The 55,217-nt window shown below is 71.9% G+C and carries 48 protein-coding genes, 1 tRNA gene, 1 other RNA gene and 1 pseudogene (1 of these 51 running past the window's edge); 43 read left to right on the top strand and 8 right to left on the bottom strand.

What is annotated here, in order from left to right; translation table 11 throughout:
- Positions 1–2,570: FHA domain-containing protein (locus A3Q37_RS37950; RefSeq protein WP_255311911.1), on the bottom strand; the 2,570-nt coding region annotated here is incomplete at its 3' end.
- A gap of 490 nt (positions 2,571–3,060) precedes the next feature.
- Between A3Q37_RS37950 and A3Q37_RS23130 the strand changes: the two genes are divergently transcribed.
- The 4 genes from A3Q37_RS23130 to A3Q37_RS23115 all read left to right on the top strand — a co-directional run bounded on the left by A3Q37_RS23130 (position 3,061) and on the right by A3Q37_RS23115 (position 8,569).
- Positions 3,061–4,740, top strand: coding sequence for a serine/threonine-protein kinase (locus tag A3Q37_RS23130; protein ID WP_065487535.1), 1,680 nt, complete (start codon positions 3,061–3,063; stop codon positions 4,738–4,740).
- Between the two features lie 226 nt (positions 4,741–4,966).
- Entirely contained in the window at positions 4,967–6,211 is a 1,245-nt protein-coding gene (locus A3Q37_RS23125) for a serine/threonine-protein kinase (RefSeq protein WP_065487534.1), read from the top strand.
- Between the two features lie 82 nt (positions 6,212–6,293).
- Positions 6,294–7,400 (top strand): peptide chain release factor 2, encoded by a 1,107-nt coding sequence (gene prfB / locus A3Q37_RS23120; protein WP_030708835.1) that lies wholly within the window; start codon positions 6,294–6,296, stop codon positions 7,398–7,400.
- Between the two features lie 332 nt (positions 7,401–7,732).
- Positions 7,733–8,569 carry an LPXTG cell wall anchor domain-containing protein gene (locus tag A3Q37_RS23115; protein WP_065487533.1) on the top strand — a complete coding sequence of 279 codons (837 nt, stop codon included), beginning with the start codon at positions 7,733–7,735 and terminating at the stop codon, positions 8,567–8,569.
- Positions 8,570–8,814: 245 nt separating this feature from the next.
- Here A3Q37_RS23115 and A3Q37_RS23110 read toward each other — a convergent pair whose 3' ends face one another.
- A complete protein-coding gene (locus A3Q37_RS23110; protein WP_065487532.1) occupies positions 8,815–9,015 on the bottom strand; it encodes a hypothetical protein in 201 nt (66 codons plus the stop codon).
- 260 nt (positions 9,016–9,275) lie between these two features.
- On the opposite strand from A3Q37_RS23110, the gene ftsE reads away from it, so the two are divergent.
- From ftsE to ssrA, 5 genes are all read left to right on the top strand, one after another.
- Positions 9,276–9,965: a cell division ATP-binding protein FtsE gene (gene ftsE, locus A3Q37_RS23105; RefSeq protein ID WP_003968787.1), complete on the top strand. Its 690-nt coding sequence runs from the start codon at positions 9,276–9,278 to the stop codon at positions 9,963–9,965.
- A 54-nt stretch (positions 9,966–10,019) separates the two neighbouring features.
- Positions 10,020–10,940, top strand: a complete 921-nt coding sequence (gene ftsX / locus A3Q37_RS23100) for a permease-like cell division protein FtsX (protein ID WP_065487531.1) — start codon at positions 10,020–10,022, stop codon at positions 10,938–10,940.
- Between the two features lie 68 nt (positions 10,941–11,008).
- Positions 11,009–12,193: a S41 family peptidase gene (locus tag A3Q37_RS23095; protein WP_065487530.1), complete on the top strand. Its 1,185-nt coding sequence runs from the start codon at positions 11,009–11,011 to the stop codon at positions 12,191–12,193.
- An 18-nt stretch (positions 12,194–12,211) separates the two neighbouring features.
- Positions 12,212–12,700 carry an SsrA-binding protein SmpB gene (gene smpB / locus A3Q37_RS23090; RefSeq protein ID WP_003968790.1) on the top strand — a complete coding sequence of 163 codons (489 nt, stop codon included), beginning with the start codon at positions 12,212–12,214 and terminating at the stop codon, positions 12,698–12,700.
- Between the two features lie 98 nt (positions 12,701–12,798).
- Positions 12,799–13,185: a transfer-messenger RNA gene (ssrA, locus tag A3Q37_RS23085) on the top strand.
- Between the two features lie 77 nt (positions 13,186–13,262).
- On the opposite strand, the gene A3Q37_RS23080 is transcribed toward ssrA, so the two are convergent.
- Positions 13,263–14,492, bottom strand: coding sequence for an MFS transporter (locus A3Q37_RS23080; protein ID WP_079137943.1), 1,230 nt, complete (start codon positions 14,490–14,492; stop codon positions 13,263–13,265).
- A gap of 388 nt (positions 14,493–14,880) precedes the next feature.
- Here A3Q37_RS23080 and A3Q37_RS23075 point away from each other — a divergent pair, with 388 nt between their 5' ends.
- From A3Q37_RS23075 to A3Q37_RS23045, 7 genes are all read left to right on the top strand, one after another.
- Complete coding sequence (locus A3Q37_RS23075; protein WP_065487528.1) at positions 14,881–15,852, top strand: LysR family transcriptional regulator; 972 nt, start codon at positions 14,881–14,883, stop codon at positions 15,850–15,852.
- A gap of 162 nt (positions 15,853–16,014) precedes the next feature.
- Positions 16,015–16,710 (top strand): hypothetical protein, encoded by a 696-nt coding sequence (locus tag A3Q37_RS23070; protein WP_065487527.1) that lies wholly within the window; start codon positions 16,015–16,017, stop codon positions 16,708–16,710.
- On the top strand, positions 16,711–18,918 hold the full coding sequence (locus A3Q37_RS23065; protein ID WP_079137942.1) for a glycosyltransferase: 2,208 nt from the start codon (positions 16,711–16,713) through the stop codon (positions 18,916–18,918).
- Positions 18,915–20,078 carry an acyltransferase gene (locus tag A3Q37_RS23060; protein WP_065487525.1) on the top strand — a complete coding sequence of 388 codons (1,164 nt, stop codon included), beginning with the start codon at positions 18,915–18,917 and terminating at the stop codon, positions 20,076–20,078. The genes A3Q37_RS23065 and A3Q37_RS23060 overlap by 4 nt, the downstream gene beginning before the upstream one ends.
- Before the next feature lie 147 nt (positions 20,079–20,225).
- On the top strand, positions 20,226–21,557 hold the full coding sequence (locus A3Q37_RS23055) for a NarK/NasA family nitrate transporter (protein WP_065487524.1): 1,332 nt from the start codon (positions 20,226–20,228) through the stop codon (positions 21,555–21,557).
- 196 nt (positions 21,558–21,753) lie between these two features.
- Positions 21,754–22,896, top strand: a complete 1,143-nt coding sequence (locus A3Q37_RS23050; RefSeq protein WP_065487523.1) for a uroporphyrinogen-III synthase — start codon at positions 21,754–21,756, stop codon at positions 22,894–22,896.
- Positions 22,897–23,016: 120 nt separating this feature from the next.
- Positions 23,017–23,580 (top strand): GNAT family N-acetyltransferase, encoded by a 564-nt coding sequence (locus A3Q37_RS23045; protein WP_065487522.1) that lies wholly within the window; start codon positions 23,017–23,019, stop codon positions 23,578–23,580.
- On the opposite strand, the gene A3Q37_RS23040 is transcribed toward A3Q37_RS23045, so the two are convergent.
- Entirely contained in the window at positions 23,513–24,151 is a 639-nt protein-coding gene (locus A3Q37_RS23040) for a GNAT family N-acetyltransferase (RefSeq protein WP_065487547.1), read from the bottom strand. The genes A3Q37_RS23045 and A3Q37_RS23040 overlap by 68 nt on opposite strands.
- Positions 24,152–24,243: 92 nt before the next feature.
- Here A3Q37_RS23040 and A3Q37_RS23035 point away from each other — a divergent pair, with 92 nt between their 5' ends.
- The 6 genes from A3Q37_RS23035 to A3Q37_RS23010 all read left to right on the top strand — a co-directional run bounded on the left by A3Q37_RS23035 (position 24,244) and on the right by A3Q37_RS23010 (position 31,699).
- The gene (locus A3Q37_RS23035) at positions 24,244–24,906 is read left to right on the top strand and encodes an ABATE domain-containing protein (RefSeq protein ID WP_065487521.1); all 663 of its coding nucleotides are present in this window, start codon (positions 24,244–24,246) and stop codon (positions 24,904–24,906) included.
- 66 nt (positions 24,907–24,972) lie between these two features.
- Positions 24,973–25,560 (top strand): sigma-70 family RNA polymerase sigma factor, encoded by a 588-nt coding sequence (locus tag A3Q37_RS23030; protein WP_065487520.1) that lies wholly within the window; start codon positions 24,973–24,975, stop codon positions 25,558–25,560.
- Complete coding sequence (locus A3Q37_RS23025) at positions 25,557–26,531, top strand: anti-sigma factor (RefSeq protein WP_065487519.1); 975 nt, start codon at positions 25,557–25,559, stop codon at positions 26,529–26,531. The genes A3Q37_RS23030 and A3Q37_RS23025 overlap by 4 nt, the downstream gene beginning before the upstream one ends.
- 101 nt (positions 26,532–26,632) lie before the next feature.
- Positions 26,633–29,005 (top strand): UvrD-helicase domain-containing protein, encoded by a 2,373-nt coding sequence (locus tag A3Q37_RS23020; RefSeq protein ID WP_065487518.1) that lies wholly within the window; start codon positions 26,633–26,635, stop codon positions 29,003–29,005.
- Between the two features lie 437 nt (positions 29,006–29,442).
- Entirely contained in the window at positions 29,443–30,879 is a 1,437-nt protein-coding gene (locus A3Q37_RS23015) for an NAD-dependent malic enzyme (RefSeq protein ID WP_065487517.1), read from the top strand.
- Positions 30,880–31,417: 538 nt separating this feature from the next.
- Positions 31,418–31,699, top strand: a complete 282-nt coding sequence (locus A3Q37_RS23010; RefSeq protein ID WP_003968811.1) for an HU family DNA-binding protein — start codon at positions 31,418–31,420, stop codon at positions 31,697–31,699.
- A 111-nt stretch (positions 31,700–31,810) separates the two neighbouring features.
- Here the strand turns inward: A3Q37_RS23010 and A3Q37_RS23005 are convergent, their stop codons facing one another.
- Complete coding sequence (locus tag A3Q37_RS23005; RefSeq protein WP_065487516.1) at positions 31,811–32,266, bottom strand: DUF2000 domain-containing protein; 456 nt, start codon at positions 32,264–32,266, stop codon at positions 31,811–31,813.
- Positions 32,267–32,315: 49 nt separating this feature from the next.
- Between A3Q37_RS23005 and A3Q37_RS23000 the strand changes: the two genes are divergently transcribed.
- A complete protein-coding gene (locus A3Q37_RS23000; protein ID WP_079137940.1) occupies positions 32,316–33,143 on the top strand; it encodes an AraC family transcriptional regulator in 828 nt (275 codons plus the stop codon).
- A gap of 51 nt (positions 33,144–33,194) precedes the next feature.
- On the opposite strand, the gene murA is transcribed toward A3Q37_RS23000, so the two are convergent.
- The gene (gene murA / locus A3Q37_RS22995) at positions 33,195–34,535 is read right to left on the bottom strand and encodes a UDP-N-acetylglucosamine 1-carboxyvinyltransferase (RefSeq protein WP_006124927.1); all 1,341 of its coding nucleotides are present in this window, start codon (positions 34,533–34,535) and stop codon (positions 33,195–33,197) included.
- Positions 34,536–34,822: 287 nt separating this feature from the next.
- Between murA and A3Q37_RS22990 the strand changes: the two genes are divergently transcribed.
- From A3Q37_RS22990 to A3Q37_RS22950, 9 genes are all read left to right on the top strand, one after another.
- Positions 34,823–35,383, top strand: a complete 561-nt coding sequence (locus A3Q37_RS22990) for a YqgE/AlgH family protein (protein ID WP_006124926.1) — start codon at positions 34,823–34,825, stop codon at positions 35,381–35,383.
- A gap of 30 nt (positions 35,384–35,413) precedes the next feature.
- Positions 35,414–35,710, top strand: coding sequence for a DUF3039 domain-containing protein (locus A3Q37_RS22985; RefSeq protein WP_006124925.1), 297 nt, complete (start codon positions 35,414–35,416; stop codon positions 35,708–35,710).
- Between the two features lie 241 nt (positions 35,711–35,951).
- Positions 35,952–37,256 carry an extracellular solute-binding protein gene (locus A3Q37_RS22980; protein ID WP_065487514.1) on the top strand — a complete coding sequence of 435 codons (1,305 nt, stop codon included), beginning with the start codon at positions 35,952–35,954 and terminating at the stop codon, positions 37,254–37,256.
- A gap of 2 nt (positions 37,257–37,258) precedes the next feature.
- On the top strand, positions 37,259–38,245 hold the full coding sequence (locus tag A3Q37_RS22975) for a carbohydrate ABC transporter permease (protein WP_065487513.1): 987 nt from the start codon (positions 37,259–37,261) through the stop codon (positions 38,243–38,245).
- On the top strand, positions 38,242–39,111 hold the full coding sequence (locus tag A3Q37_RS22970) for a carbohydrate ABC transporter permease (RefSeq protein ID WP_065487512.1): 870 nt from the start codon (positions 38,242–38,244) through the stop codon (positions 39,109–39,111). Before A3Q37_RS22975 ends, A3Q37_RS22970 begins: the two co-directional genes overlap by 4 nt.
- Before the next feature lie 4 nt (positions 39,112–39,115).
- On the top strand, positions 39,116–40,819 hold the full coding sequence (locus A3Q37_RS22965) for a beta-N-acetylhexosaminidase (RefSeq protein WP_065487511.1): 1,704 nt from the start codon (positions 39,116–39,118) through the stop codon (positions 40,817–40,819).
- Positions 40,820–41,152: 333 nt separating this feature from the next.
- Positions 41,153–42,049, top strand: a complete 897-nt coding sequence (locus A3Q37_RS22960; protein ID WP_032765056.1) for a xanthine dehydrogenase family protein subunit M — start codon at positions 41,153–41,155, stop codon at positions 42,047–42,049.
- Positions 42,046–43,581 (top strand): (2Fe-2S)-binding protein, encoded by a 1,536-nt coding sequence (locus A3Q37_RS22955; RefSeq protein WP_065487510.1) that lies wholly within the window; start codon positions 42,046–42,048, stop codon positions 43,579–43,581. Before A3Q37_RS22960 ends, A3Q37_RS22955 begins: the two co-directional genes overlap by 4 nt.
- 76 nt (positions 43,582–43,657) lie before the next feature.
- Entirely contained in the window at positions 43,658–46,021 is a 2,364-nt protein-coding gene (locus tag A3Q37_RS22950; RefSeq protein ID WP_065487509.1) for a xanthine dehydrogenase family protein molybdopterin-binding subunit, read from the top strand.
- Positions 46,022–46,107: 86 nt separating this feature from the next.
- On the opposite strand, the gene A3Q37_RS22945 is transcribed toward A3Q37_RS22950, so the two are convergent.
- The gene (locus A3Q37_RS22945) at positions 46,108–46,662 is read right to left on the bottom strand and encodes a hypothetical protein (protein ID WP_255311910.1); all 555 of its coding nucleotides are present in this window, start codon (positions 46,660–46,662) and stop codon (positions 46,108–46,110) included.
- Positions 46,663–46,797: 135 nt separating this feature from the next.
- Here A3Q37_RS22945 and A3Q37_RS35910 point away from each other — a divergent pair.
- The 6 genes and pseudogenes from A3Q37_RS35910 to A3Q37_RS22920 all read left to right on the top strand — a co-directional run.
- Positions 46,798–47,169, top strand: a pseudogene (locus A3Q37_RS35910) (hypothetical protein); the annotation flags it as partial.
- Between the two features lie 143 nt (positions 47,170–47,312).
- Complete coding sequence (locus A3Q37_RS22940) at positions 47,313–47,834, top strand: hypothetical protein (protein ID WP_065487508.1); 522 nt, start codon at positions 47,313–47,315, stop codon at positions 47,832–47,834.
- The gene (locus A3Q37_RS22935; RefSeq protein WP_141693598.1) at positions 47,809–48,078 is read left to right on the top strand and encodes a hypothetical protein; all 270 of its coding nucleotides are present in this window, start codon (positions 47,809–47,811) and stop codon (positions 48,076–48,078) included. Before A3Q37_RS22940 ends, A3Q37_RS22935 begins: the two co-directional genes overlap by 26 nt.
- Positions 48,079–48,104: 26 nt before the next feature.
- Positions 48,105–48,731: a hypothetical protein gene (locus A3Q37_RS22930; protein WP_141693597.1), complete on the top strand. Its 627-nt coding sequence runs from the start codon at positions 48,105–48,107 to the stop codon at positions 48,729–48,731.
- A complete protein-coding gene (locus A3Q37_RS22925) occupies positions 48,728–49,399 on the top strand; it encodes a hypothetical protein (protein WP_176711486.1) in 672 nt (223 codons plus the stop codon). Before A3Q37_RS22930 ends, A3Q37_RS22925 begins: the two co-directional genes overlap by 4 nt.
- A gap of 64 nt (positions 49,400–49,463) precedes the next feature.
- Positions 49,464–50,240, top strand: a complete 777-nt coding sequence (locus tag A3Q37_RS22920) for a hypothetical protein (protein WP_065487505.1) — start codon at positions 49,464–49,466, stop codon at positions 50,238–50,240.
- A 79-nt stretch (positions 50,241–50,319) separates the two neighbouring features.
- Here the strand turns inward: A3Q37_RS22920 and A3Q37_RS22915 are convergent.
- Positions 50,320–50,394, bottom strand: a tRNA-Cys gene (locus A3Q37_RS22915).
- Positions 50,395–50,620: 226 nt separating this feature from the next.
- Here A3Q37_RS22915 and A3Q37_RS22910 point away from each other — a divergent pair.
- The 5 genes from A3Q37_RS22910 to A3Q37_RS22890 form a co-directional block, all read left to right on the top strand.
- Positions 50,621–52,132 (top strand): MFS transporter, encoded by a 1,512-nt coding sequence (locus A3Q37_RS22910; protein ID WP_065487504.1) that lies wholly within the window; start codon positions 50,621–50,623, stop codon positions 52,130–52,132.
- Positions 52,133–52,167: 35 nt separating this feature from the next.
- Positions 52,168–52,365, top strand: coding sequence for a hypothetical protein (locus A3Q37_RS22905; RefSeq protein WP_065487503.1), 198 nt, complete (start codon positions 52,168–52,170; stop codon positions 52,363–52,365).
- Complete coding sequence (locus A3Q37_RS22900) at positions 52,365–52,733, top strand: type II toxin-antitoxin system death-on-curing family toxin (RefSeq protein WP_065487502.1); 369 nt, start codon at positions 52,365–52,367, stop codon at positions 52,731–52,733. Before A3Q37_RS22905 ends, A3Q37_RS22900 begins: the two co-directional genes overlap by 1 nt.
- A 169-nt stretch (positions 52,734–52,902) precedes the next feature.
- The gene (locus tag A3Q37_RS22895; RefSeq protein ID WP_006124907.1) at positions 52,903–54,687 is read left to right on the top strand and encodes a DEAD/DEAH box helicase; all 1,785 of its coding nucleotides are present in this window, start codon (positions 52,903–52,905) and stop codon (positions 54,685–54,687) included.
- 487 nt (positions 54,688–55,174) lie between these two features.
- Positions 55,175–55,217, top strand: partial view of an IclR family transcriptional regulator gene (locus A3Q37_RS22890; protein ID WP_030591826.1) — the 5' end (the start) only. The gene runs 602 nt beyond the window's last position; only the first 43 of its 645 coding nucleotides appear in the window; the start codon lies at positions 55,175–55,177; its stop codon lies off the right edge, out of view.

Genomic DNA, 55,217 nt, shown 5'->3' with positions numbered 1-55,217 from the left:
TCGTCCAGCAGCCGGGCGGACGGCGGCAGCGCGGCGGTCGTCGGGCGGCCCGCCAGCGCGGCCGAGCCCTCCTCCCGCAACGGCGCGAGCGCCCGCCCGAACCGCTCGGCCCAGGCCGCCGACACCGCGTCCACGGCAGCCACCGTCCCGTGCCCCGCGGCCTGCCCGCCCGCCGTACGCAGCAGGCGCAGCGCCGTGGCGACATCGCCGCTCAGCATCGCGACGGCCCCGCACTCCCGGAAGGCGATGGAGCTCCGGCACGCGGCCTCGTACGTCGCGGCCACCGGGGAGGTGGGGGAGGCCGCCGGGGTCTCGGCCAGGCAGATCAGGTGGATCCCGGCGGCCGCGCCCGCCCCGGCCAGCCGTGCCGTGGTCTCGCGCAGGAACGCCGTACCCGGGTCGCCGTCCAGGACGACCACCGTGTGCGGGCCCGTGTGGGCGCGGGCGGCCTCGGCCACCGCGGCCCGGTCCAGATGCGGCCAGCCGGGGCCGAGAGGGCCCTCGTCGAGGCGGCGCACCAGCTCGGCCGCGCGGACCTCCGCCTGCTCACGGTCGTACGCGAGGAGCAGCCGGCAGTCCTGCCCGTGCGTCGGGCGCAGATGCGGGAGCCACCCCAGCCAGGACCACTCGCGCCGCCGCTCCTCCAGGGTGCGGGAACGGTCCGTGGAGATCAGGACGATCTCCAGGTCGAACGGGGAGTGCAGCGCGGCGAGCTGCGCCACCGTCGCGCGGGCCAGCCCCGCCAGCCGGGCGCGCGGACCGGCGAGCCCGAGCGAACCGGCCTCCCGCAGCCCCACGGTCACCGGCACGGCGGGCACCTCGGCCCGGTCGGTCGTGCCGAGCCGTACGACCAGGGCTTCCGGGTGCTTCGGGTGGCGCTCCCAGAGCCGGGGCCCGGGGCCGAGCGCGGTGAGCAGCACGGCGGCGGGGTCCGGCCAGGTGCCCTCGGGCGCGGAGGGCAGCGCGGAGAAAGGGGAGCCGGGTGAGGCCGGCGAGGCAAGATGCCCGGCCCCTGACGACCCGCCGCCCAGATCGCCGGCCCGGCCCGGCCCGCCGGAGAAGCCCGGCCCCGCCCTATGCCCGCCGGAGCCGTGCCCGGACGAGCCCGCAGCCGCCCCGCGCCCCCCGGACCCGCCCGGCCCACCGGAGAAGCCCGCAGCCGCCCCGTGCCCACCGGAGCCGTGCCCGGATGAGCCCGCATCCGACCCGCGCCCACCCGAACCCTGCTCGCCGAAGCCACGCCCGCGGGCCCCGTGCCCGCCGGACGAGCCTGCCCCCGGCCCGTGCCCGCCGAAGCCATGCCCGCCTGATGAGCCCGCGGCGGAGCCGCTTCCACCGGACCCGCCCGGTCCGCCGGATGAGCCCGCATCCGACCCACGCCCCCCGGACCCGCCCGGCCCACCGGAACCCTGCCCCCCGGCCCCGTACGCACCGGCTCCGTACCCCTCAGACCCGTACGCCTCCGCCCCATACGTGGCCGATCCCCGTGCTCCGGGCCCGTCCACACCCGCCCCGCGCTCACCGGAGCCATAAGCCCCCGCCCCGTACGGCGACGAGCCATACGCCGCCTCCCCGCCCGGACCCCCCGAGGTGCGGGCAGCACCGTACGCATCGGTCCGCTCACCGGCCCCGGCAGCAGGCCCAACCTCCGGCCCCGTCCCCTGCTCGCCCTTCGCGCCGCCCTTGAGTCGTCTCGCCCAGGCCCCTATGCCGCGCCGGGGCGCCGGAGCCTCGGCGGGCTCCTCGGGGCGGGCGGGATCGTCGGCCCCCGCGTAGGCACCGGGCCCGCCCCCGTACGCACCCGAGCCGGGCTCGGCGCGCTCCGGCCAGGAGGCCTCGTCGGGGGACGGGGCCAGGTCCTCGTACGCCCCGGAGGGCACGGGAGCGCCGGGGAGCTGGCCGGGGGCGGCCGCCCCCGGCTCGGCGCGGGTCACCCGCAGGTGGCCCTCGCCGTCCGGGGCGGTCGGGAGCGTCGCCGGGCGGGAGCCCGAGGTGAGGCGGAGCGTGGATTCGCCGAGCCGCAGCAGCGCGCCGGGGGTGAGGCGGACCGGTCGCTCACGGACCTCGACGCCGTCCAGCGAGGTGCCGTTCGTCGAACCGAGGTCGGCGACCGAGACCCGGCCGTCGTCGGAGACCGTCACCGCGCAGTGCAGCCGGGACACGTCCGGGTCGTCGAGCGGGACGTCCGCGTCGGCGGAGCGGCCGATCCGGATCTGCCCGCCGTGCAGCAGATGGACGCCGCCCGCGTCGGGACCCGCCACCACATGGAGCTGGGCCGGAACGGCGTCGTCCGTCGCCTCGTCGTCGCCGGGGACCTGGAGCGAGAGGACCGCGCCGTCCACCAGCGGCGGCTCGCCCAGCGCGATGCGGTGCCCGTCCAGCCGCTCCCGCCCGGCGAAGAGCACGACCGCCCCGCCGCCCTGGGAGCTCTCGGGCCCCGACACGGCGGCGGCCAGCTGGGAGGCCACCGCGGCCAGCGCCGTCCCGGCGGGGGCGGTCACGAGCACGTCGCAGGAGCGCGCCGGGGTCTGGCCGCTGCGCGGCGCGAGGACGGTCAGCCGGATCTGCATCGCCGTCAGCGGTCCCTTCTGCGCGAGGGTGCCCGGCAGGGGAAACGCCCTGTGATTCCCCCCACCCGGCACGGACACGTCGTCCGTACAGGTCGTCACGGACCGTGGGCTCCGACGCCCGCGGATCCGTGCTGGAGGCATCCTCGCACCTGCCACTGACAACACGCCCGGCGGTCACCTTTAAATGATCTTGAATGGTCGGCTGTGGGCGCAAAAGTGCCTGCTTGCGTCCGGATCCCGCCGCTCGGAGGGGTTCCCGGGGGTTGTCCGCCGCGTCCCGGGCCGAATCCGGCACCGGATCGCCGAACGTCCGACCGGCCCGTGATCAGGTGTGCGGCAACCTTCCGCCGGGTCTCCGCGTCTTCCCTCGAAACGTGAGCCCCCGGTGCCCCGTTCGGCGGCATTACAGTGGGCCGGAACATCTGGGCGGGCCCGGCGGCACGACACCCCTGGGGCCCGCGAGCACCACGATCAGCAGGGAGCGCATGACGTGCGGCCGGTAGGCAGCAAGTACCTCCTGGAGGAGCCGCTCGGGCGCGGCGCCACGGGCACCGTCTGGCGAGCCCGCCAGCGGGAGACCGCGGGTGCCGAGGCAGCCGTCGCGGGTCAGCCCGGCGAGACCGTGGCCATCAAGGTCCTCAAGGAGGAGCTGGCCAACGACGCCGACGTGGTGATGCGGTTCCTGCGGGAGCGCTCCGTCCTGCTGCGGCTCACGCACCCCAACATCGTGCGCACCCGGGACCTCGTCGTCGAGGGCGATCTCCTCGCCCTCGTCATGGACCTGATCGACGGCCCCGACCTGCACCGCTACCTCCGCGAGAACGGCCCGCTCACCCCGGTCGCCGCCGCCCTCCTCACCGCGCAGATCGCGGACGCGCTCGCCGCCAGCCACGCCGACGGCGTCGTCCACCGCGACCTCAAGCCCGCCAACGTGCTGCTCGACGAGCGCGACGGCGGCATGACCCCGATGCTCACCGACTTCGGCATCGCGCGCCTCGCGGACTCCCCGGGGCTGACCCGTACGCACGAGTTCGTCGGCACCCCCGCCTATGTGGCTCCCGAGTCCGCCGAGGGCCGCCCGCAGACCTCCGCCGTGGACATCTACGGCGCGGGCATCCTGCTGTACGAGCTGGTCACCGGCCGTCCGCCGTTCTCCGGGGGCACCGCCCTCGAAGTCCTGCACCGGCACCTCAGCGAGGAGCCCCGCCGGCCCTCCACCGTCCCCGGACCGCTGTGGACGGTCATAGAACGCTGCCTGAGCAAGGACCCGGACCGGCGGCCCAGCGCCGAGAACCTGGCCCGTGGTCTGCGTACGGTCGCCTCGGGCATCGGCGTCCACGCGAACTCCGCCCAGATCGCCGCCGCCGACGGGGTGGGCGCCCTGCTCGCCCCCGACCCGGCGCCCACGGCCGTCCCGGAGACCCCGGGCGCGGCCGACCCCACCCAGGTGCTGCCGAGCAACGCGGGCTCCTACGACCCCGCCGCGGCCACCAGCGTGCTCCCGCAGACCGGCCCCGGGGGACAGGGCCCGGGCCCGGGCGGCAACCAGGGTCACGCCGACCCGACCGCCGTCCTGCCGCCCGTGCCGCAGCGCCCCGACGGGCCGCCGCAGCCGGACGGCCCGCACCCCTGGCAGTCGCAGCTCCAGGCGGCCCGCGACCGCAACGAGCAGACCCAGGTGCAGTACCTGGACCCGAGCCAGGACCCGCTGCGCCGCCGCCCCCAGCGCCAGCAGCCCCCGCAGCAGCCTCCCCAGCGGCAGCAGCAGCCCGCGCAGCGCAGGCAGCAGCCCCTCCAGCAGCAGTACCCGTATCAGCAGCAGCAACAACAGCAACCGCAGCGCTACCAGCAGCCCCAGCGGCAGCAGTACGCGCCCCCGCAGCCGCAGCAGCCCCAGCAGCCGGCCCCCCGGCAGCCGCGCGAGCCGCGTCCGCCCCGGCAGCGCGGCGCCAACCCGATGCGCATCCCCGGGCTCGGCTGTCTCAAGGGCTGTCTGTTCACCCTGGTGCTCCTGATCGTCGCCGGCTGGCTGATCTGGGAGCTGACCCCGCTCCAGGACTGGGTCGCCGAGGGCAAGGGCTACTGGGAAGCGATCGGCGACGCGGTCGGCAAGGTCTCCGAGTGGTTCTCCAAGCTCGGCGACAGCGCAGGCGGCTCGGGCGGCGCCTGACCCGTACGCCGAGAGGCCCGGGGGCGCCTGACCCGTACGTCCGAGGCCCGGGCGCGGCCCGACGCGTAACGGCCCGCCCCGACCCGTAACGCTGTCTCTTTGTCGACTTCTCCGGGCCCATTCGCCCGGAGAAGTGAAGGTCGGTGCCATCCTGGGCGCGTGACACCCCGAACGCCGCGTAACTTTGTCGACCGGGGGTCCACCGCCAGCCGCTGAGGGAGCAGTCTTGGCACGGAATATCGGCAGCCGGTACACGGCCCACCAGATCCTGGGGCGCGGCAGCGCCGGCACGGTATGGCTCGGCGAAGGGCCCGAGGGCCCGGTCGCCATCAAGCTGCTCCGTGAGGACCTCGCGTCCGATCAGGAGCTCGTGGGCCGCTTCGTACAGGAGCGCACCGCCCTGCTCGGACTCGACCACCCGCACGTGGTCGCCGTCCGGGACCTCGTCGTGGACGGCAACGACCTCGCCCTGGTCATGACCCTCGTACGCGGCACCGATCTGCGCACCCGCCTGGACCGCGAGCGCCGCCTCGCCCCCGAGGCCGCCGTCGCGATCATCGCGGACGTCGCCGACGGGCTGGCCGCCGCGCACAAGGCCCAGATCGTCCACCGGGACGTCAAGCCGGAGAACATCCTGCTCGACATGGAGGGCCCGCTCGGCCCCGGCGGCGCCCACCCCGCCCTGCTCACCGACTTCGGTGTCGCCAAGCTGATCGACACCCCGCGCCGCACCAAGGCCACGAAGATCATCGGTACGCCGGACTACCTGGCCCCCGAGATCGTCGAGGGCCTCCCGCCGCGCGCCGCCGTCGACATCTACGCGCTCGCGACCGTGCTGTACGAGCTGCTCGCCGGGTTCACGCCCTTCGGCGGCGGCCACCCCGGCGCGGTCCTGCGCCGCCATGTCACCGAGACCGTCGTCCCGCTCCCCGGCATCCCCGAGGAGCTCTGGCAGCTCCTCGTCCAGTGCCTGGCCAAGGCCCCCGCCTCCCGGCTGCGCGCCTCGGAGCTGGCCGTACGGCTGCGTGATCTGCTGCCCCTGCTGGCGGGGATACCGCCGCTGGAGGTGGACGAGCCGGGCCCGGAGGAGAGCGAGCAGGGCCCGGCCTACGACGAGCAGCAGTACACCCCGGCCGGCGACGAGCCCCGCCGCCGCGGCGCGGTCCCGCTGGTGCCCGGCTCCGCCCCCGACTCCAACCGGGACACCCACACGAGCATGCGCGTCCCGGCCCCGGACGAGCTGGCGGGCGGCCCCCTCGGCACGGCCCGCGCCCCCCGCGCCCCCGGAAAGCCCCGGCCCGGCTCCGCCCGTAACAAGGCGGCGTCCGTCCGCAAGCGCCGCATCACGCTGGGTGCCGCCGCCGTGCTGCTCTGCGCGGCCGTCGCGGTCGGCGGCTGGCTCGCCACCGGCGGCGGTGACGGCGACGGGGCGCCCCAGGACAGCGAGAACTCGGCCCCGGCGACCCCGTGAGCGCACCCCTGCCCCGGGCCGGTTTCCCGGCCGGTTCCCGGGTGAGGGCAAGCTTCATCCGCCCAGCCGTTACGCTGGACCCGTGGCAGTCGTCGATATTTCCGAAGAGCTGAAGTCCCTCTCCTCGACCATGGGGTCGATCGAGGCCGTCCTGGACCTGGATGCGCTGAGGGCGGACATCGCCGCGCTCGAGGAGCAGGCAGCGGCGCCGTCCCTGTGGGACGACCCGGACGCGGCCCAGAAGATCACCAGCAAGCTTTCGCACCTCCAGGCCGAGGTCCGCAAGGCCGAGGCCCTGCGCGGCCGTATCGACGACCTCGAAGTCCTCTTCGAGCTCGCCGAGGCCGAGGGCGACGCCGACGCCCAGGCGGAGGCGGAGGCCGAGCTGGAGTCGGTGAAGAAGGCGCTGGACGAGATGGAGGTCCGCACGCTCCTCTCCGGCGAGTACGACGCGCGCGAGGCCCTCGTGACCATCCGCGCCGAGGCCGGCGGCGTCGACGCCGCCGACTTCGCCGAGAAGCTCCAGCGCATGTATCTCCGCTGGGCCGAGCAGCACAACTACAAGACCGAGGTCTACGAGACGGCGTACGCCGAAGAGGCCGGCATCAAGTCGACCACCTTCGCCGTCCAGGTCCCGTACGCCTACGGCACCCTCTCCGTCGAGCAGGGCACCCACCGCCTGGTCCGCATCTCGCCCTTCGACAACCAGGGCCGCCGCCAGACGTCCTTCGCGGGCGTCGAGGTGCTCCCGGTCGTCGAGCAGACCGACCACATCGAGATCGACGAGTCCGAGCTGCGCGTGGACGTGTACCGTTCCTCGGGCCCCGGCGGACAGGGCGTCAACACCACGGACTCCGCGGTCCGTCTGACCCACCTGCCCACCGGCATCGTCGTCTCCTGCCAGAACGAGCGCTCGCAGATCCAGAACAAGGCGTCCGCGATGAACGTCCTCCAGGCGAAGCTTCTTGAGCGCCGCCGCCAGGAGGAGCAGGCCAAGATGAACGCGCTCAAGGGCGACGGCGGCAACTCCTGGGGCAACCAGATGCGTTCGTACGTCCTCCACCCGTACCAGATGGTCAAGGACCTGCGTACGGAGTTCGAGATGGGCAACCCCGAAGCGGTCTTCAACGGCGAGATCGACGGCTTCGTCGAGGCGGGCATCCGCTGGCGCAAGCAGCGCGAGAAGTAGCTTCAGCGGTACGGAGGTTGGGCCCGGACGGGGATCTGTCCGGGCCCTCCTGCGTTGGGGAGGATCTGTGCCCGATGCGTCACAGTCACGCTTCCGAATAGGCGTCAACTCGCCCTAAATCGGTGCCTAGTGCATGGAACGGCCTTGACGTAATCCTTAACTCTGGTCAGGGTGCTGGAGCAGCATGCGTATGTCTGGGGCGGGTGTGTACCGGGGGGCGGGGCGGGGTGACCACGACACGACGTGGCCTTGCCGTGAGCGATTCCCGGCTGGGCCCGCTGCCCGCATATGGCTGCTCCACTGACGAGATCGGCTACTGGGGGTAGCAACAGATGACGAAGAAGACGCGTGTTCGCGTCGCGCGGATAGCCGCTGGTGCGGTTATCGCAGCGGGTGCCTCGCTGACTGCGGCCGGTGCGGCGCAGGCGCTGGAGATCGGCGTCGACACCGGCGTCGCGGACGTCCAGGTCCAGGCCGACGAGAACGGCATCGACGTCGGGCTGGGCATCGACGGCGACGACGACCCGATCGGCGGCGCCGACCCGGGCGGCGCGGCGGGCGAGACCACCACGGGTGAGACCACCGGCGAGACCACGACCGGTGAGACGACCGGCGAGACCACCACCGGCGAGACCACGGGTGAGACGTCCACCACCGGTGAGACCACCACGGGCGAGACCACCGGCGAGACGACGACCGGTGAGACCACCGGCGAGACGTCCACCACGGGCGAGACCACCACCGGTGAGACGACCGGCGAGACGTCCACCACCGGTGAGACCTCGACGACCGGTGAGACCACCACGGGTGAGACCACCGGCGAGACCACCACGGGCACCCCGGGCACCTCGGGCTCCACCGGCACCCCCGGTACCTCGGGTTCCACCGGCGGCGACCAGGGCGGCTCCAGCGCGACCGGCGGTTCCGCCACCGGTGGCGACGACGCCGGCTGCACCGTCGACCTCGACGGCGCCGAGTGCACCGACAACACCGACACCGACAGCGTCGGCAACAAGCCGGTCGAGCAGAGCAAGGGCAAGGAAGAGCTCGCCGAGACCGGTGCGGCCGAGACGACCTTCCTGGTCATCGGCGCCGCGACGATGATCGCGGGCGGCATCGGCTTCCGCATCCTGCCGCGCCTGGTCGGCGGCGGCCGCACGGTCGCCTAGATCCGGACGTCCGGGTCCGCGGCAGCTGCCGCGGACCGTGACCGGCCGTACCGGCGCGTAGCGGGCGCGGATCAGGCCCGTACGCGGCGCAGCACAGCATGACGAAGGGCCCGGGAGGCGTCGTACGTCCTCCCGGGCCCTTCCGCGCGTCCGGACCGCTCAGGCGGCCGTACGCATACGTCTGTGCGCCCCGACGGGGCGGTGAGCGGCGGCCACCAGCGGCCGCGCGGCCCTCGCGGCCCTGATCAGGCCGCCTGGTACGCCAGCAGCGCGAGCGCCGTCAGCAGCACCAGCATCAGGGCGATCAGCGCCACCGGGCTCATCCCGGCCAGCGGGCCCTGGCCCTGCTCCTCCAGCATCTGCTGCCGCACGGCACGGCAGACGCGGCAACGGCCCTCGCTCACGGGCGCCGCGCAGTTCGCGCACACCAGTCGGTCATAGGTCATGCGCATTCCTCCTCCCGCGCGGCGGAGCCGCTTGCCTGCTTTCTCTCCGCACAACGCTCACGGAAACGCAACCGTTCCCCCCACCACTGTGCCAGCTCGCGGCGATTTCGGCGCGGCCCGCCGGACAAGGTCCGGCACGACCCGTTTCGTACCGTGGGGCGATTCGCCATATAACACCCATTGCCGGACGCCGCCTGCACGCGTGAGCCCGGTTCGCGTATGGTCACGCTCACCTACTCCCGGCCGACCGTGGTGCATCCGTGATCCGATTCGACAACGTCTCCAAGACCTACCCGAAGCAGACCCGACCGGCTCTGCGCGATGTCTCGCTGGACATCGAGAAGGGTGAGTTCGTCTTCCTGGTGGGGTCCTCCGGCTCCGGCAAGTCGACCTTCATGCGACTGATCCTGCGCGAGGAGCGGGCCAGCACGGGCATGGTCCATGTGCTCGGCAAGGACCTCGCGCGGCTGTCCAACTGGAAGGTGCCGCAGATGCGCCGCCAGCTGGGGACGGTCTTCCAGGACTTCCGCCTGCTGCCCAACAAGACGGTCGCGGAGAACGTGGCCTTCGCGCAGGAGGTCATCGGCAAGCCCCGCGGCGAGATCCGCAAGGCCGTGCCGCAGGTGCTCGACCTCGTCGGCCTCGGCGGCAAGGAGGAGCGGATGCCCGGTGAGCTCTCCGGCGGTGAGCAGCAGCGTGTGGCCATCGCCCGCGCCTTCGTCAACCGCCCCATGCTGCTGATCGCGGACGAGCCGACCGGCAACCTCGACCCGCAGACCTCGGTGGGCATCATGAAGCTGCTGGACCGGATCAACCGGACCGGCACCACCGTGATCATGGCGACCCACGACCAGAACATCGTCGACCAGATGCGCAAGCGCGTCATCGAGCTCGAGCAGGGCCGTCTCGTACGCGACCAGGCACGCGGCGTCTACGGCTACCAGCACTGACCGAGGGGCTCCGGCCCTTCGTGCATTTCGAGCATCGAGTACTGAAAGGACGCCATGCGCGCCCAGTTCGTCCTGTCGGAGATCGGCGTCGGTCTCCGCCGCAACCTCACGATGACCTTCGCGGTCGTGGTCTCCGTCGCCCTCTCGCTCGCCCTGTTCGGCGGTGCGCTGCTGATGCGCGAGCAGGTCAGCACGATGAAGGACTACTGGTACGACAAGGTCAACGTCTCGATCTTCCTCTGCAACAAGAACGACGCCAAGGACATGCCCAAGTGCGCCAAGGGGGCTGTCACCAAGGAGCAGAAGGATCAGATCAAGGCCGATCTGGAGAAGATGGACGCCGTCGAGAAGCCGGTCCACTTCGAGACGGTCGACGAGGCGTACAAGCACTACCAGGAGCAGTTCGGCGACTCCCCGATGGCGGGCAACATCACGCCCGACCAGATGCAGGAGTCCTTCCGGGTCAAGCTCAAGGACCCGCAGAAGTACAAGGTCGTCGCGACGGCCTTCGCCGGGCGGGACGGGGTGCAGTCCGTCCAGGACCAACGGTCCATCCTGGACAACCTCTTCGAGCTGATGAACGGCATGAACGTCGTCGCGATCTACGTGATGATCCTCATGCTCGTCATCGCGCTGATCCTGATCGTCAACACCGTGCGCGTCTCCGCGTTCAGCCGGAGACGTGAAACGGGCATCATGCGCCTCGTGGGAGCCTCCGGCTTCTACATCCAGGCCCCCTTCATCATGGAGGCGGCCGTCGCCGGCCTCATCGGCGGCGTGCTGGCCTGCGCCATGCTGCTCGGCGGCCGGTACTTCCTGATCGACGGCGGCCTCGCCCTCCAGGAGAAGCTGAACCTGATCAACTTCATCGGCTGGGACGCGGTCCTGACCAAGCTTCCGCTGGTGCTCGCGATCGGTCTGCTGATGCCCGCCGTCGCCGCTCTCTTCGCGCTGCGCAAGTACCTGAAGGTGTGACATGTGCCCCCTGGGGCGCACGGGCGATCGCCCGTGCGCCCCAGGGGGTTTGTCCTAGACTCGTCGCCATGTCGGGCTCCGCTCAACGCTTCGGGCCCCGCGGTCTTCGCCGCGGGGCGGCCCTGACATGGGTCTTCGGGTGCGCTCTCGCCACCGCCGCCGCGACCGGTTCGCTGCCGCAGGAACCCGAACCCGGGCCCGGTCCGCAGACCCGCGCCGTCTCCTCCACCGTCGCCCCGGTCGACCACGAGGAGATCGAGGACGCGGCCGCCGAGGCCGAGGCCGACGGGAAGTCCGTGAAGGCCGCCGCCGAGGAGGTCGTCAGCCGCAGCGGGGACCGCTGGGGCGCGGTCTACGACGAGCGGGAGTACGAGGAGTTCGAGCAGGCGCTGGACGGCACCTACACCGGGGTCGGGCTCTCCGCCCGGCGCACCGGCCGCGATGTCACCGTCTCGCGCGTCCAGCCCGGCGGCCCCGCCGACCGGGCCGGCATCCGCGCCGGCGACCTGCTGCGCACCCTGGACGGCCGCGCGATCGGCGGACGCCCCGTCGCGGAGGTCGTCGCGTTACTGCGCGGAGACGGTACGGGAGCGGCCGAGGGCAGCCGGGTGGAGCTCGGGCTCGTCCGGAAGGGCCGGAGCTGGACGGAGACCCTGGAGCGGGCCCGGCTCACCACCGAGGCGGTCACCGTGCGGCGGCTGGGCGACGAGCCCTCGTCGGCGGTCCTGGTGAAAGTCGCCGCTTTCACCAAGGGCGCGGGGGCCGACGTCCGGGACGCGGTCCGGGACGCCCCCGACGGGGCGGGGATACTCCTCGATCTGCGCGCCAACTCCGGCGGACTCGTCGCCGAGGCCGTCGTCGCCGCCTCCGCCTTCCTGGACGGCGGCCTGGTCGCCACGTACGACGTACGCGGGGACCAGCACGCGCTGTACGCCGATCCGGGCGGTGACACGGACCGGCCGGTCGTCGTCCTGGTCGACGGCGGCACGATGAGCGCCGCCGAGCTGCTGACCGGCGCCCTCCAGGACCGGGGCCGCGCGGTCACCGTCGGCTCGCCCACCTTCGGCAAGGGCTCCGTGCAGATGCCCAGCAGGCTTCCGGGCGGTTCGGTGGCCGAGCTGACCGTCGGCCACTACCGCACCCCGGGCGGCCGCAGCGTCGACGGCAAGGGCATCACGCCGGACCTGGTGGTGGGGGAGCGGGCCCAGCAGCGGGCCGAGACAGTATTGAGTGGCCTCGGGGGCGGGTCGTAGTGCGAAAATGACCGCACTATGGCGAAGGAAAAAGACACCGGGCGCAAGATGATCGCGCAGAACAAGAAGGCGCGGCACGACTACACGATCCTCGACACCTACGAGTGCGGCCTCGTCCTCATGGGTACGGAGGTCAAGTCCCTGCGCATGGGGCGGGCCTCCCTGGTCGACGGCTTCGTGCAGATCGACGACCACGAGGCGTGGCTCCACAACATCCACGTACCCGAGTACGTCCAGGGCACCTGGACGAACCACGCGGCCAAGCGGAAGCGGAAGCTGCTGCTGCACCGGGCCGAGATCGACAAGCTGGAGTCGAAGTCGCAGGAGACGGGCCACACCATCGTGCCGCTCGCGCTGTACTTCAAGGACGGCCGGGTCAAGGTCGAGATCGCGCTCGCCAAGGGCAAGAAGGAGTACGACAAGCGGCAGACGCTCCGCGAGAAGCAGGACACGCGGGAGACGAACCGCGCCATCGCGGCGGCCCGCAGGCGGCAGCGCAGCGCCTGAGGACCCCCTCGCGGGGAATACGCTGGCATCGTCCGGCGTTGGTCACGTACGATGGGCCGTGCACCTCAGCGAAGGTGCGCGTTTTGAAAACACCACATGGGGATGATCGGTTTCGACAGCGGATGTCGAAGCAGGGGAAGCGAGTCGAGGAAGCGGCAATGATCTCGTAAACCATATGTCGCAAACAATAATCGCCAATTCCAAGCGCGATTCCTCCGCCTTCGCCCTCGCTGCCTAATTAGCAGCTAGCGAAGACTCTGCGGAGTGTCAGCCCGGGGGTGATCCCGACCCGGATCCTGGCATCAGCTAGGGATCTAAACTTCTCGGTCCGGCCACGGGTCCGAGAAGGAAATCAAACAGTGGCTGGGCCTGTCGGAGGCTTGTTCGCGTGACCTCCGGGGCCGAGAAAAGCGCAGCGAACTGCACTCGGAGAAGCCCTGGTTCCGCACCGTTGGACGCGGGTTCGATTCCCGCCATCTCCACAATTCCCATGTAGGCCGCTGCCCCGTGAGTTCGCTCGCGGGGCAGCGGCTTTTCTCATGCCCGGCGCCAGGCGCCCGTTTCACGTCCGCCGCCACCGGCCGTATCCGCCGCCCGCCGCCGCGACGGTCAGCGCGAGGGCCGCCGCCGACATCGGGGCCGTATAGCCGGAGGCCGTCCCCGCGTGCTCGACCAGCCAGCCGCCCACCGCCGCCCCGGCCGCGACCCCGCCCAGCAGCGCGGTCACCGAGAGCGTCATGCCCTCGTTCAACTGCTCCGGGCGCGTCGCCCGTTGGACCAGCGTCATGCCCGTGACCATCGTCGGCGCGGTCGCCGCCCCCGCCAGCAGCAGGCAGAGCGCCAGGACCGGCAGGCCGGCCGACGTGACGGCGGCCAGCAGCGGCAGGGACATCAGGGCCGTCATCGCGGCCAGGCACAGCAGCAGCCGCAGGCGGACGTTCCGGGCCGGCCGCAGCGAACCGTAGAGCAGGCCCGCCGCCCCCGAGCCCGCCGCCTGGAGCGCCAGGATCGCGCCCCCGGCATGCGCGATGGAGACCACCTCCAGCGCCCCGAACACCGCCCCCGTGGCGAGGAACACCGCCAGCAGCGCGGGCGTCCCCGGCGTGCGCAGCGGCGAGGCCACCGCCTTCGTACGCGGGGTGACGGGCGGTTCCGTGGCGCGCTGGGCGGCGAAGACCAGGACGCCGGTCATCAGGAGCGCCGCGCCCACCAGGGTGCCCGCCTCCGGGAACAGCGCCCCGCAGAGCGTCGCGGCCAGCACCGGGCCCAGCATGAAGCACAGCTCGTCGGCGGCCTGCTCGAAGGAGTTCGCGGTGTGCAGGGCCGCCGGATCGCCCCGGTGCAGATACGCCCAGCGGGCCCGGGACATCCCGCCGGTGTTCGGGGTCGTCGCGGTCGCGGCGTACGCGGCGAACAGCGTCCAGGCCGGGGCGTCGAGGTGCACGCACAGCACCAGGGCCAGCGACCCCAGCACGGCGAGCGCGGTGGCGGGCACGGCGACGCGCGCCTGCCCGAACCGGTCCACCAGCCGGGCGGTGAAGGGAGCGACGACCGCCGTCGCGGCCAGGCCGGTCGCGGTGACGGCCCCGGCGAGGGCGTACGAGCCCCGGGACCCGGCGATCATGATGACCGCGCTGACGCTGAGCATGCCCATCGGCAGCCGGGCGATCAGATTGCCCGCCGTGAAGGCGCGGGCCCCGGGCGTCGCCAGCAGCCGGAGGTACGGATTCGACGACGGGCGCGAAGGCCGGTGCCCGCCGCTCGTCGGCGCGGAGCGCGGGGCCGCGACCAACTGCCCGCAGGAGACGGCGAGGAGGGAAGCGGACGAGGGGCCGTCGGCCCGGACGGGCCGGGGTGCGGCCACCGGGCGGGCTCCAGGGCGGGCAGACAGGACGGGCCGGGGTGCGGCCACCGGGCGGGCTCCAGGGCGAGCAGGCTGGACGGGCCGGGGTGCGGTCTCCGGGCGGGCTCCAGGGCGGGCGGACGGACCGGGGCCCGGCGAGGCGGCGGGCCGGGCCGGGGCGGCGGGGACGAGGCTGTGCGCGGTCTCCGGGCGGGTGGCAGGGGATATCGGCATACGGACCAGGCTCGCCGCGTACCGCCGCCCGGGTCCAACACCTGATCCGTACCGATTCACGCGCACGTGTTGTGAATGCGGTCCCGCGCGATAGATTCGCGGCGTGCCTCCCGCCGACACCGACCCCCGGCTCCTGCGCGCCTTCCTCGCCGTCGCCGACGAACTGCACTTCACCCGGGCCGCCGCCCGGCTCTTCGTCGCGCAGCAGTCGCTGAGCCGGGACGTCCGGCGGCTGGAACGCGAGCTGGGCGCGGAGCTGTTCGTCCGGACCACCCGGCAGGTCACGCTCACCCCGGACGGCGAACGCCTGCTGCCGTACGCCCGCCGGGTGCTCGACGCGCACGCCGAACTCGCCGGGGCGTTCAGCGGCGCCCCCGCCCGGCCGCTGCTGGTGGACCTGAACAGCGACGGAGCCACCGCCGCCCGGGTCCTGGAGCGCGCCCGTGAACTGGTGCCCGAGTGCGAGCTGATGGCCCGGTTCGAGTCCGGGCTCACCTGGGCCGCCGCCGAGATCCTGGCCGGCCGGCTCGACGCCTCCTTCGGCCGGGCCGCCGGACTGGCCCCCGCCGTGCGGGCGGGGCTTTCCGTGCACCCCGTGCGGTACGAGCCGATGGCCCTGATGCTGCCCCTGGCTCATCCCCTCGCCGAGCGGGAGACCGTCGCCCTGGCCGAGCTGTCCGGCGAGACCGTCTACGCGGGGGCCGGCAACGAGCGGACGCGGGAGTGGACCGACCTCGCCGCATCGCTGTTCGCCGAATGGGGCATCGTGATGGCCCCACCCGTTCCGCTCGCCGTCGGCGTGGCCGAATTCCAGCGGGTCATGGAGAAGGGCGGACACCCCGTTCTGGCCGTTGTCGGCTTTCCGCCGCTGCCCGGGACCGTACTGCGCCCGCTCGTCGACCCGGTTCCGCTTTCGCCGGTCTCGCTGGTCTGGCGGAAAGGGCTGACCCATCCCGGCGTGGACGCGCTGCGCAACGCTACTGACCAGTTGGGCCTTGCCGAGGGGTGGATGGACCAGCCGTCCGGGTCCTGGCTGCCCGAGCCGGATCTGTCACTGATGCGCAACCGTTCCTGATCAACTCCGTTCAGGGGCACTTGGGCGTCAATGTCGTGCGCTACATTCATCATCCGGGTGCATGGACGCCAGGTTCGTGGACGGGTGGGGGCCCAGTCCGACAGTAAAGAACCGGTCAAATTCGGTGCGCCTGATTCATTGAGTGGGGGATGGGCTGCACCTGTGGACAACTGGCGCGAAGGCACAAGAACCGGGCACACGCACGAGCCCAACGACGCGACGATCCAACTCGACGGACTGGGCCGTCAGCTCGCCGAACTGCCCGGCGAACCCGCCCCGCCGGAGGGCTCCGACGGCCCCGTCTTCGTGGACGAGAGCGGCCGCCGCAGCAAGACCTTCCGACGCCTCGGCTGGGTCCTCGCCACGGTCTGCGCCGGTTACGCCGTGACGCTGGTCTTCGCCGTCCTCGGCGGCAACTCCACCGCCCCCTGGCTGCCCCTGTCCGGCCCCAAGGAGGAGGCGAAGGCGGAGCAGGTCGAGGAGCTGCCCGAGACCGACGCCGGCACCGCCGACGACGGCCTGTCCGACGACGGCACCCCGGAGCCGGGCCCCAGCGCCTCCGACGCCCCGGCGGCCGGCGCGTCCGGCGTCCCCGCGGGCGCCACCCCCTCGGCCACCTCCGTGCTCGTGCCCGCCGGATCGGCGGACCGCCCCTCGGCGTCCGCCTCCGCGGACCCGTCCCGTCCCGCCACGGGCGGTGGCGGCGGTGGCGGTGCCACGAAGCCCGCCCCCACGACCTCGACCGCCAAGCCGCCGGTCGACCCCACGCCACCGACCACCGAGCCGGAGCCGACCGAACCGACGGGCCCGCCCGTCGTGGACCCGGAACAGCCGGTGCAAGAAGAGAGCGCCCCGTAGATGAACTCCCCCGCCACGCGGGGCAGGAACGGCAGGAAGCGCAAGGCGTCACGTGGCCGGAGCCGGCTCAGGCTCCCCATGCGCTACCTCCTGCCGACGACCCTTCTCGTCGCCCTGCTCGCGATGCTGATGCTGCGCGGATACGTGCACAGCGAGATCCTCGCCGACCACCGGGTCCGCGACGCCGCCCCGACCGACCGGGTGCCCGAGGACGTCCTGACCGGCGGGCCCGTCATCGACGCCCGCTCCGGTGAGGCGAAGACCCTGCGCATCCCGGACCGCCGGATCGTCCTGACCTTCGACGACGGGCCCGACCCGGTGTGGACGCCGAAGGTGCTCGACAAGCTGAAGGAGTACGACGCCCACGGCGTCTTCTTCGTCACCGGCAACATGGCCGCCCGCCACCCGGACCTGGTCCGGCGGATGGTGGAGGAGGGCCATGAGCTCGGCCTGCACACCTTCAACCACCCCGACCTCTCCTACCAGTCCACCTCGCGCATCGACTGGGAGCTGTCGCAGAACCAGCTGGCGCTGGCCGGCGCGGCCGGGGTCCGCACCTCGATCTTCCGGCCGCCGTACTCCTCCTTCTCGGACGCCATGGACAACAAGTCCTGGCCGGTCACGAAGTACATCGGCAGCCGCGGCTACCTCACCGTCGTCAACGACACCGACAGCGAGGACTGGAAGCGCCCCGGGGTCCGGGCCATCGTCGACCGGGCCACGCCGAAGGACGGCAAGGGCGCGATCATCCTGATGCACGACTCCGGCGGCGACCGCTCGCAGACCGTGGCCGCGCTGGACACCCTGCTGCCCGATCTCAAGGAGAAGGGCTACACCTTCACCCGCCTCACCACGGCCCTGGACGCCCCCAGCGCGCACACCCCGGTCACCGGGTTCGCCCTGTGGAAGGGCAAGGCGTTCGTCTCCGCCGTCGCCGTCTCCGAGCGGATCACCGGCGTCCTGGTCGTCGGGCTCGCCGCCATCGGCGCCCTGGTCCTGGCCCGCTTCGGGTTGATGCTGCTGCTCTCCTTCCTGCACGCCCGCAAGGTCCGCCGCCGGAACTTCAGCTGGGGCGAGCCCCTGAGCCGCCCGGTCTCCGTCCTCGTCCCCGCGTACAACGAACGCGAGTGCATCGAGGCGACCGTGCGCTCCCTGGCCGCCAGTGAGCACCCCATCGAGATCATCGTCATCGACGACGGCTCCACCGACGGCACCGCCGACCTCGTCGAGGCCATGCGGATGCCGCACGTACGGGTGGTGCGCCAGCAGAATGCGGGCAAGCCGGCCGCCCTCAACAACGGCATCCGGCACGCCCGTTACGACATCGTCGTGATGATGGACGGCGACACCGTCTTCGAACCGGCCACGGTCCGCGAACTGGTCCAGCCCTTCGCCGACCCCCGGGTCGGAGCCGTCGCGGGCAACGCCAAGGTCGGCAACCGCGACTCCCTCATCGGCGCCTGGCAGCACATCGAGTACGTGATGGGCTTCAACCTGGACCGCCGCATGTACGACGTGCTCGGCTGCATGCCCACCATCCCCGGCGCCGTCGGGGCGTTCCGCCGCGAGGCCCTGGAGCGGGTCGGCGGCATGAGCGAGGACACCCTCGCCGAGGACACCGACATCACCATGGCCCTGCACCGGGACGGCTGGCGCGTCGTCTACGCCGAGAACGCCCGCGCCTGGACCGAGGCCCCGGAGTCCGTGCAGCAGCTCTGGTCGCAGCGCTACCGGTGGAGTTACGGCACCATGCAGGCGATCTGGAAGCACCGCAGGGCCGTCATCGAACGCGGGCCCTCCGGCCGCTTCGGGCGGGTCGGCCTGCCGTTCGTCTCCCTGTTCATGGTCGTCGCCCCGCTGCTCGCGCCGCTCATCGACGTGTTCCTGCTGTACGGACTCGTCTTCGGCCCGACCGGCAAGACCGTGGCCGCGTGGTTCGGCGTCCTGGTCGTCCAGGCCGTCTGCGCCGCGTACGCCTTCCGGCTGGACAAGGAACGCATGACCCATCTGCTCTCGCTGCCGCTCCAGCAGATCCTCTACCGCCAGCTCATGTACGTCGTGCTGCTCCAGTCCTGGATCACCGCGCTCACCGGCGGCCGGCTGCGCTGGCAGAAGCTGCGCCGCACCGGCGCGGTGGAAGCCCCCGGCGGGGTCTCCGCCCAGCGGCGCGGCACCGGGTCCGTCCCCGAGAAGAGGCCCGTCGGATGACCGCCCCCACCGTGCCCGCCGGGACCCCTGTGGCGTCCCCCGCCGCGGCGAAGAAGCCCGGCCGGGACCGCTATCTCGATCTGCTCCGGACCATCGCCCTGGTCCGCGTGGTGATCTACCACATCTTCGGCTGGGCCTGGCTGACCGTCCTCTTCCCCTCCATGGGCGTGATGTTCGCGCTGGCCGGTTCGCTGATGGCCCGCTCGCTGTCCCGCCCGGCCCTGGGCGTCATCCGGGGCCGTATCCGCCGGCTGCTGCCGCCCATGTGGGTGTTCGCGCTCGTCGTCGTACCGATGATGTTCGCGCTGGGCTGGCAGCCGGTGAAGTCGGAGGGCGCGTGGTGGTTCATCAAGCTTGCCTGGTACGTCTTCCCCGTCGGCGCGCCTCCCTTCCCCTGGTCCAGCGGTGACCAGGCCGGTCTGCTGGAGGACACCTGGGCGGTCCAGGCGGCAGGCCCGCTCTGGTACATCCGCGCCTACCTCTGGTTCGTCATCGCCTCGCCCCTGCTGCTCCGGGCGTTCCGGAAGCTGCCCTGGGCGACGCTGCTCGCCCCGCTCGGCCTGACCGCCGTGATCGGCACCGGCCTCGTGACGATCCCGGGCGAGACCGGCAACGCGCTCAGCGACTTCGCGGTGTTCGGCGCCTGCTGGGTCCTCGGCTTCGCCCACCACGACGGCCTGTTCAAGGACGTGCCGCGCTACCTCACCGTCTCGCTGGCGTCGATCGTCATGGGCTTCGGGCTCTGGTGGGCCGCCGGGCACCTCACCGCGGACGGCTGGGACCTCAACGACATCCCGCTGGCCCAGGCGACCTGGTCGCTCGGCTTCTGCGTGATCCTGCTCCAGTACGCCCCGTCCTGGCAGGAGCTGCCCGGCCGGCTCGCCCGCTTCGACCGCCTGGTCACGCTCGCCAACAACCGGGCCGTGACGATCTACCTCTGGCACAACCTGCTGATACTGGCGACGGTCCCGCTGCTCGACCTCCTCTGGAAGATCCCGTACGTGGACGAGCACCTGGGCTCGACGGTCGAGGCCGGGTACACCCTGCTGATGACCCTGCTCGTCTGGCCGCTGATCGCGCTCATGATCGTCGCCGTCGGCTGGGTGGAGGACGTCGCCGCCAAGCGTCGCCCCCGGCTCTGGCCGGACGGCAGGCGGTAGCGGGCACCGCGTCCCACCGGGCATCTCACCGGGCCGGGAACGGCCCGGTGAGAGCAAGGTTGCGCACCGGTCACCTCGCGGCACCACGCCGAAACGCGGGCTCCCTAGCGTCGGGAACAACACCCCGACCCCCTGTGGAGGCGCGTGATGGCAGGCCGTTGGATCGAGACCTGGGAGCCGGAGGACGAGACGTTCTGGCGGGAGAAGGGCGAACGCGTCGCCCGCCGCAACCTCTGGTTCTCCGTGCTCTCCGAGCACATCGGATTCTCCATCTGGACCCTGTGGTCGGTGATGGTCCTCTTCATGGGACCGGAGTACGGCATCGACCCGGCCGGGAAGTTCTTCCTCATCTCGACCGCCACCCTCGTCGGCGCGCTGGTCCGGGTCCCGTACACCTTCGCCGTCGCCCGCTTCGGCGGCCGCAACTGGACGATCTTCAGCGCGGTGAGCCTGCTCGTCCCGACCCTGGCCGCGTTCTGGGTGATGGAGCCCGGAACCTCGTACGGCACGTTCGTGGCGGTCGCGGCGCTCACCGGGATCGGCGGCGGCAACTTCGCCTCGTCGATGACCAACATCAACGCCTTCTTCCCGCTGCGCAAGAAGGGCTGGGCGCTCGGCCTCAACGCGGGCGGCGGCAACATCGGCGTCCCCGTCGTCCAGCTCGTCGGCCTGCTCGTCATCGGCACCCTGGGCGCCTCGCACCCCCGGATCGTCCTCGGCGTCTACCTCCCGCTGATCGTCCTGGCCGCCGTCTGCGCCGCCCTGTACATGGACAACCTGCGGCCCGTGAAGAACGACACCGGGGCCGCGCTGGAGGCCGTCCGCGACCCGCACACCTGGATCATGTCGGTCCTCTACATCGGCACCTTCGGCTCGTTCATCGGCTACAGCTTCGCCTTCGGCCTGGTGCTCCAGACCCAGTTCGGCCGGACCCCGCTCCAGGCCGCCTCGCTCACCTTCATCGGCCCGCTGCTGGGCTCCCTGATCCGGCCCGTCGGGGGCCGCCTCGCCGACCGGTACGGCGGCGCGCGCATCACCCTGGCCACCTTCGTCGCGATGGCCGCCGCCACCGGCGTCGTCATCCACGCCTCGGGAACCGCCTCGCTGCCGGTCTTCCTCACCGGCTTCACCGCCCTGTTCGTCCTGACGGGCCTCGGCAACGGATCGACGTACAAGATGATCCCCGGCATCTTCCACACCAAGGCGCTGGCCCGGGGCCTGGACGGCGAGGCGGCCGCCGCCCACGGACGGCGGCTCTCCGGCGCGGCCATGGGCCTCATCGGGGCCGTCGGCGCCCTCGGCGGCCTGGCGATCAACCTCGCCTTCCGCCAGTCCTTCCAGGCCTCCGGCACCGGAACCGCGGCCTTCTGGTCCTTCCTCGCCTTCTACGGGGTGTGCGTGACGATCACCTGGGCGGTATACCTTCGCCGGCCCGCGCCGGTACCCGCCCGGGCCCAGCTCGGTTACGCGGAGGTGTAGAAACGGCACGGCCCGGCGTCGTGCGACGTAACGGCCGGGAAATACGGGGGAACCGAGCCTGTCACGCACCGTTGGCAGTCTCGGGCCTCCGCACCTCGCCTCACCAGCGGGAACCATCGCGTATCAGCGGGGAACCAACGCGCACCAGCGGGGAACCAACGCGCACCAGCGGGAACACAGGAGCCGGGAACACGCCATGCAGGACGACGACACAACGCACGGCCCCCTCGCGGGCTTCACCGTCGGGGTGACCGCCGCCCGCCGGGCCGAGGAGCTGGGCACCCTCCTCAAACGCCGCGGCGCCGCCGTCCTGCACGCCCCCGCCCTGCGGATCGTGCAGCTCGCCGACGACAGCGAACTCCTCGCCGCCACCAAGGAGCTGATCGGCCACGCCCCCGACGTGGCGGTCGCCACCACCGCGATCGGCTTCCGCGGCTGGATCGAGGCGGCCGACGGCTGGGGCATCGGCGACGCGCTCCTGAAGACCCTGCGTGGGGTCGAACTCCTCGCCCGGGGCCCCAAGGTCAAGGGCGCGATCCGGGCCGCCGGGCTCACCGAGGCCTGGTCGCCCGGGTCCGAATCGATGGCCGAGGTCCTCGACCGGCTCCTCGCCGAAGGCGTCGCGGGCCGCAGGGTCGCCCTCCAGCTGCACGGCGAACCGCTGCCCGGCTTCGTCGAGTCCCTGACGGCCGCGGGCGCCGAGGTCGTCCCCGTCCCCGTCTACCGCTGGATGCCGCCGCAGGACCTCGCCCCGCTCGACCGGATGCTCGACGTCACGGCCGCCCGGGGCCTGGACGCCATCACCTTCACCAGCGCGCCCGCCGCCGCCTCGTTCCTGGGCCGGGCCGAGACCCGCGGACTGCTCCCGGAGATCCTCGGCGCCCTGCGCGACGACGTGCTGGTCGCCTGCGTCGGACCGGTCACCGCCCTCCCGCTCCAGGCCCGGGGCATCGACACCCTCCAGCCGGAACGCTTCCGGCTCGGCCCCCTCGTCCAGCTGATGTGCGCCCACCTCCCGGCGGCCGCCCGCATCCTGCCCGTCGCCGGCCACCGCATCGAGATCCGGGGCCACGCCGTCCTCGTCGACGACGAACTGCGCGCGGTGCCGCCCGCGGGCATGGCCCTCCTGCACACGCTGGCCCGCCGCCCCGGCTGGGTCGTGGCCCGCGCCGACCTGCTGCGGGCCCTGCCCGGCAGCGGCACCGACGAGCACGCGGTCGAGACGGCGATGGCCCGGCTGCGCTCGGCGCTGGGCGTGCCCCGGCTGATCCAGACGGTCGTCAAGCGCGGCTACCGGCTGGCGCTCGACCCGTCGGCGGACACGAAGTACGGGCGCTGAGGGGGGCGTACGCCCAGGTCGGCGTGGCCCGCACAAGGTCCCGCACACCGGTCCCGCATACGGGCCCCGCTCGCCGGGCCGCTGGGCCGGAGCCGCGCCCGTCCCGGTTAGCGTGACCCGATGACCGACCGCACCCATCTCCTCGCCCCGGACGTCGCCTTCCGGCCCGCCGAACTCGCCGACGCCCCCTCCTTCGCCGCCACCCTCACCCGTAACCGCGCGTACATGCGCCGCTGGGAACCCGTACGCCCCGAGATCTTCTACACCGTCGAGGGCCAGGCCGCCCGGCTCACCGCGCTGCTGGCCGACCGGGACGCCGGGCGGTCCATGCCCTGGGTGCTCGCGGACGCCGACGACCGGGTGATCGGCGCCTTCACGCTCTCCGGCATCGAGCGGGGCCCGTTCCGCAACGGCCGCCTCGGCTACTGGGTCGACGAGGGCCACGCCGGACGCGGCCTGGCCACCGCCGCCGTCGGCGCGGTCTGCGAGGCGGCCCGCGACCGGCTGGGCCTGCACCGCGTCGAGGCGGCGACCGTCACCGACAACACCCCGTCCCAACGGGTGCTCGCCAAGGCCGGGTTCGAACGGATCGGCACCGCACCCGGCTATCTGCACATCAACGCCCGCTGGCGCGACCACCACCTGTTCCAGCGCCTTCTCCACGACGACCCGCCGGCGGGCTGACCGTCGCGGCCGCCGGGGCCTCCCGCACATGCACATGGCCGTCCAGCGGGTACTCCGGCGGCAGCGCCGGGATCACCCGCGCCAACGGGTATCCGCACTTCTCCGCCACCCGGCACGAGGCCGCGTTGTCCACCTGGTGCAGCAACTCCAGCCGGGTCAGGCCCTGCTCGGCGAAGGCCGCGAACGCCCAGTCGGTGAGCGCCGCCAGCGCCCGGGGTGCCACACCCCGGCCGCGCGCCCATGCCGCCGTCCAGTAACCCACCTCGGCCCGCCCGGTCTCCGGTTCGGGCCGCTTCAGCGCCAGGTTGCCGACCACCTCCCCGCCCCGGCCCGGGTCTGTCACGGCGAAGCTGAACCGGGTCCCGGATGCCCACCCCGTACGCTGCGACTCCAGCCAGCGGGCGGCCTCCTCGGGCGTGTCCAACGGCAGTCGCACCCATTGCCGCATCACCGGATCGTCGTACGCCTTCAGCAGCACGGGCACGTCTTCCTCGCGCCAGGGTCGCAGCAGCAGCCCATCGGCCGTGAAGGTGAGATCCGTGCCGGTCGTGGTTCCCCCGTGATCGCTCATGACCGTCACGGTAGTGGGGTTCCGGCCGGGCCCCGACAGGAGCACTCTGGGAGGGTCGTTCCACCGGGTGACCCAGGGCGGTGAGCGGGATCATGGCAGCGGGCAGGGGTGCGCGGATGTGGCGGTTCGACGCGGGCCGGATCTGCCTCGATCTGGTGGCCACGGAACGTGCGGGCGGGGTGCCCGGGACCTGTGAACAGCTCGACGCGCCCGCACACTTGGCCCAGTGGCTGACCGACGCCCGGCTCGTCCCGCCGGGCACCGTGCTGCCGGCGCTGGACGACACCTGGGTGGTCCGCTTCCGTGAACTGCGCTCCGACGTCTCGCGGTTGATGGCGGCCCAGCTCGGCGGGCCCCCGGCCGACGGCGCGCTGGAGCGGGTCAACTCCCTGGCGTCCGGGGCGCCTCCGGGAACCCGTGCGGTGCGCGGCGCGGACGGCGATCTCGTACGGGCCCTGAGCGCCGCGCCCGACTGTTCGGGGCTCCTCGCCGTCGTCGCCCGGGACGCGGTGGACCTGCTCACCGACCCGGTCGCGCGGGCCGCCCTGCGCCGCTGCCAGGGCGAGGCCTGCCACCGCCTCTACCTGGACACCTCGCGCGGCCGGCGGCGGCGCTGGTGCTCCGGAGAGGTCTGCGGCAACCGCGAACGGGTCGCCCGGCACCGGCGCAGAACCTCGGGAACGGGCAGCGCGTTCGGACCGGCGGCACCTGACCCGGACGGTCCGGAGAAAGAAATTCCGCCCGGCGTTGAATGAACCGGCGCCCACCCCCGTATCGATGGTCCAGGAGCTCGTTTCAGAGGTCTCGACCGGGAGGTTCGGGTGCGCAAGGATGCGGCCGTGGCCGATGACCGTCCGCCCAGGGCTCGACATCGCAGTGAGCCGCCCCCGTCCCCCTCCGGGATACCGGACGAGGAACTGATGCGGGCGCTGTACCGCGAACACGCCGGGCCGCTGCTCGCGTACGTCCTCCGACTCGTCGCGGGCGACCGCCAGCGGGCCGAGGACGTGGTGCAGGAGACGCTCATCCGTGCCTGGAAGAACGCCGGCCGGCTCAACCGGGCCACCGGCTCCGTCCGACCCTGGCTGGTGACGGTCGCCCGGCGCATCGTCATCGACAACCACCGCAGCCGGCAGGCCCGGCCGCGCGAGGTCGATCCGTCGCCGCTGGAGGTCATTCCCGCGGAGGACGAGATCGACAAGGCGCTGTGGCTGATGACGCTCTCGGACGCGCTCGAAGATTTGACGCCCGCGCACCGGGAAGCATTGGTCGAGACCTACTTCAAGGGGCGTACGGTCAATGAGGCCGCCGAAGTGCTCGGTGTCCCCAGCGGGACCGTGCGGTCCCGGGTGTTCTACGCACTGCGTTCGATGAAGCTCGCACTCGAAGAGAGGGGGATCACGGCATGAGCGACCAGCAGTGGCAGCCGTTCGGGCCCCGGCCTCCCGGTCACCGCACGCCGTCCGGTCCCTCAAGTCCCCCGTATGCGGCGGGTCCTGCACACCCCTCAGGGCCCGCCCACCTCACCGGCGTCCCCGGCCCGCCGGGCTCCTCCGCCCCGTCCGGACGCTTCGGCGCCGGTTCCGGCCGCGGCCCCGGGTCCGCGGGCTCCGAAGGCTCCGAGCACGACGCGGCCGCCGCGTACGTCCTCGGCATCCTCGACGACGCCCAGGCGAGCGACTTCGAGGCCCATCTCGCGGGCTGCGCCCGGTGCGCCGCGCATCTCGACGAGTTCGCGGGGATGGAGCCGATGCTCGCGATGCTCTCCGAGTCCCCGTCCGCCGTGCCCGGCGCCCGCCCCGTACCGCATGTGCCCGAGCAGCCCGCGCCCCGGCTGCTCGGCGGACTGATGGACGAGGTCGCGCGCAAACGCCACCGCCGCACCCGGCGCAGCCGGTACTGGGTCGCCGCGGCCGCCGCCCTCATCGTCGGTGGCCCGGTCGCCGCGTTCGCGGTCACCTCGGGCGACGACCGCGGCGGGGGATCGGTGGCGGTGGGCGAGCCGCACCCCACCAGCCCGGCCGAGGACGCCTTCTTCGAGCACATGACGGAGAAGGTCTCGGCGACCGACCCCACCACCCGGGTCGGCGCGACCGTCGGCATGGAGGAGAAGGCCTGGGGCACCCACACGGTCCTGGAGCTGAAGAACGTCAAGGGACCGCAGAAGTGCAATCTCGTCGCCGTCTCCAAGACCGGCGAGGAGGAGGTCGTCACCTCCTGGTCCGTCCCGCAGTGGGGGTACGGCATCGAGGGCGCGACGAACCCGGCGGCCAAGGCCCCGCTGTACGTGCACGGCGGGGCGGCGATGGACCGCGAGGACATCGCCCGCTTCGAGGTGCGGACCTTCGACGGCGAGCGGCTGGTGGAGATCGGAGCCTGAGCTGGACGCGACGCGCGACCGCCCGCAGGTCGGCAGGTGCGCCCGGGCCCCCTTCGCTATAGGGTTGACGGCTGCCCAGTGCCGTTAAGAAGGGGGCCTCGGTGGCCGCGCAGGATGCCGCTGTCGAATCGCTGCGGGACCGGGAAATCGGTGTCGAGCAAGAGCATCTCGACCGTGTTTATCACCGCCTCGAAGAGAAGATCCACGAGGCGGAATTCCTCATGAACGACGCCGTCAAGCGCGGCCAGGTCGGTACCCCCGGCGCGCTCGCGGAGCGGGACGCCCAGGTGTTCCGGGCGGGGATCCACCTCAACCGGCTGAACAGCGAGTTCGAGGACTTCCTCTTCGGCCGGATCGACCTGTTGCTCGGCAAGGACGGGGAGCGCGGCCCGGACGGCGCGTACACCTCGGTCGAACCCGCCGACGACTCCGTACGCGACGACGCCACCGCCGATATCGCCGAGACGCTCCACATCGGCCGGATCGGGGTCCTGGACGCCGACTACGCGCCGCTGGTGATCGACTGGCGGGCCCCGGCCGCCGCCCCGTTCTACCGCTCCACCCCGAAGGACCCGGGCCGTGTCGTACGCCGCCGGGTCATCCGCTCCAAGGGCCGCAAGGTCCTCGGGGTCGAGGACGACCTGATGCGCCCGGAGCTGACGGCGTTCCTGGACGGCGAGAAGCTGCCCGTGATCGGGGACGGCGCGCTGATGGCCGCGCTCGGCCAGGCCCGCAGCCACACCATGCGGGACATCGTCTCCTCCATCCAGGCCGAACAGGACCTGGTCATCCGGGCCCCCGCCGCCTCCGTCACCGAGGTCACCGGCGGCCCCGGCACCGGCAAGACCGCCGTCGCCCTGCACCGGGCGGCCTATCTGCTCTACCAGGACCGGCGGCGGTACGCGGGCGGCATCCTGATCGTCTCGCCCACCCCGCTCCTGGTCGCGTACACCGAAGGGGTGCTGCCCTCGCTCGGCGAGGAGGGCCAGGTCGCGATCCGCGCGATCGGCTCGCTCTCCGACGACGCGGCGGGCCTGGAGGGAGCCACCGCCTACGACGAACCGGCCGTGGCCCGGGTCAAGGGCTCCTCCCGGATGCTCCCCGTGCTGCGCAAGGCGGCCCGGGGCGCGCTGGAGGTCCCGCGGCCGGTGGACGAGGGCGGCCAGCTCGCCTTCGGGGACGAACCCGCGCCGGCGGCCGCCCCGGCCACCCCCACCCGGCTGCGCGTCGTCGCCTTCGGGGCCCGGATCGAGCTGGAGGCCGACGAGCTGCGCCGCATCCGGCACAACGTGCTCGGCGGCACCGCCCCGGTCAACCTGCTGCGCCCGCGCGCCCGCAAGCTCCTGCTGGACGCCCTGTGGAGCAAGTCCTCCGGGCGCGGCCGCTACACCGACCCGGAACTGATCGCGGAGCTGCGCTCCTCGTTCGACGAGGACGTCTCCACCGAGACCCCGTTCCTGGAGTTCCTGGACGCCTGGTGGCCGGAGCTGACGCCCCGCCGGGTGCTGGCCGCGATGGCCGACGAGCGGCGGCTCGGCCGCTGGTCCCGGCGCATCCTCAACCAGGGTGAGGTGCGCCGCCTGGCCCGTTCCCTGAAGCGCCTGGGCGCGGACGGAAACGGTCCGCTCTCCGTCCACGACGTGGCGCTCCTGGACGAGCTCCAGGCGCTGCTGGGCACCCCCGCCCGGCCCAAGCGCAAGCGTGAAGCCGACCCGCTGGACCAGCTCACCGGTCTTGAGGAGCTGATGCCGCAGCGCGAGGAGACCCAGTGGGAGCGGGCCGAACGGCTCGCGGCGGAGCGCACCGAGTACGCGCACGTCATCGTCGACGAGGCGCAGGACCTCACCCCGATGCAGTGGCGCATGGTCGGCCGCCGGGGCCGGCACGCCACCTGGACGATCGTCGGCGACCCGGCCCAGTCCTCCTGGTCCGACCCGGACGAGGCGGCCGCGGCCCGGGACGAGGCGCTCGGCTCCCGGCCGCGCCGCCGCTTCACCCTCACCGTCAACTACCGCAACCCGGCGGAGATCGCGGAGCTGGCCGCCAAGGTGCTGGCGCTGGCCATGCCCGGCATGGAGTCCCCGGCGGCGGTCCGCTCGACCGGGGTCGTGCCGCGCTTCGAGCCGGTACGCGACGGGGAGCTGGCCGCCACGGTCCGCGAGGAGGCCGCCCGGCTGCTGGCGGAGGTGGACGGCACGGTCGGCGTGGTCGTCGCGATGAACCGGCGCGCCCAGGCCCGCGAGTGGCTCGCGGAGCTGGGGGAGCGGGTGGTGGCGCTGGGCAGCCTGGAGGCCAAGGGGCTGGAGTACGACGCCACGGTGGTCGTCTCGCCGGCGGAGATCGCGGACGAGTCCCCGGCCGGGCTGCGCGTGCTGTACGTGGCGCTGACCCGGGCGACGCAGCAGCTCACGGTGGTCTCGGGGGAGCGGGACATGCCGGACGAGGACGGGGTGCCGGACCTGCTCAGGGATTGATGCCCGCGGCGCCGGGGGACCGACGCGGGAGGGTTCCGCGAGTCAACCCGGCGCACGGGAATCACTTTTCCGGGGTCTTTGTTACCTTGGTACTGGCACCGGCTCGATCCAAGCCCCCGGGCCCAACCTTCGTCGCTTCGAGCGACCACTTGCCGCGAGGCGAGCATGGCGGGCCGGTGCCACTTGGACGTAAAAGACAGACCCGCGTCACCTCCCGGTGGCGCGGGTCTGTTCTCGTTGTGGGCGGTCCGTCGGCGGCTTTCCGGCCCGTTGGGGGTTCCGCCGAACGGGTGATCTCTCGTATGGTGGAAACTACTTTCCGAAAGACGGCAGTCATTACCGGCTACCAGTCGGTAGGTGCGACGATCGGAAAGCACATCCGGAACCCATGCTCCGGATGTGCGGCAATGAAGCTAAGGAAAGCGAAGGACTCGGCCATGGCAACGGCGCCCAGCGTCTCGTACTCGATGACGGTCCGGCTGGAGGTGCCCGCGAGCGGCACCGCGGTCTCCCAGCTCACCACGGCCGTCGAGTCCTCCGGGGGCTCGGTCACCGGCCTCGACGTGACCGCGTCCGGCCACGAGAAGCTGCGGATCGACGTCACCATCGCCGCCACCTCCACCTCGCACGCGGACGAGATCGTCGAAGGTCTGCGCGACATCGAGGGCGTCGTGCTGGGCAAGGTCTCCGACCGTACGTTCCTCATGCACCTCGGCGGCAAGATCGAGATGGCGTCCAAGCACCCCATCCGCAACCGTGACGACCTCTCGATGATCTACACCCCCGGCGTCGCCCGCGTCTGCATGGCGATCGCCGAGAACCCCGAGGACGCGCGCCGCCTCACCATCAAGCGCAACTCCGTCGCAGTTGTGACGGACGGCTCCGCGGTGCTCGGCCTCGGCAACATCGGCCCGAAGGCCGCGCTGCCCGTCATGGAGGGCAAGGCGGCCCTCTTCAAGCGTTTCGCGGGCATCGACGCCTGGCCGATCTGCCTGGACACCCAGGACACCGACGCCATCGTCGAGATCGTCAAGGCCATCGCCCCCGGCTTCGCGGGCATCAACCTGGAGGACATCTCCGCGCCGCGCTGCTTCGAGATCGAGGCCCGGCTGCGCGAGGCCCTCGACATCCCCGTCTTCCACGACGACCAGCACGGCACCGCGATCGTCGTGCTCGCCGCCCTCACCAACGCCCTGCGCGTGGTGGGCAAGAGCATCGGTGATGTACGGGTCGTCATGTCCGGCGCGGGCGCGGCCGGTACGGCCATCCTGAAGCTGCTCATCGCCGCGGGCGTCAAGCACGCGGTGGTCGCCGACATCCACGGAGTGGTGCACGCCGGACGCGAGGACCTGGTCGCCGCCGACCCCGACTCGCCGCTGCGCTGGATCGCCGACAACACCAACCCCGAAGGTGTCACCGGCACCCTCAAGCAGGCCGTCGTCGGCGCCGACGTCTTCATCGGCGTCTCCGCCCCGAACGTGCTGAACGGCGACGACGTCGCCGCGATGGCGGACGACGCGATCGTGTTCGCGCTCGCGAACCCGGACCCCGAGGTCGACCCCGCGATCGCCCGTCAGACGGCCGCGGTCGTCGCCACCGGCCGCTCGGACTTCCCCAACCAGATCAACAACGTGCTGGTCTTCCCGGGTGTCTTCCGCGGTCTGCTGGACGCTCAGTCCCGCACCGTCAACACGGAGATGATGCTCGCCGCCGCCGGCGCCCTGGCCGACGTGGTCGCCGAGGACGAGGTCAACGCGAACTACATCATCCCCTCGGTCTTCAACGACAAGGTCGCGGGCGCGGTCGCCGGAGCCGTACGCGCCGCCGCGAAGGCCGCCGGCGCCACCGCCACCACCCCCTCCACGACCGTCTGACCTAGGGCCTTTCGTTTGGATCATGTCGGGCTCGCGGGGTCCGGCACGCACATCTGCGGCGTTGTCGTCAATCACCAACGCTCCGCGTTGCCTCAATCCTCCGCCTTGCAGCTGCACGCACCGGACCCCGCTCCCTGATCCGACCTGATCCAAACGAAAGGCCCTAGCCGTTTCGGGGTCCTTTCGGGGGGTACGCGCGGAGTACCCCGGGCCGCACCCGCCCGTGCCGTACGGCGCGTCGCGGGTCGCGGCGCCCCAAACGCCCCTTTAGGGTGGGCGGGCAGTGGGCCCTGCGGGGCCCGGCATCCGCTGCGGACCGCTCGGCCAAGTCGACGGAGCGTCACCACGAGCAAACCGTGGCGCTTTTCATTGACCCCGAAGGGTTCCGGATTGGCTTTCCCGCCGCTGGTGGGGGCAGGATGCGTAATCGGGCGAGAGGGTCTGACATCAGACCCGGGTCCGGGGACTGTCAGAGGGCCCTGGCAGCATCGGCTTCGATCTCACGCCTCACAGGCAAGAAGAACACGGGAGTAACAACATGAACCGCAGTGAGCTGGTGGCCGCCCTGGCCGACCGCGCCGAGGTGACTCGCAAGGACGCCGACGCCGTGCTGGCCGCGCTCGCCGAGACCGTCGGTGAGATCGTCGCCAAGGGCGACGAGAAGGTCACCATCCCCGGTTTCCTGACCTTCGAGCGCACCCACCGTGCCGCTCGCACCGCCCGCAACCCGCAGACCGGCGACCCGATCAACATCCCCGCCGGCTACAGCGTGAAGGTCTCCGCGGGCTCGAAGCTCAAGGAAGCCGCCAAGGGCAAGTAACCCCGAGGCGCACCAAGGGCGGCCCCTCCCGACCAGGAGGGGCCGCCCTCGTGCATGCCGGGGGCACATGCGCCCCGTACAGCCCCCGCCGGAACGCCGGGGCCCCGGGGATCACAGATGCATCCGCGCGCCCTTCAGGACCTTGTCCACGGCGTTCCGCGGCCCGTACACGGCCAGCCCCACCAGATCCAGCGAGTCCCGACCCACGGCCCGCACCGCCGCGCGGTTGTCCCGGTCGTTGCCCGTACCGAACAGGTCCGAGGTGAACACGGCCATCGTCAGGGACCGGGCGAGCGCCTTCGTGTGCGCGGCGGTCAGCGTCTCCTTCGCCCCCTCGAAGACCAGCACCGGCTGCCGCAGCATCGGCAGGTACGCGGTCGCGTCGGCGTCCTCGTAGGGCTCGCCGATCACCTCCGGAGCCGCCGTCCCCAGGCCGCTCACCAGGAAGGCGGTCACGTTCAGCCGCTGCCAGGTCTCCAGGTCGTCGCGGAGCAGCACCGCGATCTTCGTGTCGAAACGGACGGGTGCGGTCTCGCCGCCGCCTGTGTTCTCGTGCGTGTTTCCCATGCTCCGAGACTGGCCGCCGCCCCGCCGGAGCGTCTTGTACGTTCTTGGCGTGACCCGCGTGAGCCGCCCGCAGGAGATCTCGGCCTGGCGACCGTCCGTCGCCGGGGTCGTGGAGGTCTTCCATGCCCGCTTCACCGAGCACGCCTACCCCATGCACGTCCACGACGTCTGGACGCTCCTGATCGTCGACGACGGGGCCGTCCGCTACGACCTGGACCGCCACCGGCACGGCACCCCGGACGGCACCGTCAGCCTGCTGCCGCCGCAGGTACCGCACAACGGTTCGCCCGCCACCCCGGACGGGTTCCGCAAACGGGTGCTCTACCTGGACATGAGCCAGCTCGACGCGAGCCTCATCGGTCCCGCCGTGGACACCCCCGACCTGGCCGACCCGCTGCTGCGCGCCCGCGTCGCCCGGCTGCACACCGCCCTCGCGGACCCGGGTGACGCGCTGGAGGCGGAGAGCCGCCTGGCGTTCGTCGAGGAGCGGCTGCGCGGCCATCTGCGGCCCGGGGCGGCCCCGGAGCGCCCCCGGCCCGGCCCTGGTGTCGCCGGGGACCTGCGTGAGCTGCTGGACGAGCGGCTGCGGGAGGGCGTCACGCTCGCCGAGGCCGCCCGGCTGGTCCACGCGCACCCGACCCATCTCGTACGGGCCTTCAGCGCGGCCTACGCGATCGCGCCCCACCAGTACGTGACGGCCCGCCGGGTCGACCTCGCCCGCCGCCTGCTGCTGGAGGGCGTGCCGCCGGGGGAGGCGGCCACCGCGGTCGGCTTCCACGACCAGTCCCACCTCACCCGGCACTTCAAGCGGATCGCGGGCACCACCCCGGGCCGGTTCGCGCGGTCCCGGGAAGCACGGAGCCCCGGCCCTCCGTGAGGGCCGGGGCACCGGTTCGCGCAGTGCTGTGTGCGGCAGCGCTGTGCGGGGTCAGACCAGGGAACCGCCCGGCAGCTCCACCTTCGCGCCGAGCTTCTCCAGCTTCTCCATGAAGTTCTCGTAACCGCGGTTGATCAGGTCGATGCCGTGCACCCGGGAGGTGCCCTGCGCCGCCAGCGCCGCGATCAGGTACGAGAAGCCGCCGCGCAGGTCGGGGATGACCAGATCGGCGCCCTGGAGCTTCGTCGGTCCGGAGACGACCGCCGAGTGCAGGAAGTTGCGCTGGCCGAAACGGCAGTCCGAACCGCCCAGGCACTCGCGGTACAGCTGGATGTGCGCGCCCATCTGGTTGAGCGCGGAGGTGAAGCCGAGCCGCGACTCGTACACCGTCTCGTGGACGATCGACAGACCCGCGGCCTGCGTCAGCGCCACCACCAGCGGCTGCTGCCAGTCGGTCTGGAAGCCGGGGTGCACGTCCGTCTCCAGCGCGATGGCGTTGAGCGCGCCGCCCGGGTGCCAGAAGCGGATGCCCTCGTCGTCGATCTCGAAGGCGCCGCCGACCTTGCGGTAGGTGTTCAGGAAGGTCATCATCGAGCGCTGCTGGGCGCCGCGCACATAGATGTTGCCCTCGGTCGCCAGCGCCGCCGACGCCCAGGAAGCCGCCTCCAGGCGGTCCGGGATCGCCCGGTGGGTGTATCCGTCGAGCTTGTCGACACCGGTGATCCGGATGGTCCGGTCGGTGTCCATGGAGATGATCGCGCCCATCTTTTGCAGTACGCAGATGAGGTCCTCGATCTCCGGCTCGACGGCCGCGTTGGACAGCTCGGTGACGCCCTCGGCGAGGACGGCGGTGAGCAGCACCTGCTCGGTGGAGCCCACCGAGGGGTACGGCAGCCGGATCTTGGTGCCGCGCAGCCGCTGCGGGGCCTCCAGGTACTGGCCGTCGGCCCGCTTCTCGATGGTCGCGCCGAACTGGCGCAGCACCTCGAAGTGGAAGTCGATCGGCCGGCCGCCGATGTCGCAGCCGCCCAGGCCCGGGATGAAGGCGTGGCCGAGGCGGTGCAGCAGGGGGCCGCAGAACAGGATCGGGATGCGCGACGAACCCGCGTGGGCATCGATGTCGGCGACGTTGGCCGACTCGACGTGCGAGGGGTCGAGGATCAGTTCGCCCGGCTCGTCGCCGGGGCGGACGGTGACGCCGTGCAGCTGGAGGAGTCCCCGGACCACCCGTACGTCACGGATGTCGGGAACGTTGCGGAGGCGGCTGGGCCCGCTGCCGAGCAGCGCGGCGACCATGGCCTTCGGCACCAGGTTCTTGGCGCCTCGGACGCGGATCTCGCCCTCCAGCGGGGTGCCGCCGTGGACAAGCAGGACATCGTCTGTGCCGGTCATGTATCTCGCGTTCCGGAGTGGTCGGGCAGGGGGCCAACGAAAAGGGTAATGGCCCCCCACCCCCCTTCCGTAAGGCGAAGGGGGGTGTACGAACGTCATGAATCCGCCACAACACCCTCTGCGCATCCGATCTTGCGGAGGGTTACCGTCCGGATGGCCCACAGCGTCCCCGCCGGACGGTGCGCTCCCCGTGCCTCCGTGCGCCCTGAGCTGCGCTCGCTCTCCTGAGGGCGGCATCACGGGCACTCGCCTCCCGTGGAGGGCGAAGATGCGGGATCATTCGTGCCATGACCGAGGTGTCCTCGCTCACAGGGCGGCTGCTCGTGGCCGCACCCGCCCTCACGGACCCGAATTTCGACCGCGCGGTGGTGCTGCTCCTCGACCACGACGAGGAGGGCTCCCTCGGCGTGGTCCTCAACCGCCCGACCCCGGTCGGCGTCGGCGACATCCTCGCGTCCTGGGCCGCCCTGACCGGCGAGCCGGACGTCGTCTTCCAGGGCGGCCCGGTCTCGCTCGACTCCGCGCTCGGCGTGGCGGTGATCCCCGGCGACGAGGGCCCGCTCGGCTGGCGGCGGGTGCACGGGGCGATCGGCCTGGTCGATCTGGAGACCCCGCCGGAGCTGCTGGGGCCGGCGCTCGGCTCGCTGCGGATCTTCGCCGGGTACGCGGGCTGGGGCCCCGGCCAGCTGGAGGGTGAGCTGGCCGAGGGCGCGTGGTACGTGGTCGAGTCGGAGCCCGGCGACGTCTCGTCCCCGCGCCCCGAACAGCTCTGGCGCGCGGTGCTCCGCCGCCAGCGCAGCGAGCTGGCGATGATCGCCACGTATCCGGACGACCCTTCGCTCAACTGATCCCCGTCTCTTTCAGTACCCTTGGCGGTTATGAGCACTCTTGAGCCCGATCGCGGGGCAGGTACGGGGACCCTCGTCGAGCCGACGCCGCAGGTGTCGAGGGGCGACGGCGACCACGAGCGCTACGCCCATTACGTCCAGAAGGACAAGATCATGGCGAGCGCCCTGGAGGGCACTCCCGTGGTCGCGCTGTGCGGAAAGGTCTGGGTACCGGGGCGCGACCCCAAGAAGTACCCGGTCTGTCCCATGTGCAAGGAGATCTACGAGTCCATGGGCGCCGGCGGCGACAAGGACAAGGGCAAGGGCGGCGGCAAGGACAAGAAGTAGCGTCCGACCCCACCCCTGCCGAAAGGCCCCCGGGGCGTGCGACACCGCACGCCCCGGGGGCCTTCTCCGTGCCCGCTCACGGAAGGTGACGGTTCGGTCGCGTTGCACGGGCTGCATCCGCTGGTCACAGAGTGGTCGAGACCACTTGTCGTCACCGGAACGCAGGCCTACTCTCCTGCCAGTTGTGCAGAACGAAACGCACGTTGCGCATGATGCAACGTTTGACCGGTAGGGGTTCCGGATGAAGCTTTCTGCCCGAATGGCCGCCCCCGTCGCGGCGCTTGTGCTGGCCGGCCTCACCGCCACCGCCTGTGCGCCGCAGACCTCCGACACCAGTGCGAAGGGTGACGACAAGAGCGGCACGCTCCGTGTCTGGCTCTTCCAGGAGGTCGGCAACAAGCCCAAGGAGAAGGTCGTCGACGCGGCCGTCGCCGAGTTCGAGAAGGCCCACAAGGGCGCGAAGGTCGAGATCGAGTACATACCCGTCGACACCCGCGCGCAGCGCATCAAGGCCGCGTTCAACGACCCCAAGAGCGCCCCGGACCTCATCGAGTACGGCAACAGCGACACCGCCGGATACGTCAAGGACGGCGGACTCGCCGACGTCACCGAGGAGTTCGGCGCCTGGGACGAGGCCAAGGACACCGACCCGATCGCCAAGCAGTCCGTCACCGTCGGCGGCAAGGTCTACGGCGCGCCCTTCTTCGTCGGCGTCCGGGCCCTCTACTACCGCACCGACGTCTTCAAGGACCTCGGCATCGATCCCCCCAAGTCCCAGGCCGAACTGATCTCCACCGCCAAGAAGATCCGCAAGGCCAAGCCCGACCTCTACGGCCTCGCGGTCGGCGGCGCGTACACCTACGGCGCGATGCCCTTCATCTGGGCCAACGGCGGCGAACTCGCGGGCGAGACCGACGGCACGTACAAGTCCGGCATCAACAGCGAGAAGTCCCGCAAGGGCATCGAGGCGTACACCTCCCTCTTCGGCGACGACAACTGTCCGGCCGCCAAGTGCGCCTCCATGGGCGGCAACGCCACCGTGACCGCCTTCGCCTCCGGCAAGGCCGCCATGGCCATCGGCGGCGACTTCAGCCACGCGGCCGTCGAGGCGGGCGCCGTCAAGGGCAAGTACGCCGTCGTGCCGCTGCCCGGTGTCGCGGAGAACTCCATCGCCCCGGCCTTCGCGGGCGGGAACAACCTCGGCGTCCTCAAGAGCAGTTCGCACCGCACCCTCGCCGTCGACCTGATGAAGTCGCTGTCCGGCAAGAAGACCCAGGCCCAGATGTTCGACGCGATGGGCTTCCTGCCGACCTACACCGACGTCCTGGACAACGCCGCGAAGAAGGAGCCCTTCGTCGCCCCGTTCGTCCAGACCCTCGGCGCGGGCGCCAAGTTCGTCCCGGCCTCGCCCGCCTGGGGCCAGATCGACGCCTCACTGGTCCTGCCGACGATGTTCCAGGAGATCGTCTCCGGCCGTAAGGACGTGGCGAAGGCGTCGGACGACGCGGCGAAGAAGATGGACGCGGCCTTCACCGAAGCCGGCTGACGATGACCACGCACACCTCTCCGCTCAAGGCCCCGCCGACGGGCGCGGCCGGGGCGGGCGGCGCCACCCCGGCCGCCCGCCCGCCCCGGCGCGGCCGGTCCGTTTCCCCCAGGGGGCACTCCGGCTGGACCCCCTGGCTCTACCTCCTGCCGGCGCTCGTCCTGCTCGCCGGACTGCTGGTCTACCCGATCTACCAGCTCGGCCTGATCTCGTTCCTGGAATACACCCAGGCCCAGGTCAGCGGCGGCGAACCCACCACCTTCCAGGGGTTCGGCAACTACGCGACCCTCTTCAACGACAGCCAGTTCTGGCAGGTCCTCCTCGCCACCGTGCTCTTCGCCGCGGCCTGCGTGGTCTCCACCCTGGCCGTCGGCTGCGCGCTCGCCGTCCTGCTCACCCGCATCCGCGCCCTGCCCCGGCTCGCGCTGATGATGGCCGCGCTCGGCGCCTGGGCCACCCCCGCGATCACCGGCTCCACGGTCTGGGTCTTCCTCTTCGACCCCGACTTCGGACCGGTCAACAAGGTGCTCGGGCTCGGTGACTTCTCCTGGACGTACGGCCGCTACAGCGCCTTCGCGCTCGTTCTGCTCGAAGTCCTGTGGTGCTCGTTCCCGTTCGTGATGGTCACCGTGTACGCGGGCATCCGGGCCATCCCCACCGAGGTGCTGGAGGCCGCCTCGCTGGACGGCGCGTCCCAGTGGCGGATCTGGCGCACCATCATGGCGCCGATGCTCAAGCCCATCCTGATCGTCGTCACCATCCAGTCGATCATCTGGGACTTCAAGGTCTTCACCCAGATCTACGTCATGACCAACGGCGGCGGCATCGCCGGCCAGAACCTGGTGCTCAACGTGTACGCGTACCAGAAGGCGTTCGCGTCCTCGCAGTACAGCCTCGGATCGGCCATCGGCGTCGTGATGCTGGTGATCCTGCTGGCCGTCACGCTGGTCTATCTGCGCCTGGTGAGGCGCCAGGGGGAGGAACTGTGAGCGCACGCACGCTGCTGGGCGTCAAGCGGACCGGTCTGGGCATCAAGCGGCCCGGCCGGCTGATGGCCGAGGCCGCCGCCCTGCTCATCGCCGTCGCGGTCGCCTTCCCGCTGTACTGGATGGTGCTCTCCGCCTTCAAACCGGCCGGGGAGATCCAGTCCACCGAGGCCCGCCCCTGGACGCTCGCCCCCTCGCTCGACTCGTTCCGCCGGGTCTTCGAACAGCAGGACTTCGGCCGCTACTTCCTCAACAGCCTGCTGGTGGCGGGCACGGTGGTCGTGCTCTCCGCGCTGGTCGCCTTCCTGGCCGCCACCGCCGTGACCCGCTTCCGCTTCACGTTCCGCACCACCCTGCTGATCATGTTCCTGGTGGCGCAGATGGTGCCGGTGGAGGCGCTGACCATCCCGCTGTTCTTCCTGATGCGGGACTTCGGCCAGCTCAACACGCTCGGCTCGCTGATCCTGCCGCACCTCGCCTTCTCGCTGCCGTTCGCCATCTGGATGCTGCGCGGCTTCGTCAAGGCCGTCCCCGAGGCCCTGGAGGAGGCCGCCTACATCGACGGCGCCAGCCGCACCCGCTTCCTCTGGCAGATCCTCTTCCCGCTGGTCTTCCCGGGCCTGGTCGCCACGAGTGTCTTCTCCTTCATCACCACCTGGAACGACTTCCTGTTCGCGAAGTCGTTCATCATCAGCGACACCTCCCAGTCGACGCTGCCCATGGCGCTGCTGGTCTTCTTCAAACCGGACGAGAACGACTGGGGAGGGATCATGGCAGCCTCGACCGTGATGACCATCCCCGTCCTGGTCTTCTTCGTACTCGTACAGCGACGCCTCGTCTCCGGACTGGGCGGAGCGGTTAAGGACTGACGTCATGACACCCGAGAACTCCCCCTCCCCGGGCGCCGTGGACGCCGCCGCCCTCGGTCTGATCCCGGCCCCCCGCACCCTGACCGCGGCCGCCGCCGGACCGTACCCGCTCGGCTACACGACCCCGCTGACCGCCGGACCGGGCACCGAAGGCGTCGCCCGCTGGCTGCGCGCCACGCTCGGCCCGCCCACCGGACTGCCCCTGCCCCAGGGCGACGGCACCGGCACGGGCGCGGGCGACGGCTCCGGCTCGACCGGGCAGGGCATCGTGCTGGCCCTCGACGAGTCGCTCGCCCCCGAGGGCTACCGCCTGGCCGTCGAGGCCAACGCCGTACGCATCACGGGCGGCACGGCGGCGGGCGTCTTCCGGGGCGCGCAGACCCTCCGTCAGCTCCTCGGCCCCGACGCCTTCCGCCGCGCCCCCCTCGCCCCCGGCCGCACCTGGGAGGTCCCGCCGGTCGTCGTCGAGGACGAACCCCGCTTCGGCTGGCGCGGCATGATGCTCGACGTCTGCCGGCACTTCCTGCCCAAGGACGACGTCCTGCGCTACCTGGACCTGCTGGCCGCCCACAAGCTGAACGTCTTCCACTTCCACCTCACCGACGACCAGGGCTGGCGCATCGAGATCAAGCGCTACCCGCGCCTCACCGAGGTCGGCTCCTGGCGCTCACGCACCAAATACGGCCACCGGGCCTCCGAGCTGTGGGACGAGACGCCCTACGGCGGCTACTACACGCAGGACGACATCCGCGAGATCGTCGCCTACGCCGCCGAGCGGCATATCCGGGTCGTCCCCGAGATCGACATCCCGGGCCACTCGCAGGCCGCGATCAGCGCATACCCCGAGCTGGGCAACACCGACGTCATCGACACCACCACCCTCTCCGTCTGGGACACCTGGGGCGTCAATCCGAACGTACTCGCCCCCACTGACACCACCCTGCGCTTCTTCGAAGGCGTCCTGGAGGAGGTGCTGGAGCTCTTCCCCGCCGAAACCTCGCCCTTCGTCCACATGGGCGGCGACGAGTGCCCCAAGGACCAGTGGAAGGAGTCCCCGCTCGCCCAGGCCCGCATCGCCGAACTCGGCGTGAAGGACGAGGACGGCCTCCAGTCCTGGTTCATCCGCCACTTCGACGCCTGGCTCACCGCCCGCGGCCGCCGCCTCATCGGCTGGGACGAGATCCTCGAAGGCGGCCTCGCGGAGGGGGCCGCGGTCTCCTCCTGGCGCGGTTACGGCGGCGGCATCGCGGCCGCCGAGGCCGGGCACGACGTCGTCATGTGCCCCGAGCAGCAGGTGTATCTGGACCACCGTCAGGACGGCGGCCCCGACGAGCCGATGCCCATCGGGTACGTACGGACCCTGGAGGACGTCTACCGCTTCGAGCCCGTCCCGCCGGGCCTGAGCGAGGAGGCGGCCCGTCACATCCTGGGCACCCAGGCCAACGTGTGGACCGAGGTCATGCAGAACCGGGCCCGCGTCGACTACCAGGTCTTCCCGCGCCTCGCCGCCTTCGCCGAGGTCGCCTGGTCCGCCCTGCCCGCCCCGGCCGACCGGGACTTCGCCGCCTTCGACGCCCGGATGCGGGCCCACTACGCCCGCCTCGACGCCCTCGGCGTCGACTACCGCCCGCCGGCCGGTCCGTACCCCCGTCAGCAGCGCCCCGGCATCCTCGGCCGCCCGCTGGAGGGGGAGCCTCCGGTGGTGTGACCCCGCGCCCCGGCCCCCGTCGGCCGCAGCCGTCCTCCGGAGAGACCTCCGGGACCGCTGCGGCCGACGCGCGTCCGGGAACGGATCCGGGAACGGATCCGGGGCGCGAACCGTATAAGTCGTACAAGCCTCGCTGAAGAGTGGCAATTCGCCTTCCCCGCCGAAGGTGTGCGAAACCGGAACATCCCGCAGGTCAGGGACGGAACCGCCCTTCGCGGACCCTCGCTCCGGTCCGATCGGAAGATGTGCCAGAGTTGCCACGTCCGGGCTGTGAACACGTACCGTACGGCGGAACAGGCCAGAGCGCCGGGACACCGGGAAGGGGCAGCTGGGTTGACCACGCACGCACCGCAGGCGATGCAGTCGGTGACGCTGCCGACCTCGTTGGACGAGGCCGTGGCGGCTCTCGGCGCCATGCCCGCAGCCGTTCCGGTTGCCGGGGGCACGGACCTGATGGCAGCCGTCAACAAGGGGCTGCTGCGCCCCTCGGGCCTGGTCGGCCTCGGCCGGATCAGCGAGCTGCGCGGCTGGCACTACCAGGACGGCCACGCCCTCCTGGGCGCCGGACTCACCCACGCCCGGATGGGACGCCCGGACTTCGCCGCCCTCATCCCCGCCCTGGCCGCCTCCGCCCGCGCCGCGGGCCCGCCCCAGATCCGTAACGCCGGAACGCTCGGCGGCAACATCGTCACCTCCGCGCCCACCGGCGACGCCCTGCCGGTGCTGGCCGCGCTGGAGGCCGAGCTCGTCATCGCGGGCCCCGACGGCGCCCGCCGCGAGATCCCCGTCTCGCACCTGCTGGCGGGCCGCGAGCTGCTGGAGCCCGCGGAGCTGATCGGCTTCGTCCGCGTACCGCTGCTGCACGCCCCGCAGGTCTTCCTGAAGGCCACCGGGCGCACCGGCCCCGGCCGCGCCACCGCCTCGGTCGCGATCGTCCTGGACCCGGCCCGCCGGGGCGTGCGCTGCGCGGTCGGCGCCATCGCCCCGATGCCGCTGCGCCCGCTGGAGGCGGAGCAGTGGATCGCCTCGCTGATCGACTGGGACGGCGAGCGGGGCCTGGCCCCCGACGCGCTGGCCGCCTTCGGCGAGTACGTCGCCGCGGCCTGCATCCCGGACCACGCACCACCGGCCGACGGATCAGAGGCCCCGCCGCTGTCCCCGGCCGTCCTGCACCTGCGGCGCACGGTCGCCGCGCTCGCCCGACGCGCGCTGGGGAGGGCACTGTCGTGAGCAATGAGGAAAACCCCCACCAGCGGCACGGGCACTCCGATGGCCCGGACCCGCGGTACGGCGGCTGGGAGCCGACCCCGCAGGGCGACGGCTTCGACGCCGACGCCACCGCGTTCGTCCAGCTGCCGCCGGAGGACCTGGCGAACATCCCGCTGGCCGCGCCCGGCCAGGGGTACGTCCCGCCGATGATCGTGCCGCTGACCCCGGCGGCCGGTCTGGACCCGGCGGCGACGGGCAGCTGGGTGATCCAGACGCAGACCCAGCAGGCGCAGGCGGAGCAGCGCGCCCAGGAGGCCGCGGCCGCGCACGAGGCCGCCGCGCAGGGGACCGGCGCGGTCCACTGGCCGGACCCGAACCAGCAGGGCGGGTACCAGGGCCCGTACGAGGACACCTCGCACGCCACGGCCCAGTGGAACTTCACCGAGGCCCTGGGGGAGGCGGCACCGGCCCCGGAGGCGGCGCAGGCGGCCGGGGAGGCCGACACCTCGGCCCACACCGCCCACACGGGTCACTCCGGGCACACGGGTCAGTGGACGATCCCGGTCGCGGACGGGGATCTCCCGGACGAATCGGGCGAGTTCCTGGCGTCGGCGCACACCCCGCAGTGGTACGCGGACAGCGCCCGCCCGGCGACGCTGCCCGGCGGCGCGCCCGCCCCCTGGGCGACACAGGAACCGGAAGCCGCTCCCGTACCGGAGGCGGAGGCCGAAGCCGAGGGGACCGCACCCGAGGAGAGCGAAGCGGAAGCGCTCCCGGCGGAGGAAGCGGAACCGAACGCGGGCGCGGAAACGGAAGGGACGGAAGGGGAGGCGGGCACGGAGGCGGAGACACCTTCAGGCCTCGACCCCGACCCCGACACCGCCCCCACCGCTGCCACCGACGAGGTCCCCGCTCCCACCGAGAGCCCCGCGCTCTCCGACGTACCGAGCGAGCACCCCGCCGCGTCCTACCTGCTCCATGTGAACGGCGTGGACCGCCCGGTCAGCGACGCCTGGATCGGCGAGTCCCTGCTCTACGTGCTCCGCGAGCGCCTCGGCCTGGCCGGGGCCAAGGACGGCTGCTCGCAGGGCGAGTGCGGCGCGTGCAACGTCCAGGTCGACGGCCGGCTGGTCGCCTCCTGCCTGGTCCCCGCGGCCACGGCGGCGGGCAGCGAGGTGCGTACGGTCGAGGGCCTGGCCGTCGACGGCGAACCGTCCGACGTCCAGCGCGCCCTGTCCGCCTGCGGAGCCGTCCAGTGCGGCTTCTGCATCCCCGGCATGGCGATGACCGTCCACGACCTGCTGGAGGGCAACCACGCCCCCACCGAGCTGGAGACCCGCCAGGCGCTCTGCGGCAACCTCTGCCGCTGTTCCGGCTACCGGGGCGTCCTCGACGCGGTCGCGGACGTCGTCGCGGCCCGCGAGGCCAACGCCGAGGCGGCGGCCACGGCGGCCGCGGCGGCCCCGGACGAGGCGCGCATCCCGCACCAGGCCGAGCCGGGCGCCGGCGGCGTGCAGCAGGGCCCCCACTCGCACGAGGGAGAGGCGCTGTGAGGCACGCCCGCGGCCCCGCCGTACAGCAGCGGCACACGCATCACCAGCAGCACCACGTGATCGACAAGGAGGCGGCGTGAGCAGCGACGCGGCCACCGCGGCCAACGCGACCAGCACCAGCCTGCCCAGGATCGACGCGCTGAGCGGCGGCTCCGGCGGCGGCCCGGACCAGGACCTGGAGCAGCCCCGGATGGGCCTGGGGGCATCGCTCCCCGCCGCCGACGCGCGGGCGAAGACCGAGGGCACCTTCCCGTACGCCGCCGATCTCTGGGCCGAGGGCCTGCTGTGGGCGGCCGTGCTGCGCTCCCCGCACCCGCACGCGCGGATCCTGTCCATCGACACCTCGGGCGCCGAGGAGATGCCCGGGGTGCGGGCGGTCGTCACGCACGAGGACGTGCCGGGGGAGAGCAACTACGGCCGCCACGCCGTGGACCGCCCGGTGTTCGCCTCCGACCTGGTCCGCCACCACGGGGAGCCGATCGCTGCGGTCGCCGCGGACCACCCGGACACCGCGCGGCTGGCCGCAGCCGCCATCGCCGTACGGTACGAGGTGCTGGAGCCGGTCACGGACCCGGAGAAGGCGTTCGCGGCGGAGCCACTGCACCCCGACGGCAACCTGATCCGCCACATCCCCCTCCGGTACGGCGACGCGGAGGCGACGGGCGAGGTCGTCGTCGAGGGCCTCTACCGCATCGGCCGCCAGGACCCGGCCCCGATCGGCGCGGAGGCCGGCCTCGCCGTGCCGAGGCCCGACGGCGGCGTGGAGATCTACACCGCGTCCACCGACCCGCACACCGACCGCGACCTGATCGCGGCCTGCTTCGGCCTGGAGCCGGACCGGGTCAAGGTCGTCGTGACCGGTGTGCCCGGTGCGACCGGCGACCGCGAGGACCCGGGCTTCCAGATCCCGCTGGGCCTGCTGGCGCTGCGGACCGGCTGCCCGGTGAAGCTGGCGGCGAGCCGCGAGGAGTCCTTCCTCGGCCACACCCACCGCCACCCCACCCTCCTGCGCTACCGCCACCACGCGGACGCGGAGGGCCGGCTGGTGAAGGTGGAGGCCCAGATCCTCCTGGACGCGGGCGCGTACGCCGACGCCTCCTCCGAGTCCCTGGCGGCGGCCGTGGCGTTCGCCTGCGGCCCGTACGTCGTTCCGCACGCCTTCATCGAGGGCTGGGCGGTCCGGACGAACAACCCGCCCTCCGGTCATGTGCGCGGCGAGGGCGCGATGCAGGTCTGCGCGGCGTACGAGGGCCAGATGGACAAGCTGGCCGCCAAGCTGGGCATGGACCCGGCCGAACTGCGCCTGCGCAACACGCTCTCCACGGGCGACATCCTGCCCACGGGCCAGACGGTGACCTGCCCGGCCCCGGTGGCCGAACTGCTCCGCGCGGTCCGCGACTACCCCCTCCCCGCCCTCCCCAAAGACGCTCCCGAGGACGACTGGCTGCTGCCGGGCGGCCCCGAGGGCGCGGGGGAACCGGGGGCGGTGCGCCGGGGCGTGGGCTACGGCGTCGGGATGGTCCACATGCTCGGCGCCGAGGGCACGGACGAGGTCTCGACGGCCACGGTCCGGGTCCACGACGGCGTAGCCACCGTCATCTGCGCGGCGGTGGAGACGGGCCAGGGCTTCACGACCCTGGCCCGCCAGATCGTCCAGGAGACCCTGGGCGTCGAGGAGGTCCACGTAGCGGCGGTGGACACCGATCAGCCCCCCGCGGGCCCGGCGACGCACGGCCGCCACACCTGGGTCTCCGGCGGTGCGGTGGAGCGCGCGGCGAAGATGGTCCGCACCCAGCTCCTCCAGCCGCTGGCCCACAAGTTCGGCATGTCCACGGAGCTGCTCCAGATCGCGGACGGCAAGATCACCTCGTACGACGGTGTGCTCTCCACCACCGTCACGGAGGCCATGGACGGCAAGGAACTCTGGGCCACCGCCCAGTGCCGCCCCCACCCCACGGAACCGCTGGACGAGGCGGGCCAGGGCGACGCGTTCGTCGGCCTCGCGTTCTGCGCGGTACGGGCGGTGGTGGACGTCGACATCGAGCTCGGCTCGATCCGCGTCGTCGAGATGGCGGTAGCCCAGGACGTGGGCCGAGTCCTCAACCCCGCCCAGCTGGCGATCCGCATCGAGGCGGGCATCACCCAGGGCATCGGCGCGGCCCTCACGGAGAACCTCCGCACCGCGAAGGGCCTGATCCGCCACCCCGACCTGACGGGTTACGCGCTCCCGACGGCCCTGGACGCCCCGGACATCCGCATCGTCAAACTGGTCGAGGAACGCGACGTGGTGGCCCCCTTCGGCGCAAAACCGGCGTCGGCCGTCCCGGTCGTCACGGCCCCGGCCGCAGTGGCCTCAGCGGTCCGCTCGGCGACGGGCCGCCCGGTGAACCGACTGCCGATCAGGCCGCAGGCGGCGGTGGCGACGGCGCCGAAGGGCTGAGTTTTCGGCCGGGCGACGGCACTGAAGGGCTGAGACGCATCCGGGCACCCCGGCGACGGCCCCGCTCGGCGTGCAGCGTTCAGCGCTCAGCAGGGACCGTCGTCGACGGTGGCGCTGAGGTCGTACCGGGCGATGGAGTCACCGCTGCCCCCGTCGGCTCCGGGCACGAAGACCCCGCCGCCCGCGGACTTCGACTCCGTGACGCGCATGCAGACGGCGGAGCCGGCGCCCCCGGCGGAGACCCCGTAGTCGTGCCCACCCCCGACCCGCTCCACGGAGACCATGTACGAGGGCCCCTGCCCCGCCCCCGCCTCGACGACGCCGGCCTCGATCAGCGAGGCGTAACCGTCCGCCGCATCACCGGGCATCCGAGGCTCGTCGCCCAGTGCGAAGGCCACGTACTCGGCGGCCTTCCTGACCTCACCCGCACTCCGGGCCCCCTTGTCGACATCGTCCAGGACCGAACACCCGCCGAAGGCGAACACCCCGGCGACCCCGAACGCGGCGACCCGCCCCAACGCGAGCGCCGCGTCCGACGGCTGCACCGCCGCCCGGGGCCGGGACCGCCAGTACAGCCGGTAAGGCCCGACGAGGGAGACGACGAGAAACGCCGTGGCAATGAGGGAACAGGAAGACGGCAACGGACACAGGAGCTCCCCCATGGTGTTCGCCGAATTCGCGTCCGGACAAAGGCTCAGATCGTACTCGCCCGTGCTGCACGCGGGATCTTAGGGTGACTGCGAAGGCTGACCGTATGGCAAAACCCGGGGGAGCACGTGACATTCGAGAAGGAATGGACCGAACTGCGTTCGGCCGCGGCCCAGCGAGGTGCCATGCAGATCAACAGCGCTCAGGCCGAGGGCGGCGGTGGTGCCAGTGCACCGGACCTGGTGGTGAACCGGGACGATCTCGGAGCTATCGGGAATGACGCCTACGATCTCAGGACGAGGCTGTCCAAGGACGGTGACCACGCCCGCCCGGCCACCTTCGCGGCGGCGATCGCGCTCACCAACGGCAACTTCGCGAGCGGCTCGGCGGTTCTGAAGGTGCACGATTTCTGGCAGAAGCATCTCAAGACGCTGCTGGATTCCTGCGCGCACATTTCGAACCACCTGGATTACACCAAGGCGCAGCATGCGAAGGACGACGGACATCGTCGAAGCCCTGTTGGGGAAGCTGAAGGCGGCGGCCGACGACTGGTCGGAAATGGCGGCAAAGCTGGACAAGCTCGCCGATCACGCGTCGGACGGATTGAAGGCGAAGGCGAACAAGGCGAGCCGGGAAGGGTCGTATGGGGGCTGCGTATATCGACGACCTGAATTACTCGACATACAACTTCGGGTCGGCTGGCGACGAACTCGGGCGGGACGAGCTGTTCGCGAACAGCAGCGACGGTTCCGAGCGGACCGATTTTGGCGAAGCTGCGGCGCGTCGGTTCATGGGCGTGGTGGCGGCCGATGAAGAGGGCTGGAAGACGTTGTCGTCGGCACAGCAGGTGTACGAGGCAAGCGGGCTGAAAGCCTTCGGGACAGAGCGCCAGGATCTCGGATTGCACTTCGGATACGGAGGGGCAAAGGTGCACGGGATACCCGACGAGGCGCGCATCGATGGCATCCATCAGCAGTTCAAGGGTGCAGAAGAAGCCAAGACGCTCGAGATGGAGAAGGCAGCCGAGTGGAGGAAGTTTGGTGTCAGCTCCGGCGTAGGCGCTGTGGTGGGGGTCGGCACTTGCAGTGGTCCTGGGGCCCGCGGCAGGCGTCGTGGCCGCAACAGCAGTCCCTCTCGTCATGGATACCGCAACCGCGGCGATTGACACCGGATACGCCGGCGAGACGATGGATTACCTGAAGCAGCGCGAGTACGACAACAATGACGAAGCGTTGAGCGGGATTGAGAAATTCAAGGCCGAGGGGGAGCGGGGAGCTGTCACACCCCTGCTCAACTATGCGGACGACATCGGGCTGTCGGTTGACGAGAAGCGGCAGCTCAGCTTGGACATCGAGACCTATTACGGGAACGGTAAGACCGCGGTCAGTGACCAGGGGAGGGTCAAGTGAGGATGCTGCGCCGCTGGAGGACCGGGATGACGGCCATCACCTTTCTGGTCATCGGCGGACTTCTCTCAGGATGCTCCGGGGGCGAGGAACGCGCGGAATCGCCGAAACGGGGGCAGTGCGAGACGTTGCTCGGTGACGAGAACGTGGAAGCTGCTGTCAGGACGACAGGCGGCAGCGATGTCGAGGTGGGTGGGACGCCTCAAGCCGATGTGCTGGCGGAACGCCTCGTACGGGAGGCGAAGCAGTGGCAGGAGTCGGATCTGCACCACACCTCCTACACCGGCTGCCGAGTGGACGCCTTCGAGGATGATGGGATCAGCGGCACCGTCGATGCGTCGGTGAAGTGGTCCGCCCTCTCCTTGGGAATGATGGACAGCCCCAAGAACAGCCGGACGTGGCGTCAGGCGAACGAATCTGTCTACGTGGAAACGGAATCGGGCCCAGGCCGCAGCCGGTTGATCGCGAAATGTGCCGTACCCGGCGCCATCGAATCCCAGCCGTCCGATCTGCCGCTCCAGTTCGACGTGACGGGGGTGACTCTGGGAACGGAGCTCCGGTGGGAGCTGCTCAGCGTATTCGCTCGGTCGGTTGTGGAAGAGATGGAATGCGAAAAGCCCCCGGTCATTCCCTCCTCGTTGCCGGCAGTCGCATGAGGGCGGTCTCCAGCCGCAGTCGCACCGGTCTCGTCGGCGCGGTCATCGCGGTTTCCCTCGCGGCAGGTGCGGTCGGCTGTACGGACGGGGAGAGCGCCGACGCAGCGCCTGACTCTTCCACGGGACCGACGGAACTCTGCGGCGGCAACGCGATCTCGGCCGAGGCGGGCAAGGCGTTGAAGGTGATCACGGGGGCGTCCCGGTTCGAGGGGTCGGGGCCGGGCGGCACCGTCGCATTCGCCGCGAAATGGTTGAGCGAAGGCTACGATTCCCCCGCCCCCAATGACGGGAACATCTGCCACATATACGCGAAGAACTCCGCCGCAGGCGATCGGTTGGAGGCGACCTGGGAGCTGGTCTGGGGACCGCTGAAGGGCGAGCCTGCTGCGAAGTTCAGGGTGCTTCCGATGGGGGAGCGGGCCCTGGCCGCTCCGGACGCCGGCTCCATCTGGTTCGCCTGCCGGAGCGAGAAGCTGCCCGGCTCCACGCCGGCTCATATCGACATCGACGTCGAGCGCTGGTCGCCCAAGGAACCCGGGGGCGATCCGGAGAAGCTGACAGACGCCTACGCGACCGTGGTCCATTCCTTCGCCCTGGCCATGGCGAAGGAACTGCGCTGCGAGAACGACGGAGGGCTGGAGCCCCGGCCGGTGCTCGACCCCGCGTGACGTGCGGAGTCGCGGCGAGAAGCCCGGCCGGTACCGTGGCCGTTGACCAGGGGGAGGTGCCGGTGTGATTTCCGAGCCGGAGTTGGTGGGGGAGGACGGGCCGGGCTCGTCCTCGGACGTCGTGAGCGGGTTCGACCCCGAGCAGGGGCCCGAGGGCGGCGGGCGGCGGCGGTGGAGCGGGGTGCTCTGGGGTGTTGCCGGGGCGCTGACGGCGTCGGCGGTGTGGGCCGCGGCCGTCTTCGGGTACGGGATCGGCGGCGACGGAAAGCCGGACTCGCGTGGCTACCGTGTGGAGTCCGGCTCCTGCGCGGCGATGGAGCTGAAGGAGCTCACCAGGGCACTGGGCAAGCCGGAGTCCGAGCCGACCACCGAGCTGGACGGGATCGAGCATCCCGCCCTCCACCGCATCCGATGCACTGTCGACTTCGAGGAGTTGGATCTCGGGGAGCGGAACGACGAGGACGGGTCGGGCTGGTACATGGGCTACCGGGCCTCCCTCACGGCCGAGTTGCACAAGGAAGCCGATCCGCGTCCCGTGTTCGAGGCGAGCAGCACGGTGACGGACATCGACGGGACGGCTGTCGACCGGGTGGAGCGCGTACCGGACCTCGGGGACGGCGCGTACCTGGTGATCATGGACGACAACAGCATGCGCCTGAACGTGGTGGACGGCGGTGCCGTCGTGACGCTCGCCCTGTCCGTCTGGATGTCCTACAACGAGGGCGAAGGCGAGATCGGGGAGGGCGTGCCGGACGCGCCGGAGGAGCCCGAGATCCTCGCGTACCGGGGGCATTTGATCAGTGACATGCGGGATGTCATGAAGGCGCTGAAGACCGGCTGACGGACCTGGCTTCGGCCATGGCGCGCGCGGAAAGCGGAAGTGGCCGCCCCCTGCCGTGAGGGCGGCCACTTCCGCGTTCTGGAGACCGTGACCGGATTCGAACCGGTGTAACTCGAGTTGCAGTCGAGCCCCTGAGCCTCTCGGGCACACGGTCGGGGTGGTGCGGTGTTCCGTGGTTGTTCTTTGCTGACGACGACGCTACGGGGACCCGTCCCCCGCCTCAAGGAATCCGGCCGGGGTGCAACGCGACTGCCATACGCCGTTCATGTCCGGGGCGGAGGGGAGGGGGATGTACGGGCCCGGGACCTACGACCAAGGGCCGAGCACGGGACCGTACATCGACAGGGTTCAAACCGGCCCATGCCCCTTACGCTGACCTCATGACCGCCCTCGAACCCCGTGACGGCACCGACGCCGCACACCTCGCGCCGCCCGCGACCGACGCCCCCTCCCCGGACCCGCTGTCCGACCTTCCCGCCGTGGCCGTCGAAGGGGTCCTCGGGCGCACCTACCGGGCGCTGAGCATCGGCATCGTGTCCGTGGTGTTCCTCATCGCGTTCGAGGCCACGGCGGTCGGTACGGCGATGCCGGTCGCCGCGCGCGAGCTGAACGGGATCCCGCTCTACGCGTTCGCCTTCTCCGCGTACTTCACCACCAGCCTCTTCGCCATGGTCCTCTCCGGGCAGTGGGCCGACCGGCGCGGGCCGCTCCAGCCGCTCGCCACCGGGATCACCGCGTTCGGCGCAGGCCTGCTGCTCTCCGGGGCGGCCACCGGCATGTGGGTCTTCATCGCGGGCCGGGCCGTCCAGGGGCTCGGCGGCGGGCTGGTGATCGTCGCGCTGTACGTCGTCATCGGGCGGGCCTACCCCGAGCACATCCGGCCCGCGATCCTGGCCGCCTTCGCCGCGAGCTGGGTGATCCCCTCCGTCGTCGGGCCGCTCGCCTCCGGGACGGTGACCGAGCAGCTCGGGTGGCGGTGGGTCTTCGTCGGCATCCCCGTCCTCATCGTGATCCCGCTAGCCCTGGCCCTCCCGGCGATCCGGCGTACGGCCTCCGGGCCCGCCGACCCGGCTGCCGCCACCGAGCCGTACGACCGCCGCCGCATCCGGCTCGCCCTGGGGATCTCGGCCGGGGCGGGGCTGCTCCAGTACGCGGGGCAGGAGCTGAACTGGCTCGCCCTCCTGCCCGCAGCCGTCGGCGCCGCCCTGCTCGTGCCCGCCGTCCGCGGACTGCTGCCCACCGGGACCGTACGGGCCGCCCGCGGGCTGCCCTCGGTGGTCCTGCTGCGCGGGATCGCCGCCGGGGCGTTCATCGCCGCCGAGTCCTTCGTACCGCTGATGCTGGTCACCCAGCGCGGGCTGTCCCCGACGATGGCCGGGCTGTCGCTGGCCGTGGGCGGGGCGACCTGGGCGCTCGGTTCGTTCGTCCAGTCCCGGCCGCGTATGGAGGCGTACCGCGAGCGGCTGATGGTGACCGGCATGCTGCTCGTCGCCGCCTCGATCGCCATCGCGCCCGCCGTGCTGATCGACGGGGTCCCCGTCGGGATCGTCGCCGTCGCCTGGGCCTTCGGCTGCTTCGGGATGGGCATGGTGATCGCCTCCACCAGCGTTCTGCTCCTGAAGCTGTCGGCCCCCGAGGAGGCGGGCTCCAACTCCGCCGCCCTCCAGATCTCCGACGGCCTCTCCAACGTGCTGCTCCTGGCCACCGGCGGTGCGGCCTTCGCGGCACTGGGCGGCGGGGCGGTGGGCGCGGCCGCGCACGGGGCGGTGCAGGCGGGGTCCGCGGGCTCGCACCCGGGCGCGTTCGCGGCGGTGTTCCTGCCGATGGCGGGGGTGGCGCTGGTGGGGGTGTGGGTGGCGACCCGGGTGGTCGTGGGGGCGCGCGAGAAGTAGCGGTACCGTATGGTACCGCGCGGTACCATAGGGTCATGGCTGGTCTGAATCTGCGGTTCACCGAGGAAGAGCTGGATTCCCTGCGCGCCCGCGCCGAGGCGGAGGGGAAGAGCATGCAGGCGTTCGCCCACGATGCGGTGATCACTGCCATAAACGAGCACTCCCGGCTCTTCAACGAGGCCGCGGACCACGTTCTGAAGGTCAGTGAGGAGCTCAACCGGAGGCTCGCCTGATGCAGTACCTGACCCTGCCCGAGCTGCTGAACCTGACGGAGCGGCTCGGCACACCGGAGGTACGCGACTACGGGCTGCTGGAATCCGCACTGGCCCGACCGCAGGCGAGCGTGTTCGGCCAGGACGCCTACCCGGATGTCTGGCAGAAGGCCGCGGCCCTCATGGAGTCCCTCGCCCGGAACCACGGGCTTGTGGACGGCAACAAGCGGATCGCGTGGTACGCGACCTGGGTGTTCCTCCACATGAACGGCCATCCGCTCGACGCCGGCTTCGACGTCGACGAAGCGGAGCGGTTCGTGCTGGCGGTGTGCCAGGGCGCTCTGGACATGCCCAAGATCGCCGAACAGTTGCCGGAGTTCGCTCGGTAGCCGTACCTGTGAAGAGGGTCTCAACGGGCCCGAACCGCGGCCCGTTCGTACGGGTTCACGACCGGGCCCCCGGTAAGGTGGCCCGGTTGTCGTATCGCGGGCCGGGCCCTTCGGGCCGGGTGCGGTACGGGCAGCGCCCCACGTACCCGAGAGCCCCGAACCGGAGACCGTGACTACTACCACCGCCTCCCACCACCTCTCACCCGCCTTCCCCGGCCGTGCCCCCTGGGGCACCGCCAACAAGCTGCGAGCCTGGCAGCAAGGCGCCATGGAGAGGTACGTCCAGGAGCAGCCGCGCGACTTCCTCGCCGTCGCGACGCCCGGCGCCGGCAAGACCACGTTCGCGCTGACCCTCGCGTCGTGGCTGCTGCACCACCATGTCGTGCAGCAGGTCACCGTCGTCGCCCCGACCGAGCACCTCAAGAAGCAGTGGGCGGAGGCGGCCGCCCGGATAGGGATCAAGCTCGATCCCGACTACAGCGCCGGACCGCTGAGCAAGGAGTACCACGGGGTCGCCGTGACGTACGCCGGTGTCGGCGTCCGCCCGATGCTGCACCGCAACCGCTGCGAGCAGCGCAAGACGCTCGTCATCCTCGACGAGATCCACCACGCCGGTGACTCCAAGTCCTGGGGCGAGGCCTGCCAGGAGGCGTTCGACCCGGCGACCCGGCGGCTCGCGCTGACCGGTACGCCGTTCCGGTCGGACACCAACCCGATCCCCTTCGTCCAGTACGAGGAGGGCAACGACGGCATCCGCCGCTCCTCGGCCGACTACACCTACGGCTACGGCAACGCGCTCGCCGACGGCGTCGTCCGCCCGGTCATCTTCCTCAGCTACAGCGGCAACATGCGCTGGCGCACGAAGGCCGGGGACGAGATCGCCGCCCGGCTCGGCGAGCCGATGACCAAGGACGCCATCGGCCAGGCCTGGCGCACCGCGCTCGCCCCCACCGGCGAGTGGATCCCCAACGTCCTCGCCGCAGCCGACAAGCGACTCACCGAGGTCCGCAAGGGCATCCCCGACGCGGGCGGCCTCGTCATCGCCACCGACCAGGACTCGGCCCGCGCCTACGCCAAGATCCTGAAAAAGGTCACCGGGGAGTCGGCCACCGTGGTCCTCTCCGACGAGAAGGCCGCGTCCAAGAAGATCGACCAGTTCAGCGGCGACGAGTCCCGCTGGATGGTCGCGGTCCGGATGGTGTCCGAGGGCGTCGACGTACCGCGCCTCGCCGTCGGCGTGTACGCCACCACCATCTCGACGCCCCTCTTCTTCGCCCAGGCCGTCGGCCGCTTCGTGCGCTCCCGCCGGCGCGGTGAGACCGCCTCCGTCTTCCTGCCGACCATCCCGATGCTCCTCGACTTCGCCAACGAGATGGAGGTCGAGCGCGACCACGTCCTCGACAAGCCGAAGAAGGGCGGCGACGAGGAGAACCCGTTCTCGGAGGAGGACAAGCTCCTCGCCGACGCCGAGAAGCTGGAGGACGAGGAGACCGAGGACCAGCTGCCCTTCGAGGCGCTGGAGTCCGACGCCGTCTTCGACCGGGTGCTGTACGACGGCGCCGAGTTCGGCATGCAGGCCCACCCGGGCAGTGAGGAGGAGCAGGACTACCTCGGCATCCCCGGGCTCCTGGAGCCGGACCAGGTGCAGCTGCTCCTCCAGAAGCGGCAGAGCCGGCAGATCGCCCACAGCCGCCAGAAGCCGGCCGAGGAGGCCGACCTTCTGGAGAAGCCCGCCGAGGCCCGGCCCGTGGTCACGCACAAGCAGCTGCTGAGCCTGCGCAAGCAGCTCAACACGATGGTCTCCGCCTACACCCACCAGAGCGGCAAGCCGCACGGCGTGATCCACAACGAACTGCGCCGCGTCTGCGGCGGCCCGCCGAGCGCGGAGGCCACGGCCCACCAGATCCAGACCCGGATCGCGAAGGTCCAGGAGTGGGCGACGCGGATGACGTGACCCGAGGTCGTCCGTTCTTCCCCGGCCCGTACGGAGGCCCCAACCTCCGTACGGGCCGACGGCGTTACGGGGCCTCGTGCCCGGGGGTCCCTGCCGTGTTTCCGGGCCCCGCGCCCGGGAAATTTCTCCGGTGTCCGTTCACGCACTGTTAACGATGGTTCACATCCGTGGACGTGTCCTCCCGGCCGAGTCGTGACACGTGAACGCGCGTAGATGTTCGCTTTCCGGACGTCGTCCCGCTGACCGGCCCTTATGTGCACGCCGTTCCGGGGCTCCGCGTCCGGGGACCGGATTCTGGACGAGGACTTCCGCTGAGCGGACTGGCTCGCTACTGTCCCCGCCATATGAACGCCCCGTGGCAACGCCGCCGCGGAGCGCAGCCGGTTCCTTGCCAGACCGGCGGCCTCTCCGTGCGTCGCCGCTGGGACCGGCGTCGCAACCGTCGGAGCAGGGCCGTCGTCGCTCACCCCGAAGAGGAGAGGGCGTCGTGACAGCGGAGACTTCCCAGACGCTCGACCGAGGACTGCGCG

The sequence above is a fragment of the Streptomyces sp. PTY087I2 genome (assembly GCF_001687325.1).
Classification (GTDB): Bacteria; Actinomycetota; Actinomycetes; order Streptomycetales; family Streptomycetaceae; genus Streptomyces.
This window is presented reverse-complemented; position numbering and strand designations above follow the sequence as displayed.

Excerpts from the sequence above, each read along its gene's own strand:
- A3Q37_RS22910 (WP_065487504.1), top strand. The coding sequence starts at position 50,621 with ATGACCGCCCTCGAACCCCGTGACGGCACCGACGCCGCACACCTCGCG.
- A3Q37_RS22940 (WP_065487508.1), top strand. The coding sequence starts at position 47,313 with ATGGGGGCTGCGTATATCGACGACCTGAATTACTCGACATACAACTTC.
- murA (WP_006124927.1), bottom strand. The coding sequence starts at position 34,535 with ATGACCGGCACAGACGATGTCCTGCTTGTCCACGGCGGCACCCCGCTG.
- A3Q37_RS22980 (WP_065487514.1), top strand. The coding sequence starts at position 35,952 with ATGAAGCTTTCTGCCCGAATGGCCGCCCCCGTCGCGGCGCTTGTGCTG.
- A3Q37_RS23055 (WP_065487524.1), top strand. The coding sequence starts at position 20,226 with ATGGCAGGCCGTTGGATCGAGACCTGGGAGCCGGAGGACGAGACGTTC.
- A3Q37_RS22905 (WP_065487503.1), top strand. The coding sequence starts at position 52,168 with ATGGCTGGTCTGAATCTGCGGTTCACCGAGGAAGAGCTGGATTCCCTG.
- smpB (WP_003968790.1), top strand. The coding sequence starts at position 12,212 with ATGGCGAAGGAAAAAGACACCGGGCGCAAGATGATCGCGCAGAACAAG.
- A3Q37_RS23005 (WP_065487516.1), bottom strand. The coding sequence starts at position 32,266 with ATGGGAAACACGCACGAGAACACAGGCGGCGGCGAGACCGCACCCGTC.
- A3Q37_RS22975 (WP_065487513.1), top strand. The coding sequence starts at position 37,259 with ATGACCACGCACACCTCTCCGCTCAAGGCCCCGCCGACGGGCGCGGCC.
- A3Q37_RS23040 (WP_065487547.1), bottom strand. The coding sequence starts at position 24,151 with ATGAGCGATCACGGGGGAACCACGACCGGCACGGATCTCACCTTCACG.
- A3Q37_RS23045 (WP_065487522.1), top strand. The coding sequence starts at position 23,017 with ATGACCGACCGCACCCATCTCCTCGCCCCGGACGTCGCCTTCCGGCCC.
- A3Q37_RS23060 (WP_065487525.1), top strand. The coding sequence starts at position 18,915 with ATGACCGCCCCCACCGTGCCCGCCGGGACCCCTGTGGCGTCCCCCGCC.
- A3Q37_RS23095 (WP_065487530.1), top strand. The coding sequence starts at position 11,009 with ATGTCGGGCTCCGCTCAACGCTTCGGGCCCCGCGGTCTTCGCCGCGGG.
- A3Q37_RS23010 (WP_003968811.1), top strand. The coding sequence starts at position 31,418 with ATGAACCGCAGTGAGCTGGTGGCCGCCCTGGCCGACCGCGCCGAGGTG.
- A3Q37_RS23035 (WP_065487521.1), top strand. The coding sequence starts at position 24,244 with ATGGCAGCGGGCAGGGGTGCGCGGATGTGGCGGTTCGACGCGGGCCGG.
- A3Q37_RS22900 (WP_065487502.1), top strand. The coding sequence starts at position 52,365 with ATGCAGTACCTGACCCTGCCCGAGCTGCTGAACCTGACGGAGCGGCTC.
- A3Q37_RS22990 (WP_006124926.1), top strand. The coding sequence starts at position 34,823 with ATGACCGAGGTGTCCTCGCTCACAGGGCGGCTGCTCGTGGCCGCACCC.
- A3Q37_RS22985 (WP_006124925.1), top strand. The coding sequence starts at position 35,414 with ATGAGCACTCTTGAGCCCGATCGCGGGGCAGGTACGGGGACCCTCGTC.
- A3Q37_RS22935 (WP_141693598.1), top strand. The coding sequence starts at position 47,809 with ATGGATACCGCAACCGCGGCGATTGACACCGGATACGCCGGCGAGACG.
- ftsX (WP_065487531.1), top strand. The coding sequence starts at position 10,020 with ATGCGCGCCCAGTTCGTCCTGTCGGAGATCGGCGTCGGTCTCCGCCGC.
- A3Q37_RS23115 (WP_065487533.1), top strand. The coding sequence starts at position 7,733 with ATGACGAAGAAGACGCGTGTTCGCGTCGCGCGGATAGCCGCTGGTGCG.
- A3Q37_RS23065 (WP_079137942.1), top strand. The coding sequence starts at position 16,711 with ATGAACTCCCCCGCCACGCGGGGCAGGAACGGCAGGAAGCGCAAGGCG.
- A3Q37_RS22965 (WP_065487511.1), top strand. The coding sequence starts at position 39,116 with ATGACACCCGAGAACTCCCCCTCCCCGGGCGCCGTGGACGCCGCCGCC.
- A3Q37_RS23110 (WP_065487532.1), bottom strand. The coding sequence starts at position 9,015 with ATGACCTATGACCGACTGGTGTGCGCGAACTGCGCGGCGCCCGTGAGC.
- A3Q37_RS23015 (WP_065487517.1), top strand. The coding sequence starts at position 29,443 with ATGGCAACGGCGCCCAGCGTCTCGTACTCGATGACGGTCCGGCTGGAG.
- A3Q37_RS22925 (WP_176711486.1), top strand. The coding sequence starts at position 48,728 with ATGAGGGCGGTCTCCAGCCGCAGTCGCACCGGTCTCGTCGGCGCGGTC.
- A3Q37_RS23050 (WP_065487523.1), top strand. The coding sequence starts at position 21,754 with ATGCAGGACGACGACACAACGCACGGCCCCCTCGCGGGCTTCACCGTC.
- A3Q37_RS22930 (WP_141693597.1), top strand. The coding sequence starts at position 48,105 with ATGACGGCCATCACCTTTCTGGTCATCGGCGGACTTCTCTCAGGATGC.
- A3Q37_RS23025 (WP_065487519.1), top strand. The coding sequence starts at position 25,557 with ATGAGCGACCAGCAGTGGCAGCCGTTCGGGCCCCGGCCTCCCGGTCAC.